This window comes from Burkholderia sp. KCJ3K979, from assembly GCF_016759955.1.
Lineage (GTDB): Bacteria > Pseudomonadota > Gammaproteobacteria > Burkholderiales > Burkholderiaceae > Burkholderia > Burkholderia orbicola.
Genome location: NZ_JACFYV010000023.1, coordinates 1 through 54,719, shown reverse-complemented (window position 1 = coordinate 54,719; position 54,719 = coordinate 1). Strand labels below are relative to the sequence as shown.

Sequence of the window (54,719 nt, the reverse complement as noted above, 5' to 3'; positions counted from 1 at the left end):
CCCGAACAGGACCGTGAAACGACTCTACGCCGATGATAGTGCGGATTCCCGTGTGAAAGTAGGTAATCGTCAGGCTCCCCTCAAGCCAGAAACCCCCGCCCGATCAGGCGGGGGTTTTTGCATTGCGGCGCCAAAAAGGCGAGCGGCGAAGCGCCGTGTGACATGGGGCGGGTGTCGAGGTGTCGGCTCAAATCGGAATCGCTCCCATGAAATCGGCGCAAATGAACCTCGCCTATCGGGTGTCTGTCGCCAGCAATTGGTGTTGCTGAAGCCCGCCTCTGGTTCGCTGGTGGCCATCAGAGCCGCAACGGGAAACCGCGTTGGCAACCGCCCATGGCTATCCTCCCTCCGGCCTTGCCCGACGTCGACCGCGATCAGCCATGCCTGGCCCTCACCATCTGATAGTCAGTCAACAGGTGATGATCGTCGGCTTATGAGATGCATCTTCTGCCAAAATTTCCATATCTCGTGTGGCAGCGGGATGCGTCTTGCATTCGATCCGCCTTCCACGCGTTGTTGGCAAGAGTGGACAGGAAGTCACCGCACCGGCTCCCCTTGTCGCATGAATCCGCGCGACTGAACGCCAGCAAAGCCGCGACATTGCCATTAAGCGCCATTGGATCTAACGGGTCATATCTCGTCGAAAGAGCCCCCTCGAGGCGTGCTACACGCGCTTGAGCCGCGGCAAGAAGCGACTCGACTAACAGGCTGGCCGCACTGCGGCATATTGCAGGTCGGGCGAGATCCAAAATCGACGAGGTTCTTTTCGATGGCCGCTTGTCGACCCTCCTGTAGCACGTAGTTTTCCTCGATCAGCGAATAGACAGCGCCGCATATACGGTCTCGGCCCCCTCGTCGGCGTGAGGTGCGAGTTGCCTGCGTCGACGCGTGACGCGCGTTCCGTGCATGCCGTATTTGGATCGCCGAACGGAGAGTCTCCTGCAGGTGGGGGCCGGTGCACGGTGCCCGGTCTTGATTCCCGGCCAGTTCGAGCATTGCCGCGCAACGTATGTCGGATGTCGGTGCTCCGGCGACACCCATTGGCTCTCCAACGTATTCGGGGGCGTGAGGTGTGGCAAGGGCGCCTATATCGAATCCGACACGGATTGTGTTCAGTCGGACGAGGCAGCCCATAGGAGCGGTTGCGATATCGCGTGTCCGCCGAAGATTCGCTGCGATAAGCCGACCGCATACTGGCGTGAGCCGGCTTGTACGACGAGATGCATCGGTGCCAAACAGCAGAACATTCGACGCGGCAGCAGCAGGGTTATAGGGATGCCTGGACCTGGGGCGCGTCGTTGGCTATAGCGCATCCGTACAGAATCGCCGAATTCATCCTGCGGGACGTGGTCGGGCCACTGCATCTCGATTCATCGGTTGTGCCGCGCGAGCCGACGTACGCCCAACCCGGGCGTTCCGCATCGTTTGCTTCAACCATTGATACTCGCCGAGCGCCAAGCATGCCTCTGGCGCTGCGCGGTGAAGCCATAAGCCGGGCCTGGCTGTCGGATCGTCAGCAACTGGACTCGAGATGCGCTATAGGCGTTTCCCGGGGCCGCGGCATGTGCCGTTGCAACCACGAGGAATGCCATTGCAGAAAACGCGGACGCAGGGAGACTTGTACGGAGGCGGGAGGATCGCCGACACGGTATCGTGCCTTCCGGTGAAATCGTCGAACGCAGCGGAGCGATCGAATTCGGTGACGGAGCTGGCCGCGCCATCTCCGGCGAGATGTGTGGAAGCCTTGCCGGCACGGGGCGCCCCGGATCAAGACCGGGCCGCCCGCGACGCCCACTGCAAATCGTTATTTCCCGCCGGAAACGCCACCGAGCCTCCCGCGAACCATCGCCGCCCGAGCTCGCCGAACCCGCCCGGCACGAAATTTGCCGAAATTTTGTGTCTACCCGCTTGGCATTGTGCGAAAGAGGCCGTATGATGGCGGTCTTTCGTTTTCAGCGCTGATGCAGATCGGCGTTGAGGGCGGAGTCTGACGAAGATGTGGCGCCGATCGGCAACATCTCGCGCTTGCCTTAGCCGGGCGAGGGCGGGATCGGCGGGAAGCAGAAGTCGGGAAGAGAGTGAAAATAATCTTCCGGATGTGCTTGACAGGAGTGCGATGCACCCCCATAATCGTCAGTTCTCTACGGAGGGGTGCCCGAGTGGCTAAAGGGGGCAGACTGTAAATCTGTTGGCTTACGCCTACGTTGGTTCGAATCCAACCTCCTCCACCAAGATATCAGCGCAGTGAGCGGTAAGGAATCGTTAGTGGCCCGTGCGGGTGTAGCTCAATGGTAGAGCAGAAGCCTTCCAAGCTTACGACGAGGGTTCGATTCCCTTCACCCGCTCCAGACCGCTAAGTTGAAGCGTAGCGCCCATGTGGCTCAGTGGTAGAGCACTCCCTTGGTAAGGGAGAGGTCGGCAGTTCGATCCTGCCCATGGGCACCAGCAGTAAAAAGTCAGTGTCTTGTTTGCGCGCGGCGCAACCTGTGAAATTCCTTTTGGGAGTCGAAAATGGCCAAGGGTAAATTTGAGCGGACCAAGCCGCACGTGAACGTTGGTACGATTGGTCACGTTGACCACGGCAAGACGACGCTGACGGCAGCGATCACGACGGTGCTGACGAAGAAGTTCGGCGGCGAAGCGAAGGCATACGACCAGATCGACGCGGCACCGGAAGAAAAGGCGCGCGGCATCACGATCAACACGGCACACGTCGAGTACGAAACGGCTAACCGCCACTACGCACACGTCGACTGCCCGGGCCACGCTGACTATGTGAAGAACATGATCACGGGCGCAGCGCAGATGGACGGCGCGATCCTGGTTTGCTCGGCAGCAGACGGCCCGATGCCGCAAACGCGTGAGCACATCCTGCTGGCGCGTCAGGTTGGCGTTCCGTACATCATCGTGTTCCTGAACAAGTGCGACATGGTTGACGACGCGGAACTGCTCGAGCTGGTCGAGATGGAAGTTCGCGAACTCCTGTCGAAGTACGACTTCCCGGGCGACGACACGCCGATCGTGAAGGGTTCGGCGAAGCTGGCGCTGGAAGGCGACACGGGCGAGCTGGGCGAAGTGGCGATCATGAGCCTGGCCGACGCGCTGGACACGTACATCCCGACGCCGGAGCGTGCAGTTGACGGCGCGTTCCTGATGCCGGTGGAAGACGTGTTCTCGATCTCGGGCCGCGGTACGGTGGTGACGGGTCGTGTCGAGCGCGGCATCGTGAAGGTCGGCGAGGAAATCGAAATCGTCGGTATCAAGCCGACGGTGAAGACGACCTGCACGGGCGTTGAAATGTTCCGCAAGCTGCTGGACCAAGGTCAGGCAGGCGACAACGTGGGTATCCTGCTGCGCGGCACGAAGCGTGAAGACGTGGAGCGTGGCCAGGTTCTGGCGAAGCCGGGTTCGATCACGCCGCACACGCACTTCACGGCTGAAGTGTACGTGCTGAGCAAGGACGAAGGCGGCCGTCACACGCCGTTCTTCAACAACTACCGTCCGCAGTTCTACTTCCGTACGACGGACGTGACGGGCTCGATCGAGCTGCCGAAGGACAAGGAAATGGTGATGCCGGGCGACAACGTGTCGATCACGGTGAAGCTGATCGCTCCGATCGCGATGGAAGAAGGTCTGCGCTTCGCAATCCGCGAAGGCGGCCGTACCGTCGGCGCCGGCGTCGTCGCCAAGATCATCGAGTAAGCCAGTTATTCGTTGATCGACAGTTTTGGGGCTGGCATCAGCCGGCCCCAACATGGTTTAGGGGTATAGCTCAACTGGCAGAGCGTCGGTCTCCAAAACCGAAGGTTGGGGGTTCGATTCCCTCTGCCCCTGCCAAAAATCGCCACGTGTCCCACGTGGCATTTGTTTTAAGGTGTTATGGCGAATCCATCCGTCGAAACTGTAAATACCTCCGGCGATAAGCTGATGCTGGCCCTGGGCGTATTGCTGGTGTTGGCCGGATTCGTGGGCTTCTTCTGGCTGACCAATCAGCAGTGGTATGTCCGCGGTGCCGCGTTGGCGGTAGGTATCATCGCCGGCGTGGCCGTCGGGCTGATGTCCGCCCCTGGCAAGAGCCTCATCGCGTTTGCCAAGGATTCGTACAAGGAAGTCCGGAAGGTCGTATGGCCCACCCGCAAGGAAGCAACGCAAACCACACTCGTCGTGTTCGGTTTCGTGCTTGTGATGGCGATTTTCCTCTGGTTGAGCGACAAATCGATCGAATGGGTGATTTTCTCGGCGATTCTGGGTTGGAAATGATATGAGCGATACTCCGGCATCCCCGAGCGGAAAGCGTTGGTACGTCGTGCACGCCTACTCCGGTATGGAGAAGAGCGTGCAACGTGCGCTTCAAGAGCGTATCGAACGTGCTGGCATGCAGGACAAATTCGGTCAGATCCTGGTTCCGACCGAAGAAGTGGTCGAAGTCAAAGGCGGCCACAAGGCCGTGACCGAACGTCGTTTCTTCCCCGGCTACGTGCTGGTGGAAATGGAAATGACGGACGAAACGTGGCACCTCGTGAAGAACACCGCGAAGGTCACCGGTTTCGTCGGCGGTGCGCGTAACCGCCCGACCCCGATTTCCCCGAAGGAAGTCGAGAAAATCATGTCGCAGATGCAGGAAGGCGTCGAAAAGCCGCGCCCGAAGACCCTGTTCGAAGTCGGCGAGATGGTGCGTGTCAAGGAAGGCCCGTTCACGGACTTCAACGGCACCGTCGAAGAAGTCAACTACGAGAAATCGCGCGTGCGTGTGTCGGTCACCATCTTTGGCCGCTCCACCCCGGTCGAACTCGAGTTCGGCCAGGTCGAAAAAGTTTGATCCCGATTCGGTGGGCAGCCTTGGCTGCCCACCTTCGCGCTTACGGCCCGCGTCATGGTCGTTGAGGAGCGTCAGTAGCCAGCGGCGAAAGCGCGTTATCACTCACCGAACGCCTTCCCGGCGTTCCAATGAGGTTTCAAATGGCAAAGAAGATTATCGGCTTTATCAAGCTGCAGATCCCTGCAGGTAAAGCCAACCCGTCGCCGCCGGTCGGTCCGGCACTGGGCCAGCGCGGCCTGAACATCATGGAGTTCTGCAAGGCGTTCAACGCGCAGACTCAAGGCATGGAGCCGGGTCTGCCGGTGCCGGTGGTCATCACGGCATTCGCTGACAAGAGCTTCACGTTCGTGATGAAGACGCCGCCGGCGACCGTCCTGATCAAGAAGGCGGCGAAGGTGGACAAGGGCTCGAGCAAGCCGCACACCGACAAGGTCGGTTCGATCACGCGCGCTCAAGCCGAAGAAATCGCGAAGACCAAGATGCCGGACCTTACGGCAGCTGATCTGGACGCAGCCGTTCGCACCATCGCTGGTAGCGCACGCTCGATGGGTATCACTGTGGAGGGCGTGTAAATGGCTAAGATCTCCAAGCGCCGTCAGGCATTTGCCGCCAAGGTCGATCGTCAGAAGCTGTACGCGATCGAAGACGCACTGAGCCTCGTGAAGGAATGCGCGAGCGCGAAGTTCGACGAGTCGATCGACGTCGCGGTTCAGCTCGGCATCGACGCGAAGAAGTCGGACCAGGTCGTTCGTGGTTCGGTCGTTCTCCCGGCAGGTACGGGCAAGTCGGTTCGTGTTGCCGTGTTCGCGCAAGGCGAAAAGGCCGAGCAGGCGCGTGCAGCAGGCGCGGAAATCGTCGGTATGGAAGACCTGGCTGAGCAGATCAAGGCTGGCCAGATGGACTTCGACATCGTGATCGCTTCGCCGGATACGATGCGTATCGTCGGTACGCTCGGTCAGATCCTGGGCCCGCGCGGCCTGATGCCGAACCCGAAGGTCGGTACGGTCACGCCGGACGTCGCAACCGCCGTCAAGAACGCGAAGGCTGGTCAGGTGCAATTCCGTGTCGACAAGGCCGGTATCATCCACGCGACCATCGGCCGTGCATCGTTCGAGCCGACCGCGCTGCGTTCGAACCTGTCGGCGCTGATCGAAGCGCTGCAGAAGGCAAAGCCGGCAACGAGCAAGGGCGTGTACCTGCGCAAGATCGCACTGTCGAGCACGATGGGAGTCGGCGTGCGTGTCGACCAGGCTACGCTGGCAGCACAGTAAGCAAGTATTCGGGCCGCTTCGTTCACGAAGCGGCCTACATGGGCTTTGGGCGGTTGTTCGTGCAGTAGGGCGGACAACCGGTTATCAAAGACCGTTGGTGGGGCGCAGCAGGCAGGCGATCCCTTAATTCAAGCCAACGCAGATGGCGAACCCGAAAAAGTTTTGCAGTGGTGAAGCCGCAGGCCGCGAAGCGATTCGCGGCGTGAGGTGGAAATACTCCTAACGAGGTCGGACGCCGTTGTTGAACGAGGTACGTGAGGTTTCGGCCATACCGGCCATGCCGAACGTATCGTTTCTGGAGGCTAACCGTGCCGCTTAATAGAGAAGACAAGCAAGCCGTCGTCGCTGAGGTTTCCGCGCAAGTCGCGAAGGCCCAGACCGTTGTGCTGGCTGAGTATCGTGGAATTGCGGTTGGCGATCTGACCAAGCTGCGCGCGAAAGCGCGTGAGCAACAGGTTTACCTGCGCGTGTTGAAGAACACGCTGGCGCGTCGCGCCGTCGAAGGTACGCCTTTTGCTCCGCTGGCAGAGCAGATGACTGGTCCCCTGATCTACGGCATCTCGGAAGATGCCATTGCCGCTGCTAAGGTCGTCAACGACTTCAGCAAGAGCAATGAAAAGTTGGTCATCAAGGCTGGTTCGTTCGATGGCAAGGTGATGGACAAGGCTGGCGTGCAAGCGCTGGCAAGCATCCCGAGCCGCGAAGAACTGCTCTCGAAGCTGCTGTTCGTTATGCAATCGCCTGTTTCGGGCTTCGCGCGTGCTCTCGCCGCGCTGGCCGAGAAGAAGCAAGCGGAAGCTGCGTAAGCGAACGTGCATCAGCGTTACTGATCGCTGGCTGTATCCGAATTCAATTTAGGAGTATTTCAAATGGCAATCGCAAAAGAAGACATCCTGGCAGCAGTCGAAGGGATGACCGTTCTGGAACTGAACGAACTGGTCAAGGCGTTCGAAGAAAAGTTTGGCGTGTCGGCAGCTGCAGTGGCAGTCGCTGGCCCGGCAGGCGGCGGCGCAGCTGCTGCAGCAGAAGAGAAGACCGAATTCACGGTCGTCCTGGCTGAAGCCGGCGCCAACAAGGTTTCGGTCATCAAGGCCGTTCGCGAACTGACGGGCCTGGGCCTGAAGGAAGCGAAGGACCTGGTTGACGGTGCACCGAAGCCCGTCAAGGAAGGCGTCGACAAGGCTGCTGCTGAAGAAGCCAAGAAGAAGCTGGAAGAAGCTGGCGCGAAGGTCGAAGTCAAGTAAGTTTCGGCGCGCTGTGCGAAGGCTGGCGGTATTTTCACCGCCGGCCTTTTTGTGCTTTGTGGGGACGTTATTCTGGCACTCATTCGGGAGCCCGAATAATCGGCCCCAGAAGCCAAAGAAAACCGCTTGATCGTTGTGATGAATCACGCACGATTGGCGGTTCTCTTTGTCTTCTGAAGCGACTGCAGAAGGCAAGTTTGGTCGGGTAGCGGGCAACACAGGCATCCGCTGCCGTCAGCCAGCGGTTGGTAGCGGCCAACCACCAAGCTTCTCGGCTCGTTCAAGCCGTCGAACGGCCATCGGGTCTCAGTCGGTGAACACTCGGGTTTGAAACGTCCAGGTATTCCGCCTCGATAGCACCCGCCGTGATTCGGAGATCGTATGCAATATTCCTTCACCGAGAAGAAGCGCATTCGCAAGAGTTTCGCGAAGCGCCCCATCGTTCACCAAGTTCCGTTCTTGCTGGCTACCCAGCTTGAATCATTCAGCACGTTTCTGCAAGCCGATGTGCCCGCGACGCAACGTAAGCCTGAGGGTTTGCAGGCCGCGTTCACATCGGTATTTCCCATTGTTTCGCACAACGGTTTCGCGCGCCTCGAGTTCGTGAGCTATGCGCTGTCCTCGCCGGCATTCAACATCAAGGAATGCCAGCAGCGGGGCCTGACGTACTGCTCCGCGCTGCGCGCGAAGGTCCGCCTTGTCATCCTCGACAAGGAATCGCCGAACAAGCCGGTCGTCAAGGAAGTGAAGGAGCAGGAAGTGTACATGGGCGAAATTCCGCTCATGACGCCGACGGGCTCGTTCGTCATCAACGGCACCGAGCGTGTCATCGTCTCGCAGCTGCACCGTTCGCCGGGCGTGTTCTTCGAACACGACAAGGGCAAGACGCACAGCTCGGGCAAGCTGCTGTTCTCGGCACGGATCATTCCGTACCGCGGCTCGTGGCTCGACTTCGAATTCGATCCGAAGGACATCCTGTACTTCCGCGTCGACCGTCGCCGCAAGATGCCGGTCACGATCCTGCTGAAGGCCATCGGCCTGACGCCGGAACAGATCCTCGCGAACTTCTTCGTGTTCGACAACTTCACGCTGATGGACGAAGGCGCGCAACTCGAGTTCGTGCCCGAGCGCCTGCGTGGTGAAGTCGCGCGTTTCGACATCACGGATCGCGACGGCAAGGTCATTGTCCAGAAGGACAAGCGGATCAACGCGAAGCACATTCGCGACCTCGAAGCCGCGAAGACCAAGTTCATCTCGGTGCCGGAAGACTATCTGCTCGGCCGCGTGCTGGCGAAGAACGTCGTCGACGGCGATACCGGCGAAGTGATCGCGAGCGCGAACGACGAAGTCACGGAAAGCGTGCTCGAGAAGCTGCGCGAAGCGGGCATCAAGGACATCCAGACGCTCTACACGAACGATCTGGATCAGGGCCCGTACATCTCGTCGACGCTGCGCGTCGACGAAACGACCGACAAGACGGCCGCGCGCATCGCGATCTACCGCATGATGCGTCCGGGCGAGCCGCCGACCGAAGAAGCGGTCGAGGCGCTGTTCAACCGTCTGTTCTACAGCGAAGAAGCGTACGACCTGTCGAAGGTCGGCCGCATGAAGTTCAACCGCCGCGTCGGCCGTGACGAGATCGTCGGCCCGATGACGCTGCAGGACGACGACATCCTCGCGACGATCAAGATCCTCGTCGAGCTGCGCAACGGCAAGGGCGAAGTGGACGACATCGACCACCTCGGCAACCGTCGCGTGCGTTGCGTCGGCGAACTGGCGGAAAACCAGTTCCGCGCCGGTCTCGTGCGTGTCGAGCGCGCGGTCAAGGAACGCCTCGGCCAGGCCGAAAGCGAAAACCTGATGCCGCACGACCTGATCAACTCGAAGCCGATTTCGTCGGCGATCCGCGAGTTCTTCGGTTCGTCGCAGTTGTCGCAGTTCATGGACCAGACCAACCCGCTGTCGGAAATCACGCACAAGCGCCGTGTTTCCGCACTGGGCCCGGGCGGTCTGACGCGCGAGCGCGCAGGCTTCGAAGTCCGCGACGTGCACCCGACCCACTACGGCCGCGTGTGCCCGATCGAAACGCCGGAAGGTCCGAACATCGGCCTGATCAACTCGCTCGCACTGTACGCGCACCTGAACGAGTACGGCTTCCTCGAGACGCCGTACCGCAAGGTCGTGGACAGCAAGGTGACCGACCAGATCGACTACCTGTCGGCGATCGAGGAAGGCCGCTACATGATCGCCCAGGCGAACGCCGCGATCGACGAGAACGGCCAGCTGATCGACGAACTCGTGTCGTCGCGTGAAGCCGGCGAAACGATGATGGTCACGCCGGACCGGATCCAGTACATGGACGTCGCGCCGTCGCAGATCGTGTCGGTGGCAGCCTCGCTGATTCCGTTCCTCGAGCACGATGACGCGAACCGTGCCTTGATGGGTTCGAACATGCAGCGTCAGGCCGTGCCGTGTCTGCGTCCGGAAAAGCCGGTCGTCGGTACGGGCATCGAGCGCACCTGCGCGGTCGACTCGGGTACGACGGTCCAGGCGTTCCGCGGCGGTGTGGTCGACTACGTCGACGCAGGCCGTATCGTGATTCGCGTGAACGACGACGAAGCGGTCGCGGGTGAGGTCGGTGTCGACATCTACAACCTGATCAAGTACACGCGTTCGAACCAGAACACGAACATCAACCAGCGTCCGATCGTGAAGATGGGCGACAAGGTCTCGCGCGGCGACGTGCTGGCCGACGGCGCCTCGACGGACCTGGGCGAGCTCGCGCTCGGCCAGAACATGCTGATCGCGTTCATGCCGTGGAACGGCTACAACTTCGAGGATTCGATCCTGATCTCGGAGAAGGTGGTCGCGGACGATCGCTACACGTCGATCCACATCGAAGAGCTGAACGTCGTTGCACGCGACACGAAGCTCGGGCCGGAAGAAATCACGCGCGACATCTCGAACCTGGCGGAAGTCCAGCTCGGCCGTCTCGACGAATCGGGCATCGTGTACATCGGTGCTGAAGTCGAAGCAGGCGACGTGCTGGTCGGCAAGGTCACGCCGAAGGGCGAGACCCAGCTGACGCCGGAAGAGAAGCTGCTGCGCGCGATCTTCGGCGAGAAGGCTTCGGACGTGAAGGACACGTCGCTGCGCGTGCCGTCGGGCATGAGCGGCACCGTGATCGACGTCCAGGTGTTCACGCGTGAAGGCATCCAGCGCGACAAGCGTGCGCAACAGATCATCGACGACGAACTGAAGCGCTACCGTCTCGACCTGAACGACCAGCTGCGCATCGTGGAAGGCGACGCGTTCCAGCGTCTCGCGCGCATGCTCGTGGGCAAGGTCGCGAACGGCGGTCCGAAGAAGCTCGCGAAGGGCACGAAGATCGACCAGGCTTACCTGGAAGACCTCGACCACTACCACTGGTTCGACATCCGCCTCGCGGACGACGAAGCAGCGGCGCAGCTCGAAGCGATCAAGAACTCGATCGAAGAGAAGCGTCACCAGTTCGATCTGGCGTTCGAAGAGAAGCGCAAGAAGCTCACGCAAGGCGACGAACTGCCGCCGGGCGTGCTGAAGATGGTCAAGGTGTACCTCGCGGTGAAGCGCCGTCTGCAGCCTGGCGACAAGATGGCAGGCCGTCACGGTAACAAGGGTGTCGTGTCGAAGATCGTCCCGATCGAAGACATGCCGTACATGGCCGACGGCCGTCCGGCAGACGTCGTGCTGAACCCGCTCGGCGTGCCGTCGCGGATGAACGTGGGTCAGGTTCTGGAAGTGCACCTCGGCTGGGCCGCGAAGGGCCTCGGCTGGCGTATCGGCGAAATGCTGCAGCGTCAGGCGAAGATCGAGGAACTGCGCACGTTCCTGACGAAGATCTACAACGAGTCGGGCCGCCAGGAAGATCTGGAAAGCTTCACCGACGACGAGATCCTCGAACTCGCGAAGAACCTGCGCGAAGGCGTGCCGTTCGCGACGCCGGTGTTCGACGGTGCGACCGAGGAAGAAATGGGCAAGATGCTCGACCTCGCGTTCCCGGACGACATCGCCGAACAGCTCGGCATGAACCCGTCGAAGAACCAGGTCCGCCTGTACGACGGCCGCACGGGTGAAATGTTCGAACGTCGCGTGACGCTCGGCTACATGCACTACCTGAAGCTGCACCACTTGGTCGACGACAAGATGCACGCGCGTTCGACCGGCCCGTACTCGCTCGTCACGCAGCAGCCGCTGGGTGGTAAGGCGCAGTTCGGTGGCCAGCGTTTCGGTGAAATGGAAGTGTGGGCGCTCGAAGCGTACGGCGCATCCTACGTGCTGCAGGAAATGCTGACGGTGAAGTCGGACGACGTGACCGGCCGGACGAAGGTGTACGAAAACCTCGTCAAGGGCGATCACGTGATCGATGCAGGCATGCCGGAATCCTTCAACGTGCTCGTGAAGGAAATCCGCTCGCTCGGTATCGATATCGATCTCGACCGCAATTAATCGGACTACGGAGAGAAAGCAATGAAAGCTCTGCTCGATCTATTCAAGCAAGTCCAACAGGAAGAAGTTTTCGACGCGATCAAGATCGGTCTGGCCTCGCCCGACAAGATCCGTTCGTGGTCGTTCGGTGAAGTGAAGAAGCCGGAGACCATCAACTACCGTACGTTCAAGCCGGAACGCGATGGTCTGTTCTGCGCGAAGATCTTCGGGCCGATCAAGGACTACGAGTGCCTGTGCGGCAAGTACAAGCGCCTGAAGCACCGCGGCGTGATCTGCGAGAAGTGCGGCGTCGAAGTGACGCTGGCGAAGGTGCGTCGCGAGCGGATGGGCCACATCGAGCTGGCCTCGCCGGTCGCGCACATCTGGTTCCTGAAGTCGCTGCCGTCGCGTCTGGGCATGGTGCTCGACATGACGCTGCGCGACATCGAGCGCGTGCTGTACTTCGAAGCGTACGTGGTGATCGAACCGGGCATGACGCCGCTGAAGGCGCGGCAGATCATGACCGAAGAGGATTACTACAACAAGGTCGAGGAATACGGCGACGAATTCCGTGCCGAAATGGGCGCGGAAGGCGTGCGTGAACTGCTGCGCGCGATCAACATCGACGAGCAGGTCGAGACGCTGCGCACCGAGCTGAAGAACACCGGCTCGGAAGCGAAGATCAAGAAGTACGCGAAGCGCCTGAAGGTCCTCGAGGCATTCCAGCGTTCGGGCATCAAGCCCGAGTGGATGATCCTCGAAGTGCTGCCGGTGCTGCCGCCGGAACTGCGTCCGCTCGTGCCGCTCGACGGCGGCCGTTTCGCGACGTCGGACCTGAACGACCTGTATCGCCGCGTGATCAACCGTAACAACCGGTTGAAGCGTCTGCTCGAGCTGAAGGCGCCTGAAATCATCGTCCGCAACGAAAAGCGGATGCTGCAGGAAGCCGTCGACTCGCTGCTCGACAACGGTCGTCGCGGCAAGGCGATGACGGGCGCGAACAAGCGTCCGCTGAAGTCGCTCGCCGACATGATCAAGGGCAAGGGCGGTCGTTTCCGTCAGAACCTGCTGGGCAAGCGCGTCGACTACTCGGGCCGTTCGGTCATCGTGGTCGGCCCGACGCTGAAGCTGCACCAGTGCGGTCTGCCGAAGCTGATGGCGCTCGAGCTGTTCAAGCCGTTCATCTTCAACAAGCTGGAAGTGATGGGCGTCGCTACGACCATCAAGGCTGCGAAGAAGGAAGTCGAGAACCAGACGCCGGTGGTGTGGGACATCCTCGAAGAGGTGATCCGCGAGCACCCGGTGATGCTGAACCGTGCGCCGACGCTGCACCGTCTCGGTATCCAGGCGTTCGAGCCGGTGCTGATCGAAGGCAAGGCAATCCAGCTGCACCCGCTCGTCTGCGCGGCGTTCAACGCCGACTTCGACGGTGACCAGATGGCCGTTCACGTGCCGCTGTCGCTCGAAGCGCAGATGGAAGCGCGCACGCTGATGCTCGCGTCGAACAACGTGCTGTTCCCGGCCAACGGCGATCCGTCGATCGTGCCGTCGCAGGATATCGTGCTGGGTCTGTACTACGCGACCCGCGAAGCGGTCAACGGCAAGGGCGAAGGCCTGTCGTTCACGGGCGTGTCGGAAGTCATCCGCGCGTACGAGAACAAGGAAGTCGAGCTGGCCTCGCGCGTCAACGTGCGGATCACCGAAATGGTCCACAACGAAGACAAGTCGGAAGGCGCGCCGCCGTTCGTGCCGAAGATCACGCTGTACGCGACGACCGTCGGCCGCGCGATCCTGTCGGAGATCCTGCCGCACGGCCTGCCGTTCTCGGTGCTGAACAAGCCGCTGAAGAAGAAGGAAATCTCGCGCCTGATCAACACGGCGTTCCGCAAGTGCGGTCTGCGTGCGACGGTGGTGTTCGCCGACCAGCTGATGCAGTCGGGTTTCCGTCTCGCGACGCGTGCCGGCATCTCGATCTGCGTGGACGACATGCTCGTGCCGCCGCAGAAGGAAACGATCGTCGGCGACGCCGCGAAGAAGGTGAAGGAGTACGACCGCCAGTACATGTCGGGTCTCGTCACCGCGCAGGAACGCTACAACAACGTGGTCGACATCTGGTCGGCAACGTCGGAAGCGGTCGGCAAGGCGATGATGGAGCAGTTGTCGACGGAGCCGGTGACGGACCGCGACGGCAACGAGACGCGCCAGGAGTCGTTCAACTCGATCTACATGATGGCCGACTCGGGCGCCCGGGGTTCGGCGGTTCAGATTCGTCAGCTGGCCGGTATGCGCGGCCTGATGGCGAAGCCAGACGGCTCGATTATCGAGACGCCGATTACCGCGAACTTCCGCGAAGGTCTGAACGTGTTGCAGTACTTCATCTCGACCCACGGTGCACGTAAGGGTCTGGCTGATACGGCACTGAAGACCGCGAACTCGGGTTACCTGACGCGTCGTCTGGTCGACGTCACGCAGGATCTGGTCGTGGTGGAAGACGATTGCGGCACGTCGAACGGCGTGGCGATGAAGGCGCTGGTCGAAGGCGGTGAAGTCGTCGAAGCGCTGCGCGACCGTATCCTCGGCCGCGTCGCGGTCGCGGACGTCGTGAATCCGGAAACGCAGGAAACGCTGTACGAATCGGGCACGCTGCTCGACGAAACGGCGGTCGAGGAAATCGAACGCCTCGGCATCGACGAAGTGCGCGTGCGCACGCCGCTGACCTGCGAAACGCGTTACGGCCTGTGCGCAGCCTGCTACGGCCGCGATCTCGGCCGCGGCTCGCTCGTGAACGTCGGCGAAGCAGTCGGCGTGATCGCGGCGCAGTCGATCGGTGAACCGGGCACGCAGCTGACGATGCGTACGTTCCACATCGGTGGTGCGGCATCGCGTGCGGCAGTGGCTTCGTCGGTCGAAGCGAAGAGCAACGGTATCGTCCGCTTCACGGCGACGATGCGCTACGTCACGAACGCGAAGGGCGAGCAGATCGTCATTTCCCGTTCGGGCGAAGCGATGATCACCGACGACTTCGGTCGCGAGCGCGAACGTCACAAAGTGCCGTACGGCGCGACGCTGCTGCAGCTCGACGGCGCGACCATCAAGGCCGGCACGCAGCTCGCCACGTGGGACCCGCTGACGCGTCCGATCATCACCGAGTACGGTGGTACGGTGAAGTTCGAGAACGTCGAGGAAGGCGTGACCGTCGCGAAGCAGATCGACGACGTGACCGGCCTGTCGACGCTGGTCGTGATCGACGTGAAGCGCCGCGGTTCGCAGGCTTCGAAGAGCGTGCGTCCGCAGGTGAAGCTGCTCGACGCGAACGGCGAGGAAGTGAAGATTCCGGGCACGGAGCACGCAGTGCAGATCGGCTTCCAGGTCGGCGCACTGATCACCGTGAAGGATGGCCAGCAGGTGCAGGTCGGTGAAGTGCTCGCACGTATCCCGACGGAAGCGCAGAAGACGCGTGACATTACCGGCGGTCTGCCGCGGGTGGCGGAACTGTTCGAAGCGCGTTCGCCGAAGGATGCCGGCATTCTCGCGGAAGTCACCGGTACGACGTCGTTCGGCAAGGACACGAAGGGCAAGCAGCGTCTCGTCATCACGGACCTCGAGGGCAACCAGCACGAGTTCCTGATCGCGAAGGAAAAGCAGGTTCTGGTTCACGATGCCCAGGTCGTCAACAAGGGCGAAATGATCGTGGACGGTCCGGCCGATCCGCACGACATCCTGCGTCTGCAGGGTATCGAGGCGCTGTCGCGCTACATCGTCGACGAAGTGCAGGACGTGTACCGTCTGCAGGGCGTGAAGATCAACGACAAGCACATCGAGGTGATCGTTCGCCAGATGCTGCGTCGTGTGCAGATCACCGACAACGGCGATACGCGCTTCATCCCGGGCGAACAGGTCGAGCGTTCCGACATGCTGGACGAGAACGATCGCATGATCGCCGAGGGCAAGCGTCCGGCTTCGTACGACAACGTGCTGCTCGGTATCACGAAGGCATCGCTGTCGACCGACTCGTTCATCTCCGCGGCATCGTTCCAGGAAACGACCCGCGTGCTGACCGAAGCGGCGATCATGGGCAAGCGCGACGATCTGCGCGGCCTGAAGGAAAACGTAATCGTCGGCCGTCTGATTCCGGCTGGTACGGGTCTCGCGTTCCACAAGGCACGCAAGGCGAAGGAATCGTCGGATCGCGAGCGTTTCGACCAGATCGCAGCGGAAGAGGCATTCGACTTTGGCACGCCGAGCGCGCCGGCAGAAGAGCCGCAACACCCGGCAGCCGAGTAAGCGCGGCGCGGCGCAAGCCGCGTCGCCTTGCTATCATCGCTGTCACCGAAACCGCCCGGTTCTGCCGGGCGGTTTTTTTTCATCCTTCGTTCACGCGCATGACGTGCCTGCGCCGCGCCGGGGCATGCCCCGCGAACGCGTCCAGCATGGCCGCGGCAGGCCCGTGATGCCCGCGAACGAACCCTGACCGAACGTCCAACGTCGCGCGATTCGCCACGCGTCGCGCGAGCGGGTTGTTAAAATTGCGTTCATCGCTTAGCCGTCCCTGTTCCTATTCATGTCCCGCGCCCTCGAAATACTCGACGAAGTCTTTGGTTATTCCGCCTTTCGCGGCCAGCAGGGCGAGATCGTCGAGCACGTCGCCGGCGGCGGCGATTGTCTCGTGCTGATGCCGACCGGCGGCGGCAAGTCGCTGTGCTACCAGATTCCCGCGCTGCTGCGCCGAGAGGCCGGGCAGGGCGCCGGCATCGTCGTGTCGCCGCTGATCGCGCTGATGCAGGACCAGGTCGCAGCGTTGAGCGAAGTCGGCGTGCGCGCGGCCTACCTGAATTCGACGCTGTCGGGCGCCGAGGCCGCGGCCACCGAGCGCGCGCTGCGCGAAGGCGAAATCGACCTGCTGTACGTCGCGCCGGAGCGCTTGATGACGGGGCGCTTCCTCGAGCTGCTCGAGCGCGCGAAGATCGGCCTGTTCGCAATCGACGAAGCGCACTGCGTGTCGCAATGGGGGCACGATTTCCGCCCGGAATACATCCAGCTGTCGGTGTTGCACGAGCGCTTCCCGTCGGTGCCGCGCATCGCGCTGACCGCTACGGCCGATGCGATCACGCGCGACGAGATCATCCATCGTCTCGCGCTCGACGACGCGCGCGTGTTCGTGTCGAGCTTCGACCGCCCGAACATCCGCTACCGGATCGTCGAAAAGGACAACGCGCGCTCGCAGTTGCTCGACTTCATCCGTGCCGAGCACACGAATGCCGACGGCACGACGGACGCGGGCGTCGTCTATTGCCTGTCGCGCCGCAAGGTCGAGGAAACGGCCGAATGGCTGAAGGCCCAGGGCGTGCGCGCGCTGCCGTATCACGCGGGGATGGAGTTCGAGGTGCGGCAGAAGCACCAGGAAATGTTCCAGCGCGAGGAAGGCATCGTGATGTGCGCGACGATCGCGTTCGGCATGGGTATCGACAAGCCCGACGTACGCTTCGTCGCGCACCTCGATTTACCGAAGAGCGTCGAAGGCTATTACCAGGAAACCGGGCGCGCGGGTCGTGACGGGATGCCTGCCAACGCGTGGATGGCGTATGGCCTCGGCGACGTCGTCCAGCAGCGCAAGATGATCGACGAATCCGATGCGGACGACGCGCACAAGCGCGTGCAGACGTCGAAGCTCGACGCGCTGCTCGGGTTGTGCGAAACGATCTCGTGCCGCCGCGTGCGGCTGCTGAATTACTTCGGCGAGGCGAGCCAGCCGTGCGGCAACTGCGACACGTGCCTCGAGCCGCCCGCTTCGTGGGACGCGACGCGCGAGGCGCAGATGGCGCTGTCGTGCGTGTTCCGCGCACAGCGCGCGAGCGGCTTCAATTTCGGCTCGAGCCACCTGATCGAGATCCTGCGCGGCGGGCGCACCGAGAAGGTGTTGCAGCGGGGCCACGATCAGCTCAGCACGTTCGGCATCGGCGCGGCGCTGTCCGAGCCCGAGTGGCGCGCGATTTTCCGGCAACTGGTCGCGTACGGCTACCTGGCGGTCGACCATGGCGGCTTCGGCGCGCTGATGCTGACCGAGGCCGCGAAGCCCGTGCTGAAGAACGAGGAAAAAGTCACGCTGCGCCGCTACGTGAAGCCGCAGCGCACCCGCCAGTCGTCGAGCCGCAGCGGCACGCGCGTCGACCCGACGGCCGGCATGGGCGCCCGCGAGCGCGCACGGTGGGACGCGCTGCGCGCATGGCGCGCGGAAACCGCGAAGACGGACGGCGTGCCGGCCTACGTGATCTTCCACGACGCGACGCTCGCCGAAATCGCGCGCAACGCGCCGGAGACGATCGAAGACCTGCGGCACATCCCCGGCATGGGCGTGCGCAAGCTGGAACGCTTCGGCGACGAGATCATCGACGTCGTCGAATCGGCCTGACACAGCGTTCCGACCCCTCCTGTAAACCACGGGATCAGCCGGCAAATCACGCAAGCCGTTGACTTAGTTGGTATTTCCGGAATATCATGCTGGGTTCCGGTATTCGGTGGGCCGAGTCGCGTTCGACAGTTCGCACCCGATTCGCCGGTTCGGAAGTCAACTGTGCGTCGATTCTCGCTTTGCCCGAAATCGGCGTGCAGATTTTGTTCAATTTCAGGAATAAACAATGCCAACCATCAACCAACTGGTTCGCAAAGGCCGTCAGTCGGAAACGACGAAGAGCAAGAGCCCGGCCCTGCAGGACTGCCCCCAGCGTCGCGGCGTGTGCACCCGTGTGTACACGACGACGCCGAAGAAGCCTAACTCGGCACTCCGTAAGGTTGCCAAGGTTCGTCTGACGAACGGCTTCGAAGTGATTTCGTACATCGGCGGTGAAGGCCACAACCTGCAGGAACACTCGGTTGTGCTGATCCGCGGCGGCCGTGTGAAGGACTTGCCGGGTGTGCGTTACCACATGGTTCGCGGCTCGCTGGATACCCAGGGCGTCAAGGACCGTAAGCAAGCGCGTTCGAAGTACGGCGCGAAGCGTGCAAAGGCTGCCAAGTAAGCAGTTTTTGATCAGGGATCGCCGCAGGGCGGTCAAGGCGGGAGTGCCGGATTGCCGGTGCTGTCGAGTAAGTGGTCACCCGGCCAAGCTGGTTAGTCGTGAAGATGTGATCGGGTTTGTTGGTGGCCGCGGAGCTGAATCCAGCTCCAACTGAACAAGTAAAGGAAGAATCATGCCGCGTCGTCGCGAAGTCCCCAAGCGGGAAGTGTTGCCGGATCCGAAGTTCGGTAACGTTGATGTTGCCAAGTTCATGAACATGCTGATGCTGTCCGGCAAGAAGTCGGTCGCAGAGCGCATCGTTTATGGCGCATTCGAACAAATCCAGACCAAGGGTGGCAAGGACCCGCTGGAAGTGTTCACGGTTGCGCTCAACAACGTGAAGCCGGTGGTCGAAGTGAAGAGCCGTCGCGTTGGTGGTGCCAACTATCAAGTTCCGGTCGAAGTGCGCCCGTCGCGTCGTATGGCATTGGCGATGCGCTGGCTGCGTGAGGCTGCGAAGAAGCGCAGCGAGAAGTCGATGGCCCTGCGTCTGGCAGGTGAACTCTCCGAAGCGGCCGAAGGCCGTGGCGGCGCGATGAAGAAGCGCGACGAAGTTCACCGCATGGCAGAAGCCAACCGCGCGTTCTCGCATTTCCGTTTCTAAGCGCCTGGCTGGGCTGTTTGCGGAAATAAATTCCGGGCGGGTGCGCTTTTCAGGCGCCTCGCCCGTTTGTGTTGAGGCGTGATGCAGCAGGGCTGCATCACGTCATCCCAGTAGAGGATCAAAGTGGCTCGCAAGACTCCTATCGAGCGCTACCGCAATATCGGTATTAGCGCTCACATCGACGCCGGCAAAACGACGACGACCGAGCGCATTCTGTTTTACACCGGTGTGAACCACAAGATCGGTGAAGTCCACGACGGCGCAGCCACGATGGACTGGATGGAGCAGGAACAAGAGCGTGGCATCACGATCACGTCCGCTGCTACCACGGCCTTCTGGAAGGGCATGGGCGGCAACTATCCGGAACACCGCATCAACATCATCGACACCCCGGGCCACGTCGACTTCACGATCGAAGTGGAACGCTCGATGCGCGTGCTCGACGGCGCATGCATGGTGTACTGCGCAGTGGGCGGCGTGCAGCCGCAGTCGGAAACGGTGTGGCGCCAGGCGAACAAGTACAAGGTGCCGCGTCTCGCGTTCGTCAACAAGATGGACCGTACCGGCGCGAACTTCTTCAAGGTCTACGACCAGCTCCGTCTGCGCCTGAAGGCGAACCCGGTTCCGGTCGTGGTGCCGATCGGCGCGGAAGAAAACTTCAAGGGCGTCGTCGACCTGATCAAGATGAAGGCGATCATTTGGGACGAAGCGTCGCAAGGCACGAAGTTCGACTACGTCGACATCCCGGCCGAGCTCGCGGAGACCTGCAAGGAATGGCGCGAAAAGATGGTCGAAGTGGCTGCCGAAGCCAGCGAAGACCTGATGAACAAGTACCTGGAAGAAGGCGATCTGCCGGAAGCCGACATCGTCAAGGCGCTGCGTGATCGTACGATCGCGTGCGAAATCCAGCCGATGCTGTGCGGTACCGCGTTCAAGAACAAGGGCGTGCAGCGCATGCTCGACGCCGTGATCGATTTCCTGCCGTCGCCGGTCGACATCCCGCCGGTCAAGGGCGAACTCGAAAACGGCGAAGAAGCAGAGCGCAAGGCGTCGGACGAAGAGAAGTTCTCGTCGCTCGCGTTCAAGATCATGACCGACCCGTTCGTCGGCCAGCTGATCTTCTTCCGTGTGTACTCGGGCGTCGTCAACTCGGGCGACACGCTGCTGAACTCGACCAAGGGCAAGAAGGAACGCCTCGGCCGTATTCTGCAGATGCACGCGAACCAGCGTGAAGAAATCAAGGAAGTCCGTGCGGGCGACATCGCCGCAGCGGTCGGCCTGAAGGAAGCAACCACGGGCGACACGCTGTGCGACCCGGCGAACCCGATCGTTCTCGAACGCATGGTGTTCCCGGAGCCGGTGATTTCGCAGGCAGTCGAGCCGAAGACCAAGGCCGACCAGGAAAAGATGGGCCTCGCACTGAACCGTCTGGCTCAGGAAGACCCGTCGTTCCGCGTGCAGACCGACGAAGAGTCGGGCCAGACCATCATTTCGGGCATGGGCGAGCTCCACCTCGAAATTCTGGTCGACCGGATGAAGCGTGAATTCGGCGTGGAAGCGACCGTCGGCAAGCCGCAGGTTGCGTACCGCGAAACGATCCGTTCGACGGCGAAGGATGTCGACGGCAAGTTCGTCAAGCAGTCGGGTGGTCGCGGCCAGTACGGTCACGCGGTCATCACGCTCGAGCCGAACGAACAAGGCAAGGGCTACGAGTTCTTCGACGAGATCAAGGGTGGTGTGATTCCGCGTGAATACATCCCGGCGGTCGACAAGGGTATCCAGGACACGCTGAAGTCGGGCGTGCTGGCTGGCTTCCCGGTCGTCGACGTGAAGGTTCACCTGACGTTCGGTTCGTACCACGACGTTGACTCGAACGAAAACGCGTTCCGCATGGCCGGTTCGATGGCGTTCAAGGAAGCGATGCGCAAGGCGAACCCGGTCGTCCTCGAGCCGATGATGGCTGTCGAAGTCGAGACGCCGGAAGACTACATGGGCAACGTGATGGGCGACCTGTCGGGCCGTCGCGGCATCGTCCAGGGCATGGAAGACATGGTTGGCGGCGGCAAGATCGTGCGCGCCGAAGTGCCGCTGTCGGAAATGTTCGGTTACTCGACGTCGCTGCGTTCGCTGACGCAAGGTCGTGCAACGTACACGATGGAGTTCAAGCACTACGCTGAAGCTCCGCGCAACGTTGCTGAAGCGATCATCAGCGCGAAGTCGAAGTAAATCTGTAGCTACCCACCGATAATTTTTGAAAGAAGAGAATCATGGCAAAAGGTAAATTTGAGCGGACCAAGCCGCACGTGAACGTTGGTACGATTGGTCACGTTGACCACGGCAAGACGACGCTGACGGCAGCGATCACGACGGTGCTGACGAAGAAGTTCGGCGGCGAAGCGAAGGCATACGACCAGATCGACGCGGCACCGGAAGAAAAGGCGCGCGGCATCACGATCAACACGGCACACGTCGAGTACGAAACGGCTAACCGCCACTACGCACACGTCGACTGCCCGGGCCACGCTGACTATGTGAAGAACATGATCACGGGCGCAGCGCAGATGGACGGCGCGATCCTGGTTTGCTCGGCAGCAGACGGCCCGATGCCGCAAACGCGTGAGCACATCCTGCTGGCGCGTCAGGTTGGCGTTCCGTACATCATCGTGTTCCTGAACAAGTGCGACATGGTTGACGACGCGGAACTGCTCGAGCTGGTCGAGATGGAAGTTCGCGAACTCCTGTCGAAGTACGACTTCCCGGGCGACGACACGCCGATCGTGAAGGGTTCGGCGAAGCTGGCGCTGGAAGGCGACACGGGCGAGCTGGGCGAAGTGGCGATCATGAGCCTGGCCGACGCGCTGGACACGTACATCCCGACGCCGGAGCGTGCAGTTGACGGCGCGTTCCTGATGCCGGTGGAAGACGTGTTCTCGATCTCGGGCCGCGGTACGGTGGTGACGGGTCGTGTCGAGCGCGGCATCGTGAAGGTCGGCGAGGAAATCGAAATCGTCGGTATCAAGCCGACGGTGAAGACGACCTGCACGGGCGTTGAAATGTTCCGCAAGCTGCTGGACCAAGGTCAGGCAGGCGACAACGTGGGTATCCTGCTGCGCGGCACGAAGCGTGAAGACGTGGAGCGTGGCCAGGTTCTGGCGAAGCCGGGTTCGATCACGCCGCACACGCACTTCACGGCTGAAGTGTACGTGCTGAGCAAGGACGAAGGCGGCCGTCACACGCCGTTCTTCAACAACTACCGTCCGCAGTTCTACTTCCGTACGACGGACGTGACGGGCTCGATCGAGCTGCCGAAGGACAAGGAAATGGTGATGCCGGGCGACAACGTGTCGATCACGGTGAAGCTGATCGCTCCGATCGCGATGGAAGAAGGTCTGCGCTTCGCAATCCGCGAAGGCGGCCGTACCGTCGGCGCCGGCGTCGTCGCCAAGATCATCGAGTAATATCGACGATCCGCGGATCCCGACGGGGTCCGCGATTCCCGCGGTACGCGGTTGTACCGTCGAAACCGGGTGCCCAGCTTGCGCTGGCGCCCGGTTTTGTTTTTCCGGCGGCGCGTTGCGCGCACCAAGAAACACGCAACACTGCTTCAGAATTTCGTGTAGAATCGCGGGCTTAGCAGTGGAAGTACTGTCCGGAACCTGATGCTTCGCTCCCCGCTGGCGTCATGTTTCACGTTCTTTTAGTGTCCGGCGATGCAACATCGCCTCGCTCTTTTCAAGGAATTGTCATGCAGCAACAGAAAATCCGCATTCGCCTGAAGGCATTCGACTATCGTCTGATCGATCAATCGGCTGCCGAAATCGTCGATACCGCGAAGCGGACTGGCGCAATCGTCCGTGGCCCGGTGCCGCTGCCGACGCGCATTCAGCGTTTTGACATCCTGCGTTCGCCGCACGTCAACAAGACGTCGCGCGATCAGCTCGAAATCCGTACCCACCAGCGCCTGATGGACATCGTCGACCCGACGGACAAGACCGTTGACGCGCTGATGAAGCTCGACCTGCCGGCTGGCGTCGACGTGGAAATCAAGCTGCAGTAAGGCTTCCGGCGCCGGTCGGTCCGCCGGGCGGTGCTAAGTCTTTGTATTGCTTGCGGAAATCGGAAAGTCGGGCTATACTGCTTGGCTTTTCGCGTATTCGCGTAAAAAAGTTGGGCCTTGCGTGCCCGGCATTTTGTAAATCAGCCCCGACCAATCGCAGTCGGGAATGGAGAAAATGATGAGCCTTGGACTCGTAGGTCGCAAGGTTGGCATGACCCGTATCTTCACGGCTGAAGGGGATTCGATTCCCGTCACCGTGCTGGACGTGTCGGACAACCGCGTGACGCAGATCAAGACTGTTGAAACCGACGGCTACACGGCCGTGCAGGTTGCATTCGGCTCCCGCCGCGCATCGCGCGTGACGAAGCCGCTGGCAGGTCATCTCGCCAAAGCCGGTGTCGAAGCCGGTGAAATCCTCAAGGAATTCCGCATTGACGCGGCCAAGGCAGCCGAGCTGTCGAATGGCGCCGTGGTCGGTGCAGATCTTTTCGAAGTGGGCCAGAAGGTCGACGTGCAAGGCGTGTCGATCGGTAAGGGCTACGCCGGTACGATCAAGCGTTACAACTTCTCCTCCGGCCGTGCCACGCACGGTAACTCGCGCTCGCACAACGTGCCGGGCTCGATCGGTATGGCGCAGGATCCGGGTCGTGTTTTCCCGGGTAAACGCATGACGGGTCACATGGGTGACGTGACGGTGACGGTGCAGAACCTCGAAATCGCTCGTATCGACGCAGAGCGCAAGCTGCTGCTCGTGAAGGGTGCGATTCCGGGCGCGAAGGGCGGCAAGGTCTTCGTGACGCCGGCCGTCAAGACCAAGGGGGCGAAATAATGGAACTCAAGCTCCTGAACGAAAATGGTCAGGAAGGTGCAGTGGTCAACGCATCGGACGTCGTGTTCGGTCGTGACTACAACGAAGCGCTGATCCACCAGGTCGTCGTCGCTTACCAGGCGAATGCTCGCCAGGGTAACCGCGCACAGAAGGACCGTGAGCAAGTCAAGCACACGACCAAGAAGCCGTGGCGCCAGAAGGGTACGGGCCGCGCTCGTGCCGGTATGTCGTCGAGCCCGCTGTGGCGTGGCGGTGGTCGTATCTTCCCGAATTCGCCGGAAGAAAACTTCTCGCACAAGGTCAACAAGAAGATGCATCGCGCAGGTCTCTGCTCGATCTTCTCGCAGCTGGCCCGTGAAGGCCGTCTGTCGGTCGTCGAGGACATCATCCTCGAAGCGCCGAAGACCAAGCTGCTGGCCGACAAATTCAAGACCATGGGTCTCGACTCCGTGCTGATCATCACCGACACGGTCGACGAGAACCTGTACCTGGCTTCGCGCAACCTGCCGCACGTGGCGATTGTCGAGCCGCGCTACGCTGACCCGCTGTCGCTGATCTACTTCAAGAAAGTGCTGGTCACGAAGGCTGCGGTCGCCCAGATCGAGGAGTTGCTGTCATGAGCGAGATTCGCAAGAACGATCATCGTTTGATGCAGGTCCTGCTCGCACCGGTGATCTCGGAAAAGGCGACGCTGGTTGCCGACAAGAACGAGCAAGTCGTGTTCGAAGTCGCACCGGATGCCACGAAGCAGGAAGTGAAGGCGGCTGTCGAGCTGCTGTTCAAGGTTGAAGTTGATTCGGTCAACGTGCTGGTTCAGAAGGGCAAGCAAAAGCGCTTCGGCCGTTCGATGGGCCGCCGCAAGGACGTGAAGAAGGCGTACGTTTGCCTGAAGCCCGGCCAGGAAATCAACTTTGAAGCGGAGGCCAAGTAATCATGGCAATCGTTAAAGTTAAGCCGACATCGCCGGGTCGCCGCGCGATGGTCAAGGTGGTCAACAAGAACCTGCACCAGGGCAAGCCGTTCGCGGCGCTGCTCGACTCGCAGAGCTCGACCGCCGGCCGTAACAACAACGGTCGTATCACCACGCGTCACAAGGGTGGTGGTCACAAGCAGCACTATCGTATCGTCGATTTCCGTCGCACGAAGGATGGCATCCCGGCAAAGGTCGAGCGTCTCGAGTACGACCCGAACCGCAGCGCGAACATCGCGCTGGTGCTCTACGCAGACGGCGAACGTCGCTACATCATCGCCCCGAAGGGCCTGACCGTCGGCCAACAGCTGATGTCGGGTTCGGAAGCGCCGATCCGTGCAGGCAACACGCTGCCGATCCGCAACATTCCGGTCGGTACGACGATCCACTGCATCGAGATGCTGCCGGGCAAGGGCGCGCAAATGGCGCGTTCGGCTGGCACGTCGGCCATGCTGCTGGCGCGCGAAGGCGTCTACGCGCAGGTTCGTCTGCGTTCGGGCGAAATCCGCCGCGTGCACATCGAGTGCCGTGCAACGATCGGTGAAGTCGGCAACGAAGAGCATAGCCTGCGCCAGATCGGCAAGGCTGGCGCGAACCGCTGGCGCGGTATCCGCCCGACGGTGCGTGGCGTTGCGATGAACCCGGTTGATCACCCGCACGGTGGTGGTGAGGGCAAGACGGCTGCAGGTCGCGACCCGGTGAGCCCGTGGGGTACGCCGGCTAAGGGTTACCGCACCCGCAGCAACAAGCGCACGACGACGATGATCGTCCAGCGCCGTCACAAGCGTTAAGGAGTAGGCAATGGCACGTTCTGTTAAAAAAGGTCCGTTCTGCGACGCCCATTTGCTGAAGAAAGTTGAGGCGGCTGCAGCTTCGCGCGACAAAAAGCCGATCAAGACCTGGTCGCGTCGCTCGACGATTCTGCCGGATTTCATCGGCCTGACGATCGCTGTTCACAACGGCCGTCAACACGTTCCGGTGTACATCTCGGAAAACATGGTCGGCCACAAGCTTGGCGAGTTCGCACTGACCCGTACGTTCAAGGGTCACGCAGCCGACAAGAAGGCCAAGAAATAAGGGGCAATCAAGATGGAAGTGAAAGCAATTCATCGCGGTGCCCGCATCTCGGCGCAGAAAACGCGCCTTGTGGCTGACCAGATCCGCGGTTTGCCGGTCGACAAGGCGCTGAACGTTCTGACGTTCTCGCCGAAGAAGGCGGCTGGCATCGTGAAGAAGGTTGTGCTGTCGGCAATCGCGAATGCGGAGCACAACGAAGGCGCTGATATCGACGAGCTCAAGATCAAGAGCATCTACGTCGACAAGGCTGCATCGCTCAAGCGTTTCACCGCGCGCGCCAAGGGCCGCGGTAACCGCATCGAGAAGCAATCCTGTCACATCACTGTGACGGTCGGGAATTAAGGAGCCATACGATGGGACAGAAAATTCATCCGACTGGCTTCCGCCTGGCTGTCAGCCGCAATTGGGCTTCGCGTTGGTACGCGAACAACAACAATTTCGCGGCGATGCTGCAGGAAGACATCGGTGTTCGTGAATACCTGAAGAAGAAGCTGAAGAACGCTTCGGTCGGTCGGGTCGTCATCGAGCGTCCGGCGAAGAACGCGCGCATCACGATTTACAGCTCGCGTCCGGGCGTGGTCATCGGCAAGAAGGGCGAGGATATCGAGCAGCTGAAGACGGAACTGCAACGCCGCATGGGCGTGCCGGTTCACGTCAACATCGAAGAAATCCGCAAGCCGGAAACCGATGCTCAGCTGATCGCTGACTCGATCACGCAACAGCTCGAGCGCCGGATCATGTTCCGTCGCGCGATGAAGCGTGCGATGCAGAACGCGATGCGTCTGGGTGCCCAAGGCATCAAGATCATGAGCGCAGGCCGTCTGAACGGTATCGAAATCGCTCGTACGGAGTGGTATCGCGAAGGTCGCGTGCCGCTTCACACGCTGCGTGCTGATATCGACTACGCGACTTCGGAAGCGAAGACGACTTACGGGATCATCGGCGTCAAGGTGTGGGTCTACAAGGGCGATACGCTCGGCCGCAACGACGCACCGGTGGTGGAAGAAGTAGCCGAAGACAAGCGTCCGCGTCGCAATGCGCGTCCGGGCGACCGTCGTCCGCGCCGTGACGGCGAAGGCGGCGCTCCGGGTGCTCGTCGTGGCGCACCGCGCCGCGGCGCCGGCAAGCCCGAAGACGGCAAGACTGGAGAATAACGATGCTGCAACCGAAACGCAGAAAGTATCGTAAAGAGCAGAAGGGTCGTAACACCGGCAAGGCGACGCGCGGCAACGCAGTGTCGTTCGGTGAATTCGGCCTGAAGGCGATCGGTCGCGGTCGTTTGACCGCACGTCAGATTGAAGCGGCGCGTCGTGCAATGACGCGTCACATCAAGCGTGGCGGCCGCATCTGGATCCGGATCTTCCCGGACAAGCCGATTTCGCAGAAGCCGGCCGAAGTGCGTATGGGTAACGGTAAGGGTAACCCGGAGTACTACGTCGCCGAGATTCAGCCGGGCAAGATGCTCTATGAAATGGACGGCGTAACCGAAGAACTGGCACGCGAAGCGTTCCGTCTGGCCGCAGCCAAGCTGCCGCTCAAGACGGCATTCATCGTGCGCCAGCTCGGCGCCTAAGGAGAAAACATGAAGGCTTCCGAACTTCTCCAGAAAGACCAGGCCGCGCTCAACAAGGAGCTGGCGGACCTGCTGAAGGCGCAATTCGGCCTGCGCATGCAACTCGCGACCCAGCAGCTCACGAACACGAGCCAGCTGAAGAAGGTTCGTCGCGACATCGCACGTGTGCGGACCGTCATGACTCAGAAGGCGAACCAGAAATGAACGATAGCGTGAAAACCTCGCTGAAGCGGACGCTGGTCGGTCGGGTCGTCAGCAACAAGATGGACAAGACCGTCACCGTGCTGATCGAGCACCGCGTCAAGCACCCGATCTACGGCAAGTATGTCGTGCGTTCGAAGAAGTACCACGCGCACGATGAAGCGAACACCTACAACGAAGGCGATCTCGTCGAAATCCAGGAAACGCGTCCTGTTTCGAAGACGAAGGCCTGGACGGTGTCGCGCCTCGTCGAAGCCGCTCGCGTCATCTAAGCGGTAGTGCAGTAGGCAGTAACAGGCACTTCTCCACGAAGTGCTTGAAATCGCAAAGTTTTTGCTTGCGGGACCAGGATTATTTGTTATAATCCTGGTCTTCCCTCTTTATGGGAGCCCCGTCGCGGGCGAAGTTGGTGGGGGAAGCGGACTGGCGCCAGCCTGTCCGAAAGATTCACCGAATTGCGATGGCGGGTTTCGTTTGCCGTCGCTGCTGTTCCAACCCAAGCAGCCGATTGGCTGACGGGACCAAGACTGACCGAATGCATCATGGTGGTGCATCCGGATTAAGTTGGGAAAGACAAACCATGATCCAGACCGAATCTCGGCTCGAAGTAGCCGACAACACGGGTGCACGTGAAGTCCTGTGCATCAAGGTGCTCGGCGGCTCGAAGCGTCGTTATGCCGGCATTGGCGACATCATCAAGGTGAGCGTCAAAGAGGCAACGCCGCGCGGGCGCGTGAAGAAAGGCGAAATCTACAACGCCGTGGTGGTTCGCACCGCCAAGGGCGTGCGCCGTCAAGACGGCTCGCTGATCAAGTTCGACGGCAACGCCGCTGTGCTTTTGAATAACAAGCTCGAGCCGATCGGCACCCGTATCTTTGGGCCGGTGACGCGTGAGCTGCGTAGCGAACGATTCATGAAGATCGTTTCGCTGGCGCCGGAAGTGCTGTAAGGAGTCGCGATGAACAAGATTCGCAAAGGTGACGAAGTCATCGTCGTCACTGGCAAGGACAAGGGCAAGCGCGGCGTCGTGCTGGCTGTCGGTGCTGAACATGTGACGGTTGAAGGTATCAACCTCGTCAAGAAGCATGTGAAGCCGAACCCGATGAAGGGTACGACGGGCGGCGTGGAAGCGAAGACGATGCCCCTGCATATTTCGAACGTCGCACTGGTCGACGCGAATGGCAAGGCGTCGCGTGTTGGCATCAAGGTCGAGGAAGGCAAGAAGGTTCGCTTCCTGAAGACGACCGGTGCCGTACTGAGCGCCTGACGCAGCGGAGTAAAAAATGGCTCGTTTTCAAGAGTTTTACAAAGAAAAGGTTGTGCCCGGCCTGATCGAGAAGTTCGGTTACAAGTCGGTCATGGAAGTGCCGCGCATCACCAAGATCACGCTGAACATGGGTCTTGGCGAAGCGATCGCTGACAAGAAGATCATCGAGAACGCCGTTGGCGACCTCACGAAGATCGCCGGCCAGAAGCCGGTCGTCACGAAGGCTCGCAAGGCAATCGCAGGCTTCAAGATCCGCCAGGGTTACCCCATCGGCGCGATGGTGACGCTGCGTGGCCAGGCGATGTACGAATTCCTCGACCGTTTCGTGACGGTTGCCCTGCCCCGCGTGCGTGACTTCCGCGGTGTGTCGGGTCGTGCTTTCGATGGCCGTGGCAACTACAACATCGGTGTGAAAGAGCAGATCATTTTCCCCGAAATCGATTACGACAAGATCGACGCACTGCGTGGGCTGAACATCAGCATCACGACGACTGCGAAGACCGACGACGAAGCAAAGGCTCTGCTCGCCAGCTTCAAGTTCCCGTTCAGAAACTGAGGTTACCGTGGCTAAACTGGCACTGATCGAACGTGAAAAGAAGCGCGCCCGCCTGGTCGCGAAGTTCGCAGCAAAGCGCGAAGCGCTGAAAGCGATCGTCGAAGACCAAAGCAAGTCGGAAGAAGAGCGCTACGAAGCACGCCTGGAGCTGCAGCAACTGCCCCGCAACGCAAACCCGACCCGCCAGCGTAACCGCTGCGCGATCACGGGCCGTCCGCGTGGCACGTTCCGTAAATTCGGCCTCGCGCGTAACAAGATTCGTGAAATCGCATTCCGTGGCGAGATTCCTGGCCTGACCAAGGCGAGCTGGTAATAGGAGAAACGTAAATGAGCATGAGTGATCCTATCGCCGATATGCTGACTCGCATCCGCAACGCGCAGATGGTCGAGAAGGTATCGGTCGCGATGCCCTCGTCGAAGGTCAAGGTTGCAATCGCGCAAGTCCTGAAGGACGAAGGCTATATCGACGATTTCGCCGTGAAGGCGGAAGGTGCGAAGTCCGAACTGAATATCGCGCTGAAGTACTACGCAGGTCGCCCGGTCATCGAACGCCTCGAGCGCGTGTCGAAGCCTGGTCTGCGCGTGTACCGCGGCCGTAACGACATTCCGCAGGTCATGAACGGCCTCGGTGTGGCAATCGTGTCGACGCCGAAGGGCGTGATGACCGACCGCAAGGCGCGCGCTACCGGCGTCGGCGGCGAAGTCATCTGCTACGTCGCTTAAAGCCGAGGAGAGAGAAACATGTCTCGAGTAGGTAAGAGCCCGATCGCGCTGCAAGGCGCGGAAGTCAAGCTGGCCGACGGTGCAATCACCGTCAAGGGCCCGCTGGGCACCATCACGCAAGCGATCAATCCGCTCGTGAACGTGGCGAACAACGACGGCACGCTGAATCTGTCGCCGGTCGACGAAAGCCGCGAAGCAAATGCACTGTCGGGCACGATGCGCGCGATCATCGCGAATGCCGTGCACGGCGTGACCAAGGGTTTCGAGCGCAAGCTGACGCTGGTTGGCGTCGGTTACCGTGCGCAAGCGCAAGGCGACAAGCTGAACCTGTCGCTGGGTTTCTCGCACCCGGTGGTGCACCAGATGCCGGAAGGCGTCAAGGCTGAAACCCCGACGCAAACCGAAATCGTGATCAAGGGGATCAACAAGCAACAAGTCGGTCAAGTGGCTGCGGAAGTCCGCGGTTACCGTCCGCCGGAGCCCTACAAGGGCAAGGGCGTGCGTTATGCCGACGAGGTTGTGATCCTCAAAGAAACGAAGAAGAAGTAAGGGTGCGCAATCATGGATAAGACTCAATCTCGCCTGCGCCGCGCTCGCCAGACGCGTATCAAGATCGCTGAGCTGCAGGTCGCGCGTCTCGCCGTGCATCGCACGAACACGCACATCTACGCTCAAGTGTTCTCGCCCTGCGGCACCAAGGTGCTCGCCAGCGCGTCGACGCTCGAGGCAGAAGTGCGCGCAGAACTGGCCGACAAGTCGGGCAAGGGCGGCAACGTCAATGCCGCGACGCTGATCGGCAAGCGTATTGCCGAAAAGGCAAAGGCTGCCGGCATCGAATCCGTCGCCTTCGACCGCTCGGGCTTCCGCTACCACGGCCGCGTCAAGGCGCTGGCTGAGGCAGCTCGCGAAGCTGGGCTCAAGTTCTAAGGAAGGAATTCGTCATGGCAAAGATGCAAGCGAAAGTTCAGGCTGACGAGCGCGACGACGGCCTTCGCGAAAAGATGATTTCGGTCAATCGCGTGACCAAGGTCGTGAAGGGTGGCCGTATTCTCGGCTTCGCCGCACTGACCGTGGTTGGCGATGGTGATGGCCGCATCGGTATGGGCAAGGGCAAGGCGAAGGAAGTGCCGGTCGCTGTCCAGAAGGCAATGGAACAAGCTCGCCGCAACATGTTCAAGGTGCCGCTCAAGAACGGCACGCTGCAGCACGAAGTGCATGGCAAGCATGGCGCATCCGCTGTCCTCCTCGCTCCGGCGAAGGCAGGTACGGGCGTGATCGCCGGCGGCCCGATGCGCGCAGTGTTCGACGTGATGGGCGTTCAGAACGTCGTGGCGAAGAGCCACGGTTCGACGAACCCGTACAACCTCGTTCGCGCCACGCTGGACGGTCTGCGCAAGCAGTCGACCCCGGCAGACATCGCGGCGAAGCGCGGCAAGTCCGTCGAAGATATTTTGGGCTAAGCCCGGGTGGTCACCATGTCTGAAAAAACTGTCAAGGTTCAGCTCGTCAAGAGCCTGATCGGGACCCGCGAATCGCACCGCGCGACCGTGCGTGGCCTGGGCCTGCGCCGACTCAATTCGGTTAGCGAGCTGCAGGACACGCCGGCGGTCCGCGGCATGATCAACAAGGTCTCGTACCTCGTTAAGGTCATCGCGTAAGCGGCCCTACGGATCAAGGAGTTGATATGGAATTGAATAACCTGAAGCCGGCCGCTGGTGCAAAGCACGCCAAGCGTCGCGTCGGTCGTGGCATCGGTTCGGGCCTCGGCAAGACGGCTGGCCGTGGTCACAAGGGTCAGAAATCGCGTTCGGGCGGCTTCCACAAAGTCGGTTTCGAAGGCGGTCAGATGCCGCTGCAACGTCGTCTGCCGAAGCGCGGCTTCACGTCGCTGACGAAGGAATTCGTCGGTGAAGTGCGCCTGAGCGACCTCGAGAAGCTGCCGGTCGACGAGATCGATCTGCTCGCACTGAAGCAAGCCGGCCTGGTCGGCGAGCTGACGAAGAGCGCAAAGATCATCGCGACGGGCGAACTGAAGCGCAAGATCGTCGTGAAGGGTCTCGGTGCCACCAAGGGTGCGCGCGCTGCGATCGAAGCGGCTGGCGGTTCGTTCGCCGAGTGACACGCGTAGCGCGTCGTCACTTGCATTCATCGGAGAAGGTACTTGGCTAACAGCCCGAGTCTTGCAAAACCCGGTCGAAGCACGGCGAAATTCGGCGATCTGCGCCGGCGAGCGATGTTCCTGCTCCTGGCGCTGATCGTCTATCGCATCGGCGCGCACATTCCCGTGCCGGGCATCGATCCGGATCAACTGGCTAAGCTGTTCCAGAGCCAGGCGGGCGGCATCCTGGGCATGTTCAACATGTTCTCGGGTGGCGCGCTGTCCCGCTTCACGATCTTTGCGCTGGGGATCATGCCGTACATCTCGGCGTCGATCATCATGCAGTTGCTGGCGATCGTTTCGCCGCAGCTCGAGGCGCTGAAGAAGGAAGGGCAGGCAGGGCAACGGAAGATCACGCAGTACACGCGGTATTTCACCGTGGTGCTCGCGACCTTCCAGGCATTCGGTATCGCGGCCGCGCTGGAAAACCAGCCGGGCCTCGTCACCGATCCCGGCATGCTGTTCCGTCTGACGACGGTCGTGACGCTGGTGACGGGCACGATGTTCCTGATGTGGCTCGGCGAGCAGATTACCGAGCGTGGTCTGGGCAACGGTATCTCGATCATCATCTTCGGCGGGATCGCAGCAGGGTTCCCGAATGCCGTGGGTGGGTTGTTCGAGCTGGTGCGTACGGGTTCGATGAGCATCATTTCGGCGATCATCATCGTCGTTCTGATCGCCGCGGTGACTTACCTGGTCGTGTTCATCGAACGCGGTCAGCGCAAGATCCTCGTGAACTACGCGAAGCGCCAGGTCGGCAACAAGATCTACGGTGGGCAGTCGTCGCATCTGCCGCTGAAGCTGAACATGTCGGGCGTGATTCCGCCGATCTTTGCATCGTCGATCATTCTGTTCCCGGCAACGATTCTCGGCTGGTTCAGTACCGGTCAGCCGACGGGAAGCTGGATTTCCAATACGTTGCATAACGTTGCGGAAGCGCTGAAGCCGGGCCAGCCGGTCTATGTGCTGCTGTACACGCTGGCAATCGTGTTTTTCTGCTTCTTCTACACCGCACTGGTGTTCAACAGCAGGGAGACCGCGGACAACCTGAAGAAGAGCGGCGCGTTTGTTCCGGGCATTCGTCCGGGCGATCAGACCGCACGATATATCGACCGCATCCTCACGCGTCTGACGCTGGCCGGTGCGATCTACATCGTCTTCGTGTGTCTGCTGCCGGAATTCCTGGTGCTGCGCTGGAACGTGCCGTTTTATTTTGGTGGAACGTCGCTGCTGATCATTGTCGTCGTCACGATGGACTTTATGGCGCAGGTGCAGTCGTACGTTATGTCGCAACAGTATGAGTCGCTGCTCAAGAAGGCTAACTTCAAGGGCGGCAACATCCCGATGCGTTGAAAGGACTATGGCCAAAGACGATGTAATCCAGATGCAGGGTGAGGTGATTGAAAACCTCCCGAATGCGACCTTCCGTGTGAAGCTGGAAAACGGCCATGTCGTGTTGGGGCATATTTCCGGAAAGATGCGGATGCACTACATCCGCATTCTGCCCGGCGACAAGGTGACGGTTGAGTTGACGCCTTACGATCTGTCTCGTGCGCGGATCGTGTTCCGGGCGAAGTGATTTGAAAAAAGGGTATTATCATGAAAGTGATGGCATCGGTTAAGCGCATTTGCCGCAATTGCAAGATCATCAAGCGCAAAGGCGTCGTTCGCGTGATCTGCAGCTCGGATCCGCGCCACAAGCAGCGCCAAGGCTGACCGCGCGTTTGTTTGCGCTTTTTGTTTGAGGAAAAACAATGGCTCGTATCGCAGGGGTTAACATCCCGAATCACCAGCACACCGAGATCGGCCTGACGGCTATCTTTGGTGTCGGCCGCACCCGTTCGCGCAGCATCTGCGTGGCAGCTGGCGTCGATTTTTCGAAGAAGGTCAAGGATCTGACCGACGCAGACCTGGAAAAGCTGCGTGAAGAAGTGGGCAAGTTTGTCGTCGAAGGCGATCTGCGCCGTGAAGTGACGATGAACATCAAGCGCCTGATGGACCTCGGTTGCTACCGTGGCGTCCGTCATCGCAAGGGCCTGCCGATGCGCGGTCAGCGTACGCGTACGAACGCACGTACCCGCAAGGGTCCGCGTCGTGCAGCGCAAGCGCTGAAGAAGTAAGCGGAACTGACAGTTACAGGAAAACGTAATGGCTAAGGCTTCGAACACCGCGGCGCAACGCGTTCGCAAGAAGGTTAAGAAGAACGTCGCTGAAGGCGTGGTTCACGTTCACGCGTCGTTCAACAACACGATCATCACGATCACCGATCGCCAAGGCAACGCTCTGGCATGGGCGACGTCGGGCGGTCAGGGCTTCAAGGGCTCGCGCAAATCGACGCCGTTCGCTGCTCAGGTCGCAGCCGAGTCGGCTGGCCGCGTCGCGATGGAATACGGCGTGAAGAATCTGGAAGTGCGGATCAAGGGCCCGGGCCCGGGCCGTGAGTCGGCAGTGCGCGCACTGCACGGCCTCGGCATCAAGATCACCGCGATTTCGGACGTCACCCCGATTCCGCACAACGGCTGCCGCCCGCCGAAGCGTCGTCGTATCTAAGGATGTGCTGGCACGTTCGTGCTAGCGCATTGCCTGTCGCCGCTCAGCGTCGACGGGCGTTGCTTTTTTGATTGACTAAGCCCACCGTTCGCCCCAAAGGGAGCGGACTAGCGCGGATTTCGATCCGCGTGACTGATTGATAAAGGAATGCAAAGTGGCACGTTATATCGGCCCCAAAGCCAAGCTGTCCCGCCGTGAAGGCACCGACCTGTTCCTGAAGAGCGCACGCCGTTCGCTCGCCGACAAGTGCAAGCTCGACAGCAAGCCGGGTCAGCACGGCCGTACCTCGGGCGCACGTACGTCCGACTACGGTACGCAGCTGCGCGAAAAGCAGAAGGTCAAGCGTATCTACGGCGTGCTGGAGCGTCAGTTCCGTCGCTACTTCGCTGAAGCCGATCGTCGCAAGGGCAACACGGGTGAAAACCTGCTGCAACTGCTCGAGTCGCGCCTCGACAACGTCGTGTATCGCATGGGCTTCGGCTCGACCCGCGCTGAAGCGCGTCAGCTGGTGAGCCACAAGTCGATCACCGTGAACGGCGTCGTCGCAAACGTCCCGTCGCAGCAAGTGAAGGCGGGTGACGTCGTCGCGATCCGCGAAAAGGCGAAGAAGCAGGCGCGTATCGTCGAAGCGCTGTCGCTGGCCGAGCAAGGCGGCATGCCGAGCTGGGTTGCAGTCGATGCGAAGAAGTTCGAAGGCACGTTCAAGCAAATGCCGGAACGCGCTGAAATCGCAGGCGACATCAACGAAAGCCTGATCGTCGAATTGTATTCGCGTTAATCCGATTGACGGCCGAGGTACCCCGATTGCGTTGCGCAAGGAGGGGCCTCGGCTGTTTATTTTCTGGTTGTTACCGGTCAGCCTTATCGGTGTAACGAGCCGAGGGTATTGAAAAGGAAAGCCCATGCAAACCAGTTTGCTGAAACCCAAGATCATCGCCGTGGAATCGCTGGGCGAGAACCACGCGAGGGTGGTCATGGAACCGTTCGAACGCGGTTACGGCCACACCTTGGGCAATGCGCTTCGCCGCGTGCTGCTGTCGTCGATGGTGGGCTACGCGCCGACCGAAGTCACGATCGCAGGCGTGGTGCACGAGTACTCGACGCTGGATGGCGTGCAGGAAGACGTCGTCAACCTGCTGCTGAACCTGAAGGGCGTGGTGTTCAAGCTGCATAACCGTGACGAAGTGACGGTTACGCTGCGCAAGGAAGGCGAAGGTGTCGTGACCGCCGGCGATATCGAGCTGGCTCACGATTGCGAAGTCATCAATCCGAATCACGTGATTGCGCACCTGTCGAAGGGCGGCAAGCTCGACGTTCAGATCAAGATCGAAAAGGGTCGCGGCTATGTGCCCGGCAACGTCCGTCGCTATGGCGAAGACACGGCCAAGATCATCGGCCGCATCGTCCTCGACGCATCGTTCTCGCCGGTTCGCCGCGTGAGCTATGCGGTCGAAAGCGCACGGGTCGAGCAGCGTACCGACCTCGACAAGCTCGTGATGAACATCGAGACGAGCGGCGTGATCACGCCGGAAGAAGCGATCCGCCAGTCGGCCCGCATCCTGGTCGACCAGCTGTCCGTGTTCGCGGCGCTGGAAGGCACGGAAACGGCAGCCGAAGCGCCGTCGCGTGCACCGCAGATCGATCCGATCCTGCTGCGTCCGGTGGACGATCTCGAGCTGACGGTTCGTTCGGCGAACTGCCTGAAGGCCGAGAACATCTACTACATCGGCGATCTGATCCAGCGCACGGAAAACGAGCTGCTGAAGACGCCGAACCTCGGTCGCAAGTCGCTCAACGAGATCAAGGAAGTGCTCGCTTCGCGCGGTCTCACGCTGGGCATGAAGCTCGAGAACTGGCCGCCGGCTGGTCTCGACAAGTAAGCCCGGTTGTAGCCTGGCTATAGCTGTAGTTGGCAAAGATGCGGATTTTCCTTTAAAATCCGCATCTTGCTTTTTTTCGTTACCGGCCCGTGCACCCTCCGAGGTGCGATAGAAGAGCTGGACCAAAACTTTGAATCAAGGAAACTGAAATGCGCCATCGTCATGGTCTGCGGAAACTGAACCGCACGAGCAGCCACCGTCTGGCTATGCTCCGTAACATGTCTAACTCGCTGATCGAGCACGAAGTCATCAAGACGACGCTGCCGAAGGCGAAGGAACTCCGTAAGGTCGTCGAGCCGCTGATCACGCTCGGCAAGAAGCCGTCGCTGGCAAACCGTCGCCTGGCGTTCAACCGCCTGCGCGATCGTGACTCGGTGGCGAAGCTGTTCGACGTGCTCGGTCCGCGTTTCGCGAACCGTCCGGGCGGCTACCTGCGCGTGCTGAAGTTCGGCTTCCGCGTGGGCGACAACGCACCGATGGCACTGGTCGAACTGCTCGATCGTCCGGAAGTCGACGAAACGGAAAACGTGCAAGAAGCTGAGTAAGCTTCCGGTACGCAGCAGTATCTGAAAGGGGCCGAGCAATTGCTTGGCCCTTTTTGTTTTTGAGATGCCGGCTGCGATCGATTGTCGCAGGCCGGTACCGGCAGCGTTGCGCGGGCTGCGCTACGATACGGGGCAACCGGTGCGGTCCTTGAACGTGTAACCGGCGCCGGCAGAAGCCGGCAGACTCGTTAGGAGGGCGCGGATGATAGTGGTGCTGATGCTGACGACGGTACCCGATGCGGCGACGGCTGCGGCGCTCGCCGACGGCGCGCTCGGTGGGCGGCTGGCCGCGTGCGTGTCCGAGCTCGGCACGATCAAGTCGCGCTATCACTGGCAGGGCAAGGTCGAAACGGCCGACGAGATCCAGTTGCTGTTCAAGACGAGCCCGGTCCGGGCACTCGAACTGGAGCGGTTCATTCTCGCGCATCATCCTTACGAGACGCCCGAAATCGTCTCGTGGCAGACGACGGCATCCGCCGCGTATGGCCAGTGGGTGACCAGCGAAACTCAACGTCTATTTCATGTTTAACGGTATGGCGCTTTCGGTGCGCGTGCGCGCGCTGCGGTTTCTTGCGGTCCTGTTGTCGTTCGTGCTCGTGCTGGGCGGATTGTCCGCCGCGCGCGCGGCCGACGATTTCCTCGATCCGTCGGTTGCATTCAAGTTCAGCGCGAGCGAATCGCCGGGACAGGTGGACGTCCGCTTCAAGATCGCCAACGGCTATTACATGTATCGAGAGCGGTTCGCGTTCGCGGTGAAGAGCGGTCAGGCCACGCTCGGCGAGCCGCAATACCCGGCCGGCCACGTGAAGTTCGACCAGACGTTCCAGAAGAACGTCGAGACCTATCGCGATGAAGTCGTCGTTCACGTGCCGGTAAAGCAGGCGGCCGGGCCGTTCGAGCTCGCGGTGACGTCGCAAGGGTGTGCGGACGAAGGGATCTGCTATCCACCGGCCGAGCACGTGATGAAGGTCGATGGCGCAGCGCTCGGCGCCGCCGCGTCGTCTGGTGACACGGCTGCCGCGGGTAGCTGGTTCGACAAGGTCACGAGCGCCGATTTCGCGCAGTCGCTGCTCGAAGGCCACGGCTTCTTCACGATCGTCGCGCTCTATTTCGTCGCGGGTGTCGTGCTGAGCCTGCTGCCGTGTTCATACCCGATGATTCCGATCGTGTCCGCGATCATCATCGGCCAGGGCACGCGCGTGACGCATGCGCGCGGCTTCGCGCTGTCGCTGACCTACGTGGTCGGCATGGCGCTGGTCTACACGGTACTCGGGATCGCCGCCGCGCTGGTCGGCCAGAGCCTCGGCGCATGGTTGCAGAACCCATGGGTGCTTGGCGCGTTCGCCGTGCTGCTGACCGCGTTTGCGGTGTCGCTGATCTCGGGCAAGGACATCGCCCTGCCGGAGCGCTGGCAGAACGGCGCGGCCGAGGCATCGAGCGCGCGCCAGGGCGGCCACTTCGCCGCGGTCGCGGCGATGGGCGCGTTGTCGGCGCTGGTCGTCGGCGCGTGCATGACGGCGCCGCTGTTCGCCGTGCTCGCTTTCATCGCGCACACCGGCAATGCGTTGCTCGGCGGCGCGGCGCTGTTCGCGATGGGGCTGGGGCTCGGCGTGCCGCTGCTGGTCGTCGGCGTCGGGGCCGGGACGGTGCTGCCGCGCGCAGGTGCGTGGATGGACGGCGTCAAGGTGTTCTTCGGCATCGTGCTGCTCGCGGCCGCGTTGTGGATCGTCTGGCCGGTGCTGGCGGGCGCGCTGAAGATGGTGCTCGCGGCGTTGTGGCTGCTGATCGCGGCCGCGGCGCTCGGGCTGTTCACGCCGAATACCGGTGCCACGTCGATCTGGCGGCGCCTGGGCCGCGGCGTGGGCGCCGCGCTCGCGATCTGGGCCGCGACGCTGCTCGTCGGCTTGGCTGCGGGCTCGACCGATCCCGTCAAGCCGCTGGCCGTGCTGGCGGCGCGTACGGTAGCGTCCGGCGGCGCGGCGACGGCCGGCGCGGCTGCCGCGCAGGACGGTCCCGCGTTCGCATCGGTGCGCTCGAGCGGCGAACTCGACGCGCTGCTGAAGACGTCGGGCCAGCCCGTGATGCTCGACTTCTACGCCGATTGGTGCGTGAGCTGCAAGGAGATGGAGCATCTGACGTTCACCGACGCGCGCGTGCAGGCGCGGCTCGCGAAGCTTCACCTGGTGCGCGCGGACGTCACCGCGAACAACCCGGACGATCAGGCGCTGCTCAAACGCTTCAACCTGTTCGGGCCGCCGGGCATCATCTTCTTCGATCGCAACGGCAACGAGATCGGCCGCGTGGTCGGCTATCAGGCGGCCGACACGTTCCTGCGCAGCCTCGATCGGGCGGCCGTGCCGACGGTATGACGGTAGCCGCCGGGGGGCGAATTGGCGAACGGAAGATTCGGGCCGGCTGACAGTCTCGATCGACGGTAAACAAAAAACGGCGGAACACCGAGGTGTCCCGCCGTTTTTGCAGGTGCGTGCCGATGCGCGATCAGCGCTGCGCTTTCAGCAGACGCGCGGCATCGAGCGCGAAGTACGTGAGCACGCCGTCGGCGCCTGCCCGCTTGAACGCGAGCAGCGATTCGAGCACGACCTTGTCGTGGTCGAGCCAGCCGTTCATCGCGGCCGCCTTCAGCATCGCGTATTCGCCGCTCACCTGGTACACGTAGGTCGGGAAGCGGAACTCGTCCTTCACGCGGCGCACGATGTCGAGATACGGCATGCCGGGCTTGACCATCACCATGTCGGCGCCTTCGTCGATGTCGAGACGCACTTCACGCAGCGCTTCGTCGCTGTTCGCCGGATCCATCTGGTAGGTCATCTTGTTGCCCTTGCCCAGATTGGATGCCGAACCGACCGCATCGCGGAACGGGCCGTAGAACGCCGACGCGAACTTCGCCGAATAGGCCATGATCCGCGTATGGATATGACCGTCGCTTTCCAGCATCTCGCGGATCGCGCCGATGCGCCCGTCCATCATGTCCGACGGCGCGACGATGTCGACGCCGGCTTCGGCCTGCGCACGCGCCTGTTCGATCAGGATTTCGATCGTATCGTCGTTGATCACGTAGCCGTTCTCGTCGAGCACGCCGTCCTGGCCGTGGCTCGTGTACGGATCGAGCGCGACGTCGGTCAGCACGCCGAGTTCGGGGAAGCGCTTTTTCAGCTCACGCACGGCGCGCGGAATCAGGCCTTCCGGATTGGCCGCCTCGCGGCCGTCGGGCGTTTTCACCGACGGATCGATGGCCGGGAACAGCGACAGCACGGGCACGCCCAGTTCGACGCACTGCTCGGCGACGTGCATCAGCAGGTCGACCGACACACGCTCGACGCCGGGCATCGACGGGACGGGCTGGCGCTCGTTGGTGCCTTCGACGACGAACACCGGGTAGATCAGGTCGTCGGTGGTCAGGCGGTTTTCGCGCATCAGGCGGCGGGAGAAGTCGTCGCGGCGCATCCGGCGCGGACGATGAAGCGGATGGAAGCTCATGGCGATTTGGCAGAAATCAGGGCAAGAAGACCTTACGGAACCCTTAGGTCATTTTCGAGATCGTTGGTATATGATAGCGATCGAGCGGCACGCGTTGCGTGCAGCTCCCCGCTTCTCCTCCCTGAGCGGGTGCCTGTCGTTTTTCGATTAGGCTGTTTGACCCGCCGTTCAACGGCGGGTTTTTTTATGAGCCGGCCGAATCCGCAGGTGCCGTCAGGTGCGCACAGCCGATCCCAGCCGCGCGTTGCCCGCTCATTGTGCTACAGGCTCGCTTTTTTCGTCGGCGACGGACGGCCGCAGCCAGCTCTCGATCAGTTCATGGGCCTCGTCGAGCCCCGTACGCTTCAGCGCCGAGAACAGCTGGACCGTCAGCTTGCCCTTCACGCCCTGGTCGCGATACGCGTCGAGCCCCTTCTGCGTGTTGCGCAGCGCATTGATGCTTTCCTGGCGCGTCAATTTGTCGCACTTCGTCAGCAGCGTGTGGATCGGCTTGCCGGTCGGCGCGAACCACTCGATCATCCGTCGATCGAGATCGGTCAGCGGACGGCGCGAATCCATCATCAGGATCAGGCCGCAGAGCTGCGAGCGCGTCGCGAGATAGGACGACAGCAGCATTTCCCAGTGGGCCTTGGCGGCGCCGGGCACTTCCGCGTAGCCGTAGCCGGGCAGGTCGACGAGGTTCGCGACGGGCTCGGCGGCCGGGCCGACGGAGAAGTAGTTGATATGCTGCGTGCGGCCGGGCGTCTTCGACGCGAAGGCCAGCCGCTTCTGGTTGCACAGCACGTTGATCGCCGTCGACTTGCCGGCATTCGAGCGGCCCGCGAACGCGATTTCCGGCTGAACCGTCGGCGGCAGGTCGCGCAGATGGTTGACGGTCGTGTAGAAGCGGGCTTGATGGAGCAGAAAGGCCATGGGAACCGGAAGGACGGGCGGCGCGAGCCGCTTGGTGGAGGCGGGGTAGCCCCGATAGGCGCGGGGGCTTTCAGCACGATATTGTACAATACGGCGGTTTTACCGAAGGCCACCGGGCGCCTGCCTCGCGCTTTTATGTGGCTTCTGCGGTAGACTGAACGCCGTCGTTTTTTGCAGAACCTCAAATTCCCACAAGACGAAACAGGGTGTGCGAATGAATCGACTGTGCAAGTCTCTGATGGTGCTTCAGGTTGCAGCAGGGTTCGTAGGTTTCGTAGCGGAGGCAAATGCGGCAGATGCGGCCAAGCCGGATCTGGACCGCGGCAAGGCGATTGCCGGGCAGGTCTGCGCGTCGTGTCACGGCGCCGACGGCAACAGCGCGTCGGGCAGTTTCCCGAAGCTCGCCGGCCAGCATCCCGAATATCTGGTCAAGCAGTTGAACGACTTCAAGACGCAGCCGGGCGCGAAGGGGCCGGTGCGTAACAACGCGGTGATGGTCGGATTCGCGAGCGCGTTGAGCGCGGACGACATGCGCAACGTCGCCGCGTACTACGGGTCGCAGACGACGAAGCTCGGTACCGCTCGCGATGCGGCGACCGTGCCGGTCGGCCAGAAGATCTATCGCGGCGGCATCGCGGAGAAGGGTGTACCTGCCTGCGCGAGCTGCCACGGGCCGACGGGGCAGGGTATCCCGGTCCAGTATCCGCGTTTGTCGGGGCAATGGGCCGATTACACGGTCGCGCAGTTGACCGCGTTCCAGCAGGGTGCCGGCGCGCGCAACAACAACGAGGCGATGCATCAGATCGCGTCGCGGCTGTCGGATACCGAGATCAAGGCCGTCGCGGATTACATCGCGGGCCTGCGTTGAGCGGTCAGCCGCGAACGGAATGACCGGGCGCCCGAAGGGCGGCCGGAGTCAGAACAAGGTCAGAACAAGAAAAGGGTGGGGCGCCGCGTCGTCGCGGTTGCCTCGCCCTTCTTTTTTGTCGGCACGCGCCGGGCCGAGCCGGGATGGCGCGGCTTGCGGGCGATTGGGGGGCTGCGCCTCCCGAGCCGAACATAGTTGAGCGTGGGGGCTGTTTCCCCTTAGTCGGAGTTTGAATGAGCGTTACCACGTCGGGGTTGCAGTCGAAGTCGGGGCAGGGTGCGTCGAAACGTGCGGTCGAGCTGCTGAGCTCGATGCGTTTCGCGATCGCGTTGCTGGTGGTGTTGTCGATCGCGAGCATCATCGGCACGGTCCTGACCCAGGACGATCCGTATCCGAACTACGTGAACCAGTTCGGGCCGTTCTGGGCGGACATCTTCCGCTCGCTCAGCCTGTACACCGTGTACAGCGCGTGGTGGTTCATGCTGATCCTGATCTTCCTCGTCGTGTCGATCTCGCTGTGCGTGATCCGCAACGCGCCGAAGATGCTCGCCGATGCGAAGAGCTGGAAGGACAAGGTCCGCGAAGGCAGCCTGCGCGCATTCCACCACAAGGCCGAGTACACGGCATCCGGCACGCGCGCGAGCGTCGCGGCGACGCTCGCCAGTTTCGTCACGAAGGCCGGCTACAAGCACGTCGTGCGTGAAACCGACGGCGCGACGCTGATTTCCGCGAAGCGCGGCGCGATGACCAAGTGGGGCTACATCTCCGCGCACCTCGCGATCGTCGTGATCTGTATCGGCGGCCTGCTCGACAGCAACCTGCCGATCAAATTCCAGATGTGGATATTCGGCAAGAGCCCGGTCAACACGAGCGCGACGATCAGCGAGATTTCGCCCGACCATCGCCTGTCCGCGTCGAACCCGACGTTCCGCGGCTATGCGTGGGTGCCGGAGGGCCAGTTCGTGTCGACCGCGATCCTGAACCAGCCGAGCGGCTCGCTGATCCAGGATCTGCCGTTCTCGATCCAGCTCGACAAGTTCATCGTCGATTACTACACGACGGGCATGCCGAAGCTGTTCGCGAGCGACATCGTCGTGATCGATCGCGAGACCGGCCGGAAGATCCCGGCACGGGTCGAGGTCAACAAGCCGTTCACGTACAAGGGCGTGTCGATCTACCAGTCGAGCTTCCAGGACGGCGGCTCGCAGATGCAGATGACGGCCTATCCGATGACCGGCAGCCAGGCGGCGACCGTCCCGGTGAAGGGCACGATCGGCAGCTCGGCCCCGCTGCAGGTCCCGGGCGCCGACGGCGACACGATCGAGTTCTCCGACTTCCGTGCGATCAACGTCGAGAACATGGCCGACGCGAAAGGCAAGCCGGACGTACGCGGCGTCGCGACGACCAGCTCGCTGAAGGAAGTGTTCGACGAGCGGCTCGGCTCGGGCGCGAAGACGTCGAAGCCGACGCAGCTCCACAACATTGGCCCGTCGGTGCAATACAAGATTCGCGGCAAGGACGGCCAGGCGCGCGAATTCAACAACTACATGCTGCCTGTCGACATGAATGGCGAGCGCGTGTTCCTCGCTGGCGTGCGCGCGAGCCCGAACGATCCGTTCCGCTACATGCGGATCCCGGCCGACAGCCAGGATTCGATCGGCGAATGGATGCGCCTGCGGGCCGCGCTCGAGGACCCGGCGGTGCGTACCGAAGCCGCCGCGCGCTTCGCGCAGCGCTCGCTGCCGGGCGACGCGTCGCTGCGCGGCCGTCTGCAGGACAGCGCGTCGAAGGTGCTGACCCTCTTTGCGGCGAGCGACGACAGCATCGGCCGCGGGGCGGACGGCCAGCCGGTCGGCGGCTTCCAGGCGGTGGCGACCTTCATCGACCGCTCGGTGCCGAAGGGCGAGCAGGAGAAGGCTGCGAGCCTGCTGTTGCGAATGCTCGAGGGCTCGATGTGGGAGGTTTGGCAGATTGCGCGCGAGCGTGCCGGCGAGCCGGCCGCGCAGCAGGGCACCGACACGATCCGCTTCGTGCAGAACGCGATCAACGCGCTATCCGACAGCTTCTTGTATGGATCGCCGGTCTATTTGCAGCTTGACTCGTTCAAGCAGGTGCAAGCTTCGGTATTTCAGTTGACGCGCGCACCCGGCAAGAATCTGGTGTATCTTGGCAGCCTGCTGCTGGTCGCCGGCATCTTCTCGATGTTCTACGTGCGCGAGCGGCGACTCTGGTTCTGGCTGAAGGACGCCGGTTCGGGCGTCGATGTGGTGATGGCAATGTCCACGGCCCGCAAGACCTTCGATTTCGAGAAAGAATTCGTGCAGACGCGCGACGCGGCCGGCGCCGCCTTGCGCGCCGCACCTCGCGACGCCGCGCCCGCCGGTGCGGCTTCGACGGCCCGCCCGCCTGCCGGCGGCGGTTCCGATTCCGAGAATTCCACCCGGTAACATCATGGATCTCACGCAAGTTTCCTCTTCCCGTACGGCGTCGGCTCCGGCGCCGGCATCGTCGCCGTTGTTCGACGAGCGGCCATTCCTCGCACGCCTGTCGCTGTTCGACTGGCTGTTCGCCCTGGCGCTGGTGGCGGGCGCGGGCTATGCGCTCGTGCACTACAACGCGCACATGGATTACTACGACAAGGCGGTGATGATCGGCACCGTGCCGGCGCTCGTCGCGCTCGGCTGGCGCTGGAAGCCGGCGCGGCTGATGATGGCGTCGATCGCCGTGCTGTCGCTGCTGTCGATCCAGATCTACCAGGGCGATCTCGCCCGCGCCGATTCGGCGTTCTTCCTCAAGTACTTCCTGTCGAGCCAGTCGGCGATCCTGTGGATGAGCGCGTTGTTCGTGCTCGCGACGATCTTCTACTGGATCGGCCTGCTCGCGCGCTCCGAAACGGGTGCCGCGATCGGCCAGAAGCTCACGTGGGTTGCCGTGCTGATGGGCTTCACGGGGCTGATGGTGCGCTGGTACGAGTCCTACCTGATCGGTGCGGACGTCGGGCATATCCCCGTGTCGAACCTCTATGAAGTGTTCGTCCTGTTCAGCCTGATCACCGCGCTGCTTTATCTGTATTACGAAGGCCACTACGGCACGCGTTCGCTCGGCGCGTTCGTGTTGCTGGTCATCAGCGCGGCGGTCGGCTTCCTGATGTGGTACTCGGTCGCGCGCGATGCGCAGCAGATCCAGCCGCTCGTGCCGGCGCTGCAAAGCTGGTGGATGAAGATCCACGTGCCGGCGAACTTCATCGGCTACGGCAGCTTCGCGCTGTCGGCGATGGTGTCGGTCGCGTACCTGATGAAGGAACGGGGCATCCTCGCCGATCGCCTGCCGACGCTGGAAGTGCTCGACGACGTGATGTACAAGTCGATCGCGGTCGGTTTCGCGTTCTTCACGATCGCGACGATCCTCGGCGCGCTGTGGGCGGCCGAAGCGTGGGGCGGCTACTGGAGCTGGGACCCGAAGGAAACCTGGGCGCTGATCGTGTGGCTGAACTACGCGGCGTGGCTGCACATGCGGCTGATGAAGGGCCTGCGCGGCGCGGTGGCCGCATGGTGGGCACTCACGGGCCTGCTGGTCACGACGTTCGCGTTCCTCGGCGTCAACATGTTCCTGTCCGGGCTGCACAGCTACGGCAAACTGTAAGATTTCCGTTGCTCGTCCGACTATCAGACCGCCGGTGCACTGCGTGCCCGGCGGTTTTGTTTTGTAACGGGCGGGCGAACCGGGCGTCGAACGACGCGTGACGGGCCGGGTCGAACGCTGATGAAGCATGCGCGCCGCGCATGCGGGAGGAGCTGCACGATGTGGATCAAACGCCCTTTGCGTAACGTACTGACCGGCGCGGATATCGCGTCGAGCGAGATCACGCCGCGCGCGGTATTCGAGAACCGGCGGCGCGTGTTGCAGGCCGCCGGCCTCGCGGCCGCGGGCGGCCTGTTCGGCACCAGCGGCGCGGCGCTCGCCGCGTATGCATCGCCCGACTCGCGAGCGGCGAAGCTCGCGGCAAAGACCAATCCGAAATTCGTCGCCATCGACAAGGTGACGCCGTTCAAGGACATCACGTCCTACAACAACTTCTACGAATTCGGCACCGACAAGAGCGACCCGGCGCAGAACGCCGGCACGCTGCGGCCGCGCCCGTGGCGAGTGAGCGTCGAGGGCGAGGTGCAGCACCCGAAGGTGTTCGATCTCGACGAGCTGCTGAAGCTTGCGCCGCTCGAGGAGCGCGTGTACCGGCTGCGCTGCGTCGAGGGTTGGTCGATGGTGATCCCGTGGATCGGCGTGCCGCTGTCCGAGTTGATCAAGCGCGTGCAGCCGACCGGCAACGCGAAATACGTGCAGTTCATCACGCTGGCCGATCCGTCGCAGATGCCCGGCCTGTCGACGCCGGTGCTCGACTGGCCGTATTCGGAAGGGCTGCGGATGGACGAGGCGATGAATCCGCTGACGCTGCTGACGATGGGCGTCTACGGGCAGGTGCTGCCGAACCAGAATGGCGCGCCGGTGCGGATCGTCGTGCCGTGGAAGTACGGCTTCAAGAGTGCGAAGTCGCTCGTGAAGATCCGCTTCGTCGACAAGCAGCCGAAGACGAGCTGGAACACGTATGCGGCGAACGAGTACGGCTTTTACTCGAACGTGAACCCGAACGTCGATCATCCGCGCTGGAGCCAGGCCACCGAGCGGCGCATCGGCGAGGACGGCTTCTTCACGCCCAAGCGCAAGACGCTGATGTTCAACGGCTACGGCGATCTGGTCGCATCGATGTATCAGGGCATGGACCTGAAGAAGGATTTCTGAGCGTGACCGTGAGAAACGACATGCCGCCTTCGACGCTCACGCCTGCGCGCGCCGCAAGCGCCGGGCCGGCCGCACGAGGGGCGCGCGCGGGTGGGAGCCGGCCCGCCGCGCCGCGCTGGCTCGCACCGGCCAAGGTGCTGGTGTTCGCGGCCGGCCTCTATCCGCTCGCGCGCCTCGTGCTGTTCGGGCTGACCGACCGGCTCGGCGCGAACCCGATCGAGTTCATCACGCGCTCGACGGGCCTATGGACGCTCGTCCTGCTGTGCGTCACGCTTGCCGTCACGCCGGTCAGGCGCATGACGGGTTTCGCGCCGCTGTTGCGCTTTCGCCGGATGATCGGGTTGTTCGCGTTCTTTTACGCGACGCTGCATTTCACGACCTATCTGTGGTTCGACAAGTGGTTCGACGTCGTCGCGATCCTGAAGGACGTCGGCAAGCGCCCGTTCATCACGGTCGGCTTCGCGGCGTTCGTGCTGCTGATCCCGCTTGCCGCGACGTCGCCGCGCGCGATGGTGCGCAGGCTCGGCCGCCACTGGGCGACGCTGCACAGCGCCATCTATGCGATCGCGCTATTCGGCGTGCTGCACTTCTGGTGGATGCGCGCCGGCAAGCACAATCTCGCGCAGCCGAAGCTCTACGCGGCGATCGTCGCCGTGCTGCTCGGCTGGCGGCTGGTTGCGTGGGGATGGCGGCGCGTGCGCGCGTGACGGCGCGGCCTGGAAAGATATCCTGAAAAAACAAAAGGCGATGACCGGGAAGTCATCGCCTCGTTGCGCGCGCCGCGCGGGCGGCCTCGCGTCGTTACTTCGTGGCGGCCGGGCCCGAGGCCGGAGCGGGCAGGGTCGAGGCACTGCTCGACAGCTCGGGCGACAGCATGAGCGGTGAGCCGGACGTATCGGGCGTCTCGTCGGACGACGCGTTTTCGTCGGTCGGTTTCACATCCGACGGCGGCGTGTTCTGCGGCTGGATCGGCTTGGGCATCGGGGGCACGGTGGGCAGATAGAGCGCGCCGCTTTGACCGCAGCCGGCAAGAATCGCCAAAGCCGCTACAATCGCGCTCATCCGGAAAACGACTCGCATGATCGTCCCTGAACAATTTAACCGATAGAGTTTAGCATGTCCGATACTGAATACCTGGCCCGTGCCGAGGCCGTGCTGGCGGCCGTCGAGCGTACCGTGGACGTCGCGAACGACGGCGATCACGACATCGATCTGGAGCGCAACGGCAGCGTGCTGACGCTGACGTTCGAGAACGGCTCGAAGATCATCGTCAACCTGCAGCCGCCGATGAAGGAAGTGTGGATCGCCGCGAAGGCCGGCGGCTTCCACTACCGTTTCATCGACGGCGAATGGCGCGATACGCGCACCGGTACCGAGTTCTTCTCGGCGCTCACCGAGTACGCGACCCAGCAGGCTGGCCTGCCGATCACGTTCGGCGCGTGACGGCCGGGGCGCGGCGCTCCGCGCGTCGTGCCCAAAGAAAAAGCGCCCCGCGGGGCGCTTTTTTCATGGCCGGGCCGGGCGTCAGTGGCCGCGGAACAGGTTCATGATGTCCTGCTTTTCCTGCTCGTCGACGTGCGGCACGGCCTCGTCGACGTTCTGCGCGGCCGGCGCCTGCGGCACGCCGACCGTCGACACGAAGCCGTGCCCCGGCGTGAACTCGGTGAAGTACAGTTCGCCGCCGAGCGATTCGACACCGTCCGGCACCGTCGGCTTGAACTCGGGCACGCCCTTCAGCGCCGCACCCATGTACTCGATCCAGACCGGCAGCGACAGGCCGCCGCCGGTTTCGCGATCGCCGAGGCTGCGCGGATTGTCGTAGCCGATCCACGCGATCGCGGCGAGCGTGTGCTGGTAGCCGGCGAACCACGCGTCGTGCGAGTCGTTCGTCGTGCCGGTCTTGCCCGCGAGGTCGGTGCGCTTGAGCACGTTGGTCCGTGCGCCCGTGCCGCGCTGGGCGACGCTCTGCAGCAGGCTGTTCATCACGTAGGCGTTGCGTGCGTCGATCGCGCGCGGCGCGTTCTGCTCCGCGACGAGCGGCTGCGCGCGCGCGACGATCGCGCCGTTCGGATCGGTGACCTCGGCGATCAGGTACGGATTGACGCGATAGCCGCCGTTCGCGAATACCGAGTACGCGCCGGCCATCTGCAGCGGCGTGACCTGGCCGGCGCCGAGCGCCATCGGCAGGTAGGCCGGATGGCGATCGGCGTCGAAGCCGAAGCGCGTGATGTATTGCTGCGCGTATTTCGTGCCGATGTTGTTGAGAATCCGGATCGACACGAGGTTGCGCGAGCGCTGCAGCGCGGTGCGCATCGACATCGGGCCCTCGAAGCCGCCGCCGTAGTTCTTCGGCTCCCACGGCTGGCCGCCCGTTTCCGCGGCGCTGAAATACAGCGGGCCGTCGTTGATCACGGTCGCCGGCCCGAGGCCCTTGTCGAGCGACGCCGAGTAGATGAACGGCTTGAACGACGAACCCGGTTGCCGCCACGCCTGCGTGACGTGGTTGAACTTGTTCTTGTTGTAGTCGAAGCCGCCGACGAGCGAGCGGATCGCCCCGTCCTGCGGGACGATCGACAGGAACGCGCCTTCGACCTGCGGCAACTGCGTGATCGACCATTTGCCGGCGTCGTTCTTCACGACGCGGACGATCGCTCCGGGGCGGATGCGGCGGTTCGGCTGCGCGTTGGTCGACAGCGCGCCCGACGCGAAGCGCAGGTTGTCGCCCTCGATCGTCGCCGTGCTGCCGTCGATGAACGCCACCGTGATCTGGCGCGGGCTCGCGGCCGTCACGACCGCGGCGATCAGCTCGCCGTTGTCGGGATGTTCGAGCAGCGCGTCGTCGATCGCCTGTTCGCGATCGTCGGCGCCGGCCGGCAGCTCGATGAAGCCTTCCGGCCCGCGATAGCCGTGGCGGCGCTCGTAATCCATGATGCCCTTGCGCAGCGCGGTGTACGCGACTTGCTGGTCCGCGGAATCGATCGTCGTGACGACGTTGAAGCCGCGCGTGTAGGTTTCCTCGCGATACTGCGCGTACATCATCTGTCTGACCATTTCCGCGACGTACTCGGCGTGCACGCTGAAATCGCGGCCCGGCCCCTTGACGACGAGCGGCTGCGCGGCGGCTTCGTCGTACTGTTCGCGCGTGATGAAGTTCAGCTCGAGCATCCGCTGCAGGATGTATTCCTGGCGCACCTTCGCGCGCTTCGGGTTGACGACCGGGTTATACGCAGAGGGCGCCTTCGGCAGCCCCGCGAGCATCGCGGCTTCCGCGAGCGTGATGTCCTTCAGGTCCTTGCCGAAATAGACCCGCGCGGCGCTCGCGAAGCCGTACGCGCGCTGGCCGAGATAGATCTGATTCATGTAGACCTCGAGAATCTGATCCTTCGTCAGCGCGCGCTCGATCCGGTACGCGAGCAGCATCTCGTAGATCTTGCGCGTGTAGGTCTTCTCGCTCGACAGGAAGAAGTTGCGCGCGACCTGCATCGTGATCGTGCTCGCGCCCTGCGACGCGTGGCCGTTCGTCAGCGCGACGAAGCCGGCGCGGATGATGCCGGTGAGGTCGACGCCGCCGTGATCGTAGAAGCGCGCATCCTCGATCGCGAGAATCGCCTTCTTCAGCGAGTCGGGCACGTCCTTGAAATGGACGACGTCGCGGCGCTCCTCGCCGAATTCGCCGATCAGCACGTGATCGGACGTATAGATGCGCAGCGGCACCTTCGGGCGGTAGTCGGTCAGCGCGTCGAGCGACGGCATGTTCGGCCAGGCCACGACGAGCGCGTAGCCGAGCACGAGGCCGCCGGCCACGACGAGGGCCACGCACATCGCGGCGAAGCCGAGCAGGACTTTTTGCCACCAGGGCCGCTTCTTCGGCTCCGGGGCGGGAGGCGGGGACGTAGGAGTCGTGGATTGCATAGGCATACCGGAAAACAGTCCCGCGATTATAGCTGCCCGGTAAGACCGGTCCTGACGCGGGGGCCGCCCGTCGGAAAGCCGCGGTCGGCGTGCCGTCAGCATAAGTCCGTGCGCGGCCGCCGCGAGCAGATGCTGGCCGTCTGGCCGACTGTCGGCCGCACGCATCGCTTTGCAGAATCAGGTCTCGGAAACGCGGCGTGGGCCGCGACGATCTCGGGAGGCTGGGATGGCAGGACGATGGGTAGCGCGGTTTGCACAGGGCAGGCACCGGTCGACGGGAATCGACGTCGGTGCGCACGAGGTGAGGGTGGCCGTGGTGAGCCGGCGCGGCAAGTGCACGAATGTGCGCGTCGAGGGGCTCGAGCGGGAGCCGGTCGGGTTGGCGGGCGGGCCGGAAGACGCGCGTTGGGCAGCCGTCGCGCGGTCGCTGGCGGCCGCCGTGTCGCGGCTATCGGCGTCCGATGTGCAGTGCGACGTGCGCGGCGTGATGGCGCTGCACGATGACGAGATGCGTACCGCGACGCTCGATCTGGCCGGGCGCGGCGACATCCCGGACGCCGCGCGGCAAGCGGCCGAACGCATTTCGGGGCTGGCGCCGGATAGTCTGGCGTTCGACTGGCGGCATTACGGCGGCGTGCGGTCCGGCGAGATCGCGGTGGCGGTGGCGCCGCTGGCGCTGCTCGAACGGCGGATCGACGTGGCCGCCCAGGCCGGTATCGACCTGACGGTGATCGACGGCGAGTCGGTTGCCGTGCTGCGCGCGCTGCGCTATGCCGCGCAGTTCGAACTCGACGCGCAGGGTGCCTACGCCGTGCTGTGGTTCTGTGACGCGGGCGTGCGCGGCTGGCGCATCGAGGGCCGGTCGGCTGTCCCGGTGCTCACGCTGTCCGGCCCGTTGCCGGAAGCGCTTCCCGATGCATTGCGCCGGCGCGTGCTCGGAGCCGTGGGTTGCGTATTCGTCGCCGGGGACGAGCGATGTATCGCCCGCTTCGACACGTCCGTCGCCGAGATTGGCGATGTGCTCGGCACGGCGGTGGTGCCGTTCGACTGCACGGGGTGGGACGGCCAGCCGTGCGCGCGCGCCGGCATGCCGGGCGGCCCGGCGTTTGCCGTCGCATTCGGGCTGGCGTTGCGCGGGGTGTGGGAATGATGGCCGGTCACGTGGCGGCGAGCGGGGCCGCGGCGGTTGCGCCCGGGCAGGCGGTACTCGGCGACTTCAACCTGCTGCCGTACCGCGAACGATTGGCGCAGGCGTTGCGGCGTCGCCGGGCCGCGCAGTGCGGTGTCGCGGTCCTGCTCGGCGTGCTCGGCGCCGGGCTGTGGACGGGCGCTGCCGGGTTGTCGCGGTGGCGGGTGGACGCCGAGCGGGCCAGCGTGGAGACGCGGCTGCGGCAGTTGCAGCCCCAGGTGGCGGCTGCGACACGCGCCGCCAATGTCGCAGCCGCCGTCGCGCAGCGCGACGCGCAGGCGGCTGCGCTGGCCGCACCCTACCGGCGCGTGGCAGGGTTGCTCGAGACCCTCACGCAGGTGCGCGCCGATCATATCCGGCTCGACGCGCTGCGCATGACGTCGACCGGCGCCGTGCTCGATGCACGTGCCGCGAGTTACCGGGCGGCTGCGCGGTGGCTCGCCGCGATGGCGCGCGAGCAGCGCGACTGGCGGATCGATATAGAGACGTTGAAGCCTGCCTCGGACGCGCCGGCTGCCCCGGCCGGGAGCCCGTTCCGGTTCTCGGTGCAGTTGCGCTGGCACGACGCGATGTCGTCGCGGAAGGTGTCGGGAGGTGGCGCATGACCGCGCTCGTGCATCGGCCGGCGCTGCGCGGAGGCGCCGGGTCGGGCGGCCTGCCGCGGGTGTCGCCGGCGGCCGTGCATGCCATGGGGTGTGTACTGGCATTCTCCGCCGTGCTGGCCGGCGGCATTCATCTGGCGAATGCGGCCGACTGGAGCGGGCTGGCCCATAGTCGCGCGTTGCTCGCCGCAGCGCAGACGCGCGCGGCCGACGCGCAACGCGTGCTTGCTGCTGCGGGACGACGACGCGACGGACATCGTGCGTCGACGCGCGACGATCATTCGCCGCATGCGCCGGAATGGGCGGCACTGATGCTGGAACTGGCCGATCTCGCCGCGTCGAGCGGGCTGCGCGGGGTATCGATCGAGCCGCAGCGCGCCGATGGTGCGGAATCGGACGGCCGGCGCACCGTGCACATCGCCGCGGATGGCGATTTTCGCGCGCTGCTGCACATGGTTGGCGGGCTCGCGCGCTTCCCGGTGCTGGCGGTACCGACGGCGCTGCGTATCGAGCGTGGCATGGCGGCGGCGCGGGTGGACATGTCCGTCGACGTGTTTCCGGCGCTACCGGCGACAACGGCCGCGGCGGACAACACGCTGGTTCGCGCGGCGGTGCTCGACACCGATCCGTTCGGCGAGGCTGGCCCGGCCGAAGCGGCGGGGCACGCGGCGCGCCTTGCCGGCACGATTCGCGACGCGCGCGCTGGTCTCGCGTTGTTCGACGACGGCGAGGGCGCGTTCACCGCCGTTGCGCCTGGCGACCTGCTCGGGGCCGCGCGCGTGGTGCGCGTCGAGCGCGCGGCCGTGACGCTTGCGACGGCGGACGGAGCGCAGCGGCTCGTCCTGGACGACGGAGGCCGGCCATGACGAAACACGGCTGTTGGCTATTTGCCATCTGGGCCGGGGTGACGGCGGCCGACGCCGGCGCGTCGTTGCCGCCGCTGCCCGCGGTCTGGCCCGCCGGGGCGACGGATGTGTCGGTGCCGGGCTTGCCGCAGCCGCTGCGCGTGGCCGACGGCGTGGACGGTGCGGTAGCGCAGGACGCCGGCCCGCCGCCATTCGATCAGGCGGCGCGCACGGCACTGCCGACGGAAAC

At 62.8% G+C, this 54,719-nt stretch carries 58 protein-coding genes, 4 tRNA genes and 1 pseudogene; 59 read left to right on the top strand and 4 right to left on the bottom strand.

What is annotated here, in order from left to right; all coding sequences use genetic code 11:
* The first annotated feature begins 2,145 nt into the window (after positions 1–2,145).
* From H3O04_RS08480 to dsbD, 49 genes are all read left to right on the top strand, one after another.
* Positions 2,146–2,231 (top strand) — tRNA-Tyr (locus H3O04_RS08480).
* A gap of 43 nt (positions 2,232–2,274) precedes the next feature.
* A tRNA-Gly gene (locus H3O04_RS08475) sits at positions 2,275–2,348 on the top strand.
* A gap of 22 nt (positions 2,349–2,370) precedes the next feature.
* Positions 2,371–2,445, top strand: a tRNA-Thr gene (locus tag H3O04_RS08470).
* A gap of 66 nt (positions 2,446–2,511) precedes the next feature.
* Entirely contained in the window at positions 2,512–3,702 is a 1,191-nt protein-coding gene (gene tuf, locus H3O04_RS08465; protein WP_011350666.1) for an elongation factor Tu, read from the top strand.
* Positions 3,703–3,761: 59 nt separating this feature from the next.
* A tRNA-Trp gene (locus H3O04_RS08460) sits at positions 3,762–3,837 on the top strand.
* 42 nt (positions 3,838–3,879) lie between these two features.
* The gene (gene secE / locus H3O04_RS08455) at positions 3,880–4,260 is read left to right on the top strand and encodes a preprotein translocase subunit SecE (RefSeq protein ID WP_006477202.1); all 381 of its coding nucleotides are present in this window, start codon (positions 3,880–3,882) and stop codon (positions 4,258–4,260) included.
* A gap of 1 nt (position 4,261) precedes the next feature.
* Positions 4,262–4,819, top strand: a complete 558-nt coding sequence (nusG, locus tag H3O04_RS08450) for a transcription termination/antitermination protein NusG (RefSeq protein ID WP_006400672.1) — start codon at positions 4,262–4,264, stop codon at positions 4,817–4,819.
* A 140-nt stretch (positions 4,820–4,959) separates the two neighbouring features.
* Positions 4,960–5,391, top strand: coding sequence for a 50S ribosomal protein L11 (gene rplK, locus H3O04_RS08445; protein WP_006477201.1), 432 nt, complete (start codon positions 4,960–4,962; stop codon positions 5,389–5,391).
* A complete protein-coding gene (gene rplA, locus H3O04_RS08440; RefSeq protein ID WP_006482906.1) occupies positions 5,392–6,090 on the top strand; it encodes a 50S ribosomal protein L1 in 699 nt (232 codons plus the stop codon). It abuts the gene before it with no gap.
* A gap of 308 nt (positions 6,091–6,398) precedes the next feature.
* Complete coding sequence (gene rplJ, locus H3O04_RS08435; protein WP_011546647.1) at positions 6,399–6,896, top strand: 50S ribosomal protein L10; 498 nt, start codon at positions 6,399–6,401, stop codon at positions 6,894–6,896.
* 63 nt (positions 6,897–6,959) lie between these two features.
* On the top strand, positions 6,960–7,334 hold the full coding sequence (rplL, locus tag H3O04_RS08430; protein WP_006477198.1) for a 50S ribosomal protein L7/L12: 375 nt from the start codon (positions 6,960–6,962) through the stop codon (positions 7,332–7,334).
* Between the two features lie 381 nt (positions 7,335–7,715).
* Positions 7,716–11,822: a DNA-directed RNA polymerase subunit beta gene (gene rpoB, locus H3O04_RS08425; RefSeq protein ID WP_011546646.1), complete on the top strand. Its 4,107-nt coding sequence runs from the start codon at positions 7,716–7,718 to the stop codon at positions 11,820–11,822.
* Positions 11,823–11,843: 21 nt separating this feature from the next.
* Complete coding sequence (gene rpoC, locus H3O04_RS08420; RefSeq protein ID WP_011546645.1) at positions 11,844–16,085, top strand: DNA-directed RNA polymerase subunit beta'; 4,242 nt, start codon at positions 11,844–11,846, stop codon at positions 16,083–16,085.
* Positions 16,086–16,362: 277 nt separating this feature from the next.
* Positions 16,363–18,210, top strand: a complete 1,848-nt coding sequence (gene recQ / locus H3O04_RS08415; protein ID WP_202587496.1) for a DNA helicase RecQ — start codon at positions 16,363–16,365, stop codon at positions 18,208–18,210.
* A gap of 226 nt (positions 18,211–18,436) precedes the next feature.
* Entirely contained in the window at positions 18,437–18,817 is a 381-nt protein-coding gene (gene rpsL, locus H3O04_RS08410) for a 30S ribosomal protein S12 (protein WP_006400662.1), read from the top strand.
* Between the two features lie 172 nt (positions 18,818–18,989).
* A complete protein-coding gene (gene rpsG, locus H3O04_RS08405; RefSeq protein ID WP_006477195.1) occupies positions 18,990–19,460 on the top strand; it encodes a 30S ribosomal protein S7 in 471 nt (156 codons plus the stop codon).
* Positions 19,461–19,583: 123 nt separating this feature from the next.
* A complete protein-coding gene (gene fusA, locus H3O04_RS08400; RefSeq protein ID WP_006482929.1) occupies positions 19,584–21,686 on the top strand; it encodes an elongation factor G in 2,103 nt (700 codons plus the stop codon).
* Positions 21,687–21,727: 41 nt separating this feature from the next.
* Entirely contained in the window at positions 21,728–22,918 is a 1,191-nt protein-coding gene (gene tuf / locus H3O04_RS08395) for an elongation factor Tu (RefSeq protein ID WP_011350666.1), read from the top strand.
* A 287-nt stretch (positions 22,919–23,205) separates the two neighbouring features.
* Positions 23,206–23,517 (top strand): 30S ribosomal protein S10, encoded by a 312-nt coding sequence (gene rpsJ / locus H3O04_RS08390; RefSeq protein ID WP_004199280.1) that lies wholly within the window; start codon positions 23,206–23,208, stop codon positions 23,515–23,517.
* A gap of 178 nt (positions 23,518–23,695) precedes the next feature.
* Positions 23,696–24,346, top strand: a complete 651-nt coding sequence (gene rplC / locus H3O04_RS08385; protein WP_006482922.1) for a 50S ribosomal protein L3 — start codon at positions 23,696–23,698, stop codon at positions 24,344–24,346.
* Entirely contained in the window at positions 24,346–24,966 is a 621-nt protein-coding gene (gene rplD, locus H3O04_RS08380) for a 50S ribosomal protein L4 (RefSeq protein ID WP_006477192.1), read from the top strand. Before rplC ends, rplD begins: the two co-directional genes overlap by 1 nt.
* A complete protein-coding gene (rplW, locus tag H3O04_RS08375; RefSeq protein WP_004199275.1) occupies positions 24,963–25,277 on the top strand; it encodes a 50S ribosomal protein L23 in 315 nt (104 codons plus the stop codon). Before rplD ends, rplW begins: the two co-directional genes overlap by 4 nt.
* A gap of 2 nt (positions 25,278–25,279) precedes the next feature.
* Complete coding sequence (gene rplB, locus H3O04_RS08370; RefSeq protein WP_006482900.1) at positions 25,280–26,107, top strand: 50S ribosomal protein L2; 828 nt, start codon at positions 25,280–25,282, stop codon at positions 26,105–26,107.
* A 10-nt stretch (positions 26,108–26,117) separates the two neighbouring features.
* A complete protein-coding gene (rpsS, locus tag H3O04_RS08365) occupies positions 26,118–26,393 on the top strand; it encodes a 30S ribosomal protein S19 (protein WP_004199273.1) in 276 nt (91 codons plus the stop codon).
* Positions 26,394–26,405: 12 nt separating this feature from the next.
* Entirely contained in the window at positions 26,406–26,735 is a 330-nt protein-coding gene (gene rplV / locus H3O04_RS08360; RefSeq protein ID WP_004199272.1) for a 50S ribosomal protein L22, read from the top strand.
* A gap of 11 nt (positions 26,736–26,746) precedes the next feature.
* Positions 26,747–27,547 carry a 30S ribosomal protein S3 gene (rpsC, locus tag H3O04_RS08355; protein WP_006482899.1) on the top strand — a complete coding sequence of 267 codons (801 nt, stop codon included), beginning with the start codon at positions 26,747–26,749 and terminating at the stop codon, positions 27,545–27,547.
* Between the two features lie 2 nt (positions 27,548–27,549).
* On the top strand, positions 27,550–27,966 hold the full coding sequence (gene rplP / locus H3O04_RS08350; RefSeq protein ID WP_006482873.1) for a 50S ribosomal protein L16: 417 nt from the start codon (positions 27,550–27,552) through the stop codon (positions 27,964–27,966).
* A gap of 9 nt (positions 27,967–27,975) precedes the next feature.
* A complete protein-coding gene (gene rpmC, locus H3O04_RS08345; protein ID WP_006400652.1) occupies positions 27,976–28,170 on the top strand; it encodes a 50S ribosomal protein L29 in 195 nt (64 codons plus the stop codon).
* Positions 28,167–28,439 (top strand): 30S ribosomal protein S17, encoded by a 273-nt coding sequence (gene rpsQ, locus H3O04_RS08340; protein WP_006477189.1) that lies wholly within the window; start codon positions 28,167–28,169, stop codon positions 28,437–28,439. Before rpmC ends, rpsQ begins: the two co-directional genes overlap by 4 nt.
* A 308-nt stretch (positions 28,440–28,747) precedes the next feature.
* A complete protein-coding gene (gene rplN, locus H3O04_RS08335) occupies positions 28,748–29,116 on the top strand; it encodes a 50S ribosomal protein L14 (protein WP_006482918.1) in 369 nt (122 codons plus the stop codon).
* A gap of 9 nt (positions 29,117–29,125) precedes the next feature.
* Positions 29,126–29,434, top strand: coding sequence for a 50S ribosomal protein L24 (gene rplX / locus H3O04_RS08330; protein ID WP_006477187.1), 309 nt, complete (start codon positions 29,126–29,128; stop codon positions 29,432–29,434).
* Between the two features lie 16 nt (positions 29,435–29,450).
* Positions 29,451–29,990 carry a 50S ribosomal protein L5 gene (gene rplE, locus H3O04_RS08325; protein WP_006477186.1) on the top strand — a complete coding sequence of 180 codons (540 nt, stop codon included), beginning with the start codon at positions 29,451–29,453 and terminating at the stop codon, positions 29,988–29,990.
* 7 nt (positions 29,991–29,997) lie between these two features.
* A complete protein-coding gene (gene rpsN / locus H3O04_RS08320) occupies positions 29,998–30,303 on the top strand; it encodes a 30S ribosomal protein S14 (RefSeq protein ID WP_006482884.1) in 306 nt (101 codons plus the stop codon).
* A gap of 14 nt (positions 30,304–30,317) precedes the next feature.
* Complete coding sequence (gene rpsH / locus H3O04_RS08315) at positions 30,318–30,713, top strand: 30S ribosomal protein S8 (RefSeq protein ID WP_006477185.1); 396 nt, start codon at positions 30,318–30,320, stop codon at positions 30,711–30,713.
* Positions 30,714–30,731: 18 nt separating this feature from the next.
* Complete coding sequence (gene rplF / locus H3O04_RS08310; protein ID WP_006477184.1) at positions 30,732–31,262, top strand: 50S ribosomal protein L6; 531 nt, start codon at positions 30,732–30,734, stop codon at positions 31,260–31,262.
* A 12-nt stretch (positions 31,263–31,274) separates the two neighbouring features.
* Positions 31,275–31,640 carry a 50S ribosomal protein L18 gene (rplR, locus tag H3O04_RS08305; protein WP_006477183.1) on the top strand — a complete coding sequence of 122 codons (366 nt, stop codon included), beginning with the start codon at positions 31,275–31,277 and terminating at the stop codon, positions 31,638–31,640.
* 14 nt (positions 31,641–31,654) lie between these two features.
* Positions 31,655–32,173: a 30S ribosomal protein S5 gene (gene rpsE, locus H3O04_RS08300; protein ID WP_006752931.1), complete on the top strand. Its 519-nt coding sequence runs from the start codon at positions 31,655–31,657 to the stop codon at positions 32,171–32,173.
* Positions 32,174–32,188: 15 nt separating this feature from the next.
* On the top strand, positions 32,189–32,371 hold the full coding sequence (gene rpmD / locus H3O04_RS08295) for a 50S ribosomal protein L30 (RefSeq protein ID WP_006400644.1): 183 nt from the start codon (positions 32,189–32,191) through the stop codon (positions 32,369–32,371).
* A gap of 26 nt (positions 32,372–32,397) precedes the next feature.
* On the top strand, positions 32,398–32,832 hold the full coding sequence (rplO, locus tag H3O04_RS08290; protein WP_006477180.1) for a 50S ribosomal protein L15: 435 nt from the start codon (positions 32,398–32,400) through the stop codon (positions 32,830–32,832).
* A 42-nt stretch (positions 32,833–32,874) separates the two neighbouring features.
* Complete coding sequence (secY, locus tag H3O04_RS08285) at positions 32,875–34,224, top strand: preprotein translocase subunit SecY (protein ID WP_006482915.1); 1,350 nt, start codon at positions 32,875–32,877, stop codon at positions 34,222–34,224.
* Positions 34,225–34,231: 7 nt separating this feature from the next.
* Positions 34,232–34,450: a translation initiation factor IF-1 gene (infA, locus tag H3O04_RS08280; protein WP_004521905.1), complete on the top strand. Its 219-nt coding sequence runs from the start codon at positions 34,232–34,234 to the stop codon at positions 34,448–34,450.
* Positions 34,451–34,470: 20 nt separating this feature from the next.
* Positions 34,471–34,587, top strand: a complete 117-nt coding sequence (gene rpmJ / locus H3O04_RS08275) for a 50S ribosomal protein L36 (protein ID WP_004199844.1) — start codon at positions 34,471–34,473, stop codon at positions 34,585–34,587.
* A gap of 38 nt (positions 34,588–34,625) precedes the next feature.
* On the top strand, positions 34,626–34,991 hold the full coding sequence (gene rpsM / locus H3O04_RS08270; RefSeq protein ID WP_006477178.1) for a 30S ribosomal protein S13: 366 nt from the start codon (positions 34,626–34,628) through the stop codon (positions 34,989–34,991).
* A 28-nt stretch (positions 34,992–35,019) separates the two neighbouring features.
* Positions 35,020–35,421: a 30S ribosomal protein S11 gene (rpsK, locus tag H3O04_RS08265; protein WP_004197937.1), complete on the top strand. Its 402-nt coding sequence runs from the start codon at positions 35,020–35,022 to the stop codon at positions 35,419–35,421.
* Between the two features lie 154 nt (positions 35,422–35,575).
* On the top strand, positions 35,576–36,199 hold the full coding sequence (rpsD, locus tag H3O04_RS08260) for a 30S ribosomal protein S4 (RefSeq protein WP_006477177.1): 624 nt from the start codon (positions 35,576–35,578) through the stop codon (positions 36,197–36,199).
* A gap of 124 nt (positions 36,200–36,323) precedes the next feature.
* Entirely contained in the window at positions 36,324–37,301 is a 978-nt protein-coding gene (locus H3O04_RS08255; protein WP_006477176.1) for a DNA-directed RNA polymerase subunit alpha, read from the top strand.
* 149 nt (positions 37,302–37,450) lie between these two features.
* Positions 37,451–37,846, top strand: coding sequence for a 50S ribosomal protein L17 (rplQ, locus tag H3O04_RS08250; RefSeq protein ID WP_006477175.1), 396 nt, complete (start codon positions 37,451–37,453; stop codon positions 37,844–37,846).
* A gap of 202 nt (positions 37,847–38,048) precedes the next feature.
* On the top strand, positions 38,049–38,375 hold the full coding sequence (cutA, locus tag H3O04_RS08245; RefSeq protein ID WP_124678424.1) for a divalent-cation tolerance protein CutA: 327 nt from the start codon (positions 38,049–38,051) through the stop codon (positions 38,373–38,375).
* Positions 38,368–40,215 (top strand): protein-disulfide reductase DsbD, encoded by a 1,848-nt coding sequence (gene dsbD, locus H3O04_RS08240; protein ID WP_202587495.1) that lies wholly within the window; start codon positions 38,368–38,370, stop codon positions 40,213–40,215. Before cutA ends, dsbD begins: the two co-directional genes overlap by 8 nt.
* Before the next feature lie 130 nt (positions 40,216–40,345).
* Here the strand turns inward: dsbD and hemB are convergent, their stop codons facing one another.
* Together hemB and yihA are read right to left on the bottom strand one after the other, a co-directional pair.
* Entirely contained in the window at positions 40,346–41,344 is a 999-nt protein-coding gene (gene hemB / locus H3O04_RS08235; protein WP_041491940.1) for a porphobilinogen synthase, read from the bottom strand.
* Positions 41,345–41,596: 252 nt separating this feature from the next.
* The gene (yihA, locus tag H3O04_RS08230; RefSeq protein WP_006477171.1) at positions 41,597–42,256 is read right to left on the bottom strand and encodes a ribosome biogenesis GTP-binding protein YihA/YsxC; all 660 of its coding nucleotides are present in this window, start codon (positions 42,254–42,256) and stop codon (positions 41,597–41,599) included.
* A 214-nt stretch (positions 42,257–42,470) separates the two neighbouring features.
* On the opposite strand from yihA, the gene H3O04_RS08225 reads away from it, so the two are divergent.
* The 5 genes from H3O04_RS08225 to msrQ all read left to right on the top strand — a co-directional run bounded on the left by H3O04_RS08225 (position 42,471) and on the right by msrQ (position 48,628).
* Positions 42,471–43,124, top strand: coding sequence for a c-type cytochrome (locus H3O04_RS08225; RefSeq protein WP_011546640.1), 654 nt, complete (start codon positions 42,471–42,473; stop codon positions 43,122–43,124).
* 233 nt (positions 43,125–43,357) lie between these two features.
* Positions 43,358–45,571 carry a cytochrome c biogenesis protein ResB gene (locus H3O04_RS08220; RefSeq protein WP_006477169.1) on the top strand — a complete coding sequence of 738 codons (2,214 nt, stop codon included), beginning with the start codon at positions 43,358–43,360 and terminating at the stop codon, positions 45,569–45,571.
* Positions 45,572–45,575: 4 nt separating this feature from the next.
* Positions 45,576–46,766, top strand: coding sequence for a c-type cytochrome biogenesis protein CcsB (ccsB, locus tag H3O04_RS08215; protein ID WP_124478371.1), 1,191 nt, complete (start codon positions 45,576–45,578; stop codon positions 46,764–46,766).
* A 159-nt stretch (positions 46,767–46,925) separates the two neighbouring features.
* On the top strand, positions 46,926–47,921 hold the full coding sequence (msrP, locus tag H3O04_RS08210) for a protein-methionine-sulfoxide reductase catalytic subunit MsrP (RefSeq protein WP_202587494.1): 996 nt from the start codon (positions 46,926–46,928) through the stop codon (positions 47,919–47,921).
* Between the two features lie 20 nt (positions 47,922–47,941).
* Positions 47,942–48,628: a protein-methionine-sulfoxide reductase heme-binding subunit MsrQ gene (msrQ, locus tag H3O04_RS08205; RefSeq protein ID WP_202587499.1), complete on the top strand. Its 687-nt coding sequence runs from the start codon at positions 47,942–47,944 to the stop codon at positions 48,626–48,628.
* A 94-nt stretch (positions 48,629–48,722) separates the two neighbouring features.
* On the opposite strand, the gene lptM is transcribed toward msrQ, so the two are convergent.
* Complete coding sequence (gene lptM, locus H3O04_RS08200; protein ID WP_011546635.1) at positions 48,723–49,001, bottom strand: LPS translocon maturation chaperone LptM; 279 nt, start codon at positions 48,999–49,001, stop codon at positions 48,723–48,725.
* Positions 49,002–49,037: 36 nt separating this feature from the next.
* On the opposite strand from lptM, the gene cyaY reads away from it, so the two are divergent.
* Complete coding sequence (gene cyaY / locus H3O04_RS08195) at positions 49,038–49,364, top strand: iron donor protein CyaY (RefSeq protein WP_006477165.1); 327 nt, start codon at positions 49,038–49,040, stop codon at positions 49,362–49,364.
* An 81-nt stretch (positions 49,365–49,445) separates the two neighbouring features.
* Here cyaY and H3O04_RS08190 read toward each other — a convergent pair whose 3' ends face one another.
* A complete protein-coding gene (locus H3O04_RS08190) occupies positions 49,446–51,833 on the bottom strand; it encodes a penicillin-binding protein 1A (protein WP_085962274.1) in 2,388 nt (795 codons plus the stop codon).
* A 226-nt stretch (positions 51,834–52,059) separates the two neighbouring features.
* On the opposite strand from H3O04_RS08190, the gene H3O04_RS08185 reads away from it, so the two are divergent.
* The 4 genes and pseudogenes from H3O04_RS08185 to H3O04_RS08170 form a co-directional block, all read left to right on the top strand.
* Complete coding sequence (locus tag H3O04_RS08185; protein ID WP_202587497.1) at positions 52,060–52,983, top strand: competence protein ComA; 924 nt, start codon at positions 52,060–52,062, stop codon at positions 52,981–52,983.
* The gene (locus H3O04_RS08180; RefSeq protein ID WP_202587498.1) at positions 52,983–53,627 is read left to right on the top strand and encodes a fimbrial protein; all 645 of its coding nucleotides are present in this window, start codon (positions 52,983–52,985) and stop codon (positions 53,625–53,627) included. The genes H3O04_RS08185 and H3O04_RS08180 overlap by 1 nt, the downstream gene beginning before the upstream one ends.
* Positions 53,624–54,490, top strand: a complete 867-nt coding sequence (locus tag H3O04_RS08175) for a pilus assembly protein (RefSeq protein ID WP_202587493.1) — start codon at positions 53,624–53,626, stop codon at positions 54,488–54,490. The genes H3O04_RS08180 and H3O04_RS08175 overlap by 4 nt, the downstream gene beginning before the upstream one ends.
* Positions 54,487–54,719: pseudogene (locus tag H3O04_RS08170) on the top strand (type IV pilus secretin PilQ); the annotation flags it as partial. The gene H3O04_RS08175 and the pseudogene H3O04_RS08170, both read left to right, overlap by 4 nt.

What these genes read in the sequence shown, in the direction of transcription:
- H3O04_RS08180 (WP_202587498.1), top strand. Translation starts at nt 52,983, where the DNA reads ATGGCCGGTCACGTGGCGGCGAGCGGGGCCGCGGCGGTTGCGCCCGGG.
- rpoC (WP_011546645.1), top strand. Translation starts at nt 11,844, where the DNA reads ATGAAAGCTCTGCTCGATCTATTCAAGCAAGTCCAACAGGAAGAAGTT.
- infA (WP_004521905.1), top strand. Translation starts at nt 34,232, where the DNA reads ATGGCCAAAGACGATGTAATCCAGATGCAGGGTGAGGTGATTGAAAAC.
- ccsB (WP_124478371.1), top strand. Translation starts at nt 45,576, where the DNA reads ATGGATCTCACGCAAGTTTCCTCTTCCCGTACGGCGTCGGCTCCGGCG.
- msrP (WP_202587494.1), top strand. Translation starts at nt 46,926, where the DNA reads ATGTGGATCAAACGCCCTTTGCGTAACGTACTGACCGGCGCGGATATC.
- rplP (WP_006482873.1), top strand. Translation starts at nt 27,550, where the DNA reads ATGCTGCAACCGAAACGCAGAAAGTATCGTAAAGAGCAGAAGGGTCGT.
- tuf (WP_011350666.1), top strand. Translation starts at nt 21,728, where the DNA reads ATGGCAAAAGGTAAATTTGAGCGGACCAAGCCGCACGTGAACGTTGGT.
- rplA (WP_006482906.1), top strand. Translation starts at nt 5,392, where the DNA reads ATGGCTAAGATCTCCAAGCGCCGTCAGGCATTTGCCGCCAAGGTCGAT.
- rplF (WP_006477184.1), top strand. Translation starts at nt 30,732, where the DNA reads ATGTCTCGAGTAGGTAAGAGCCCGATCGCGCTGCAAGGCGCGGAAGTC.
- rpmJ (WP_004199844.1), top strand. Translation starts at nt 34,471, where the DNA reads ATGAAAGTGATGGCATCGGTTAAGCGCATTTGCCGCAATTGCAAGATC.
- rplV (WP_004199272.1), top strand. Translation starts at nt 26,406, where the DNA reads ATGGAAGTGAAAGCAATTCATCGCGGTGCCCGCATCTCGGCGCAGAAA.
- rpsM (WP_006477178.1), top strand. Translation starts at nt 34,626, where the DNA reads ATGGCTCGTATCGCAGGGGTTAACATCCCGAATCACCAGCACACCGAG.
- rplC (WP_006482922.1), top strand. Translation starts at nt 23,696, where the DNA reads ATGAGCCTTGGACTCGTAGGTCGCAAGGTTGGCATGACCCGTATCTTC.
- rpsQ (WP_006477189.1), top strand. Translation starts at nt 28,167, where the DNA reads ATGAACGATAGCGTGAAAACCTCGCTGAAGCGGACGCTGGTCGGTCGG.
- tuf (WP_011350666.1), top strand. Translation starts at nt 2,512, where the DNA reads ATGGCCAAGGGTAAATTTGAGCGGACCAAGCCGCACGTGAACGTTGGT.
- secE (WP_006477202.1), top strand. Translation starts at nt 3,880, where the DNA reads ATGGCGAATCCATCCGTCGAAACTGTAAATACCTCCGGCGATAAGCTG.
- rplW (WP_004199275.1), top strand. Translation starts at nt 24,963, where the DNA reads ATGAGCGAGATTCGCAAGAACGATCATCGTTTGATGCAGGTCCTGCTC.
- rplO (WP_006477180.1), top strand. Translation starts at nt 32,398, where the DNA reads ATGGAATTGAATAACCTGAAGCCGGCCGCTGGTGCAAAGCACGCCAAG.
- rplD (WP_006477192.1), top strand. Translation starts at nt 24,346, where the DNA reads ATGGAACTCAAGCTCCTGAACGAAAATGGTCAGGAAGGTGCAGTGGTC.
- H3O04_RS08255 (WP_006477176.1), top strand. Translation starts at nt 36,324, where the DNA reads ATGCAAACCAGTTTGCTGAAACCCAAGATCATCGCCGTGGAATCGCTG.
- rplK (WP_006477201.1), top strand. Translation starts at nt 4,960, where the DNA reads ATGGCAAAGAAGATTATCGGCTTTATCAAGCTGCAGATCCCTGCAGGT.
- rplL (WP_006477198.1), top strand. Translation starts at nt 6,960, where the DNA reads ATGGCAATCGCAAAAGAAGACATCCTGGCAGCAGTCGAAGGGATGACC.
- yihA (WP_006477171.1), bottom strand. Translation starts at nt 42,256, where the DNA reads ATGGCCTTTCTGCTCCATCAAGCCCGCTTCTACACGACCGTCAACCAT.
- msrQ (WP_202587499.1), top strand. Translation starts at nt 47,942, where the DNA reads ATGCCGCCTTCGACGCTCACGCCTGCGCGCGCCGCAAGCGCCGGGCCG.
- rpmD (WP_006400644.1), top strand. Translation starts at nt 32,189, where the DNA reads ATGTCTGAAAAAACTGTCAAGGTTCAGCTCGTCAAGAGCCTGATCGGG.
- H3O04_RS08190 (WP_085962274.1), bottom strand. Translation starts at nt 51,833, where the DNA reads ATGCAATCCACGACTCCTACGTCCCCGCCTCCCGCCCCGGAGCCGAAG.
- rplB (WP_006482900.1), top strand. Translation starts at nt 25,280, where the DNA reads ATGGCAATCGTTAAAGTTAAGCCGACATCGCCGGGTCGCCGCGCGATG.
- rpsE (WP_006752931.1), top strand. Translation starts at nt 31,655, where the DNA reads ATGGCAAAGATGCAAGCGAAAGTTCAGGCTGACGAGCGCGACGACGGC.
- dsbD (WP_202587495.1), top strand. Translation starts at nt 38,368, where the DNA reads ATGTTTAACGGTATGGCGCTTTCGGTGCGCGTGCGCGCGCTGCGGTTT.
- rplN (WP_006482918.1), top strand. Translation starts at nt 28,748, where the DNA reads ATGATCCAGACCGAATCTCGGCTCGAAGTAGCCGACAACACGGGTGCA.
- H3O04_RS08175 (WP_202587493.1), top strand. Translation starts at nt 53,624, where the DNA reads ATGACCGCGCTCGTGCATCGGCCGGCGCTGCGCGGAGGCGCCGGGTCG.
- hemB (WP_041491940.1), bottom strand. Translation starts at nt 41,344, where the DNA reads ATGAGCTTCCATCCGCTTCATCGTCCGCGCCGGATGCGCCGCGACGAC.
- cutA (WP_124678424.1), top strand. Translation starts at nt 38,049, where the DNA reads ATGATAGTGGTGCTGATGCTGACGACGGTACCCGATGCGGCGACGGCT.
- recQ (WP_202587496.1), top strand. Translation starts at nt 16,363, where the DNA reads ATGTCCCGCGCCCTCGAAATACTCGACGAAGTCTTTGGTTATTCCGCC.
- rpsC (WP_006482899.1), top strand. Translation starts at nt 26,747, where the DNA reads ATGGGACAGAAAATTCATCCGACTGGCTTCCGCCTGGCTGTCAGCCGC.
- rplE (WP_006477186.1), top strand. Translation starts at nt 29,451, where the DNA reads ATGGCTCGTTTTCAAGAGTTTTACAAAGAAAAGGTTGTGCCCGGCCTG.
- rpsS (WP_004199273.1), top strand. Translation starts at nt 26,118, where the DNA reads ATGGCACGTTCTGTTAAAAAAGGTCCGTTCTGCGACGCCCATTTGCTG.
- cyaY (WP_006477165.1), top strand. Translation starts at nt 49,038, where the DNA reads ATGTCCGATACTGAATACCTGGCCCGTGCCGAGGCCGTGCTGGCGGCC.
- rpsJ (WP_004199280.1), top strand. Translation starts at nt 23,206, where the DNA reads ATGCAGCAACAGAAAATCCGCATTCGCCTGAAGGCATTCGACTATCGT.
- rplR (WP_006477183.1), top strand. Translation starts at nt 31,275, where the DNA reads ATGGATAAGACTCAATCTCGCCTGCGCCGCGCTCGCCAGACGCGTATC.
- rplX (WP_006477187.1), top strand. Translation starts at nt 29,126, where the DNA reads ATGAACAAGATTCGCAAAGGTGACGAAGTCATCGTCGTCACTGGCAAG.
- rpsK (WP_004197937.1), top strand. Translation starts at nt 35,020, where the DNA reads ATGGCTAAGGCTTCGAACACCGCGGCGCAACGCGTTCGCAAGAAGGTT.
- rpoB (WP_011546646.1), top strand. Translation starts at nt 7,716, where the DNA reads ATGCAATATTCCTTCACCGAGAAGAAGCGCATTCGCAAGAGTTTCGCG.
- rpsG (WP_006477195.1), top strand. Translation starts at nt 18,990, where the DNA reads ATGCCGCGTCGTCGCGAAGTCCCCAAGCGGGAAGTGTTGCCGGATCCG.
- rpsL (WP_006400662.1), top strand. Translation starts at nt 18,437, where the DNA reads ATGCCAACCATCAACCAACTGGTTCGCAAAGGCCGTCAGTCGGAAACG.
- nusG (WP_006400672.1), top strand. Translation starts at nt 4,262, where the DNA reads ATGAGCGATACTCCGGCATCCCCGAGCGGAAAGCGTTGGTACGTCGTG.
- H3O04_RS08220 (WP_006477169.1), top strand. Translation starts at nt 43,358, where the DNA reads ATGAGCGTTACCACGTCGGGGTTGCAGTCGAAGTCGGGGCAGGGTGCG.
- H3O04_RS08225 (WP_011546640.1), top strand. Translation starts at nt 42,471, where the DNA reads ATGAATCGACTGTGCAAGTCTCTGATGGTGCTTCAGGTTGCAGCAGGG.
- rplQ (WP_006477175.1), top strand. Translation starts at nt 37,451, where the DNA reads ATGCGCCATCGTCATGGTCTGCGGAAACTGAACCGCACGAGCAGCCAC.
- rpsH (WP_006477185.1), top strand. Translation starts at nt 30,318, where the DNA reads ATGAGCATGAGTGATCCTATCGCCGATATGCTGACTCGCATCCGCAAC.
- lptM (WP_011546635.1), bottom strand. Translation starts at nt 49,001, where the DNA reads ATGCGAGTCGTTTTCCGGATGAGCGCGATTGTAGCGGCTTTGGCGATT.
- H3O04_RS08185 (WP_202587497.1), top strand. Translation starts at nt 52,060, where the DNA reads ATGGCAGGACGATGGGTAGCGCGGTTTGCACAGGGCAGGCACCGGTCG.
- rpmC (WP_006400652.1), top strand. Translation starts at nt 27,976, where the DNA reads ATGAAGGCTTCCGAACTTCTCCAGAAAGACCAGGCCGCGCTCAACAAG.